This window comes from Planctopirus limnophila DSM 3776, from assembly GCF_000092105.1.
Classification (GTDB): domain Bacteria; phylum Planctomycetota; class Planctomycetia; order Planctomycetales; family Planctomycetaceae; genus Planctopirus; species Planctopirus limnophila.
Genome location: NC_014148.1, coordinates 4,890,488 through 4,948,158, shown reverse-complemented (window position 1 = coordinate 4,948,158; position 57,671 = coordinate 4,890,488). Strand labels below are relative to the sequence as shown.

The window sequence follows — 57,671 nt, the reverse complement described above, 5'->3', positions numbered from 1 at the left end:
GTCGCCAGCAGCGGTACCCTCACTTGCCGGCGATTCTTGGAATCGAGCTCGAGCATGCGGCTCCCCATGAGAACTGGTCGTTGATTACGAGTCCTTTCAATTCCGCCTGTCTGCGGCTGAACTGGAAAGAAGTCGAACCCCAGGAAGGTGATTATTCGTGGGAGTTGACCGATCAGCAGTTGGAGTGGTGTGAATCGCGCAAGATGGTGGTTCGTGCCGGGCCGCTGCTCGATTTTGGCCCGGGGGGATTACCCGGCTGGCTGGCTCCATGGGAACATGATCCGTTCAATCTGCAGAGCTTTATCTGCGATTTTATCGAAACCGCGATGCTTCGATACCAGGGCCGGGTCAGACTGTGGGAAATCGCGACTCGATTTAATACGGGTGGAGCATTGAAGTTGCCCGAAGATCAGCGACTGGCACTTCTTGCCAGAGTGCTGGATATTGCCCGGCAGGTTGATGAAGAATCCCAACTGATTCTGCGAGTCGATCAGCCATGGGGAGATTATATGGCCAAGGGTCAGCATCGACTCTCACCCATCCAGACCGTGGATGCCCTCGTTCGATCGGGAGTGGGTCTGAGTGGTGCCAACCTGGAGATCGCGGTCGGATATCAGCCGGCTGCCACCCAGCATCGAGATCTGCTCGATTTTTCCAGGCTGATCGATCTGTGGGGTGGGTTAGGGATCCCTTTGCACGTGACACTTTCATGCCCATCGGCAGGAATTGCAGATCTCGAAACCACCACCGAGACCGGAGTTGATCCACGATTGTGGAAGAACGGCCCGAGCGAGAGTGAGCAAGCCGAGTGGGCGACTCAGATCATGCAGTTATTGATTGCGAAGCCTGCCGTCGTGGGTGTGACGTGGAAGCACCTGAACGATGCGACCCCGCACTCGTTGCCACATGGTGGCTTGTGGGATGCCAAGTCTCAGCCCAAAGAGATTTTTCAGCGGCTGAAGAGTTTGAATTCGTAGCTCTCGCTTCTGGTAGCCAGGCGTATAAAGATCGCCTCCCTTGATAGTGTGACTGGCACTTTTTGCCTGTGTCCCGCAGACGCAGATTTTGCAGCAAGAGTCGCATCGGCTTGCTGAGAATGTGCATTTGGAGAGCTTCCTGCCGATTTCGCGCATTTCCCACAGGTTCAAGGCCTGTTGAGTTTGCGGGATGTAACGAAATGCCCGGTAGTGACGGCACAATCCCTCAACCTTGCAACTGGCATACGCCGAATAAACAGGACAAGTGCGAATAGCGTTAAAACCGCTACGCCCGATACCGGGGGCCTCCCCGGTCGATCGCACGTGTTGCAGCCATGAACGACGACTCGATCTGGCAGGATGCTGGAGCAGCCGATGAACGTTTTAACGAAACGATTCCTGTGTGGTTTGGCAGTGTGCGGCGCTGTTGCCGGACAAGCCCAGGCGCAGGAGAGCGGAACGGTTCGACTCTCGGATGATTTCTCACCCGAGACTAGCAGCACAGAAGCTCCGGGGGTGGCCACATTCTCGGCTCCTCTGCCCGAACCTGCTCCTTATGGTGTCGCCCGGACACCCGGCAATCAGGTGCCACCTGGCTTCCGGAGTGTGGATGAGATTTTTAATCCCATCTTCCGCGTCGATGCTCGTGGCGGTCAGCTTTACGGGTACGACGAAGGCTATACCAGCGTTGGCGGGTTCCTGCCCTTCTTCCGTGATGAGAACTCACTGATCTTTACTGACATCCGTGGTCTGATGACCAATGGCGGTAAAGGTGGTGCCAACGTCGGTGTGGGCTATCGGCAGTTTGTGCCAGAACTCGATCGCATCTTTGGTGTTTCTGGCTGGTACGACTTTGACAACGGTCATCGTGAGGCCTTCAATCAGTTTGGCGTGAGCTTCGAGTCGATTGGCCGTTACCTTGACTGGCGCGTGAACGGCTATTTGCCTGTTGAAGATAATGAAGAAATTTCCAATCAGATTTTGGGTGCTGCCGGATTCCAGAATAACTTTATTCTATTGAATCGTGGGCGCTCGGTAGACAGTGCCTACAAGGGTTTTGACACCGAAATCGGTGGGCCATTCCCAATTCTTGGTCGCTACGGCATGAGCGGCTACGTGGGGATGTACTATTACGCCAACACCGATGTGGGCAGCTTTACGGGTGTGAGTGGTCGCTTCCAGCAGCGTGTGAATGAAGATCTCACGATCAACGTCACCGTCACTGACGATCATACCTTTGGCACCAATGCTCAAATCCAGGTGATTGCTGATATTCCGAATGGTTTCCCCAGCCGATGGGCACGGGAGAAACGTGTCCGCGACAGACTGCGTGATCCTGTCATGCGTAACTATCGCGTGACGGTGCAGGAACGTCTGCTGGTTTCGCAGGAATTTGCCATCGATCCTGAAGATGGTAATCCTTACTTCGTCTCGCACATCAACCCCAATCTGGCGGGCCCAGGGAACGGTACGTTCGAAGACCAGTTCAGCAGTCTGGCGAACTACACCGCTCTGCAGGCTAACAAAGGTGATGTGGACTTCATCTACGTCACGCCACGAACAGACGGTACAAGCACTAATCTGAATACCGGGATCACACTGATCAACCCTGCGGCTGGTGGTGACACCCAGCGGCTGTGGAGCACCAGTGTGACCCACACAGTTGCCATTGATCCTTCCCAGGGTGGCGGGACATTCCAGATGCCCGGCTTCACAGGCGGGGCACTGCCAGTCCTGACGAACACTACGCCCGGTGATGTGGTCACTCTGACAACGGGTGATGTGCGGTTTGATATCTCGGGCTTTGATATTCAGGCACAGCCAGGCACCAACGGCATTGCTGGTATCAACAATCAGGATGTCGTTGTTGATCGAAATACGATCAGTGGTGGTTTGAACGGTGTCCTGCTCAACAATCTGACAGGGACTGGAACAGCCAGCAGCACCTTCTCTGAGAACACATTCCGCAACAACACGGCTGATGGTGCCTTCATCGACACTTCTGGGCCACTCGAAGTGGCTGTGACGGACAACTTTGCCTTTGGCAATGGCGACGATGGCTTCCAGATGCAGTCCAATGGTGGTGGCCAACTGCAAGGCGTGATCTCTGGAAACAGTACCATTGGAGCCTCTCGTAACGGAGATGACGGCTTCGTACTGACTGCCAATGGCGGCGACATCAACTTCAATAATCCAGCCAGTGGCTTCGCGATTACTGATAACGTCTTCTCGCAGAACAATGGCGACGGCCTGGCCCTGGAGATCACAGCTGCCGGCGGGAATCTTGATGCGAACATCTTCGCCAACACGTTTGCGAATAACACAGACGGTGTCGTCGGTACCGATTCGAACGGTCTGCACTTTGAAGGACTCAACGGTGCTGCCAACCTGATTATCGGGTCTGCTGATCCGACTGTGGCACGCAACCAGTTCACAGGGAACGAAGATTCGGGCATGTTGCTGGAAGCTGCCGGGACGACAGTTCTGGCTGCGACGGTCATCAACAACGATGCTTCCGGCAATGCGAATGGCTTCGCGATCACCCAGGATGGCACTGCCACCGTGGGAACGCTGGCGAATCCGATCATCGTGACTGGGAACAACGCTTCAGCCAACCAGAACGGCTTCCTGTATGCGACCGACGGCGACGCCGGTGCGCCGATCATGCAGGTTTCGTCGTTCGACAATATTGCCATCCAGAACACAGTCGCAGGGATTGCGATTCAGGGTAGCGATGATGGCCGGATGAATTTCGAGAGCAATCGAGACATTACTGGTAATGCCATCCTGGGTGGTAACACTGGCGATGGTGTAAATCTCGCACTCACACAAAACTCGATTGTGACGGCTCAGTTCAACAATCTCACCAGCAGCCAGAATACCGGGGACGGTCTGGATGGCAGTGCTGCTGACAACTCCTTCCTGACAGTGGGAATTGCCAGCCCGGATGATCCTGATTTCAACGTGGCACCTCTCCCTGTGGGGAACCAATCCACACTCCAGAACAATGCCAACGGCATCGTGCTGGGCTCGACGATCAATGGCAAAGTCAACGGCTTCTTTGATCAGGTGGCCGCGACGAACAATGCCGGCAACGGTATGCAGATCAATCGTGCCGATGCTTCGCTGATGGAAGTTTCGATCACCGATTCGAATACTGCGAACACCCGGTTGTCGACCTTCTCGAACAACGGGAATGACGGTATTCGGTTCAACTACACGGGTAGCGATCCTTCCGATCCTAACCAGCCACTTTCGACGAACTTCCTGGCTGCCAACCCGAACTCGGCGAACTTCCTCACCATTTCGAATACCCAGGTCAACCTGAACACGGGGAACGGTCTGGAGACCAATGGTGATGCCGATGCAGTCCTCCTGACGAATCTGCTGACCAGCACCTTCAACCAGAACACGGCCAACGGTATCTCGGTCACGACAGACAGTGCCTCGGGCTTTGGCGATATTGCCGGTGCAATTCGCTCGACATTCGATAACATCACGGTCCAGCAGAACACGGGTGACGGCATCCAGTTCAATGCTCTGGATGGGTTGGGTGTCGGTTCGCAGATTCTCGCCGAAATCAACTCGGTGACGGGTCAATCGACAATCCGTGGCAATGGCGATGACGGCATCGCGATTGTCGCAGGCTCTGTAGATCCTGTGGGAGCCACTGGAACAGGAATTGCCAACATTAACGTGGTGGGCGATGGCTTGCTCGCCGGTAACCAGACAGTGATCGAAAGCAACGTGGGTGACGGTATCAGCGGCCTGTTGCAGGGCGATACGATCATTCTCAACGTGAACGATACGTTGATTGGTGGTACAGGTGCACTGCCCACGGGGCCAAACGCAATTGTTGGTCGTCCCAACGGTGGCAACGGGATTTCCATCGTTGGCGGTGGCACAAGCTCTGTCTCGGTGGGTGCTGTGGGTGTGAATACCACAATTCAGAACAACGGCGGGGATGGATTCGAGTTTGATACCACCGGCAGCAATGGTCTGCAGATGGTGAATACACTGATTACCGGTAACGCGGGCAACGGGCTCAACCTGCAGAACACGGGTTCGAACAGCAAATCGGCAGGCTCATCCATCATGATTGCGGTTGTCGAAGACTCCATCATTCAGGATAGCGGCCTGAATGGGGTGAACATCGACATCTTTGGTAATACCGCGAACAGTTTCACGTTTGATGGCAATACCATCGAGCGGAGTGGTCGCCATGGTGTGTTCCTCAACAGCAATGCCGGAACAGATACTGCAGCCTTTAACAACGTCAACGGATACCGCTTCTTCGATGTCGATCTGCCACAACCGACAGCACCTGTTGCTACACCGTTTAACCCTGCCGCGTTCTTTGCGGCATCGGCTGGTGCACGGGCCACAGGGAACTCGGCAGCTAACCTGCCAATTGGTGCGAATGCAGCGATTGGGTCCTACAGCAATTACATGGATGTGACATCCAGTGCGGTCACGACATTTAACTTCTTCAGCAACACCGTTCGGTTTAACGGACAGAGTGGTGTTGATGGCGATGGCTTGTTCATCAACGTCAGTACCGATTCGCTCGTGGTCGCTGATATCGGCGGTGCCGTCGGTTCTGGCCAGGGGAACACCTTTACTGGTAACCGCCAGTCCGACTTCCGCACGGCATCCTTCCGTAAGACAGATGCGGCTGGCAACGTGATTGCGAAACCCGCTTCGACGGCGGCGGGCAGTCCAGCTCTGGATCGAATCTTCCTGGATGATACGGCCCAGATGGATCTGCGGTTCTTCAATAACACGGGGAACAGCATCAACGCAGGGACTGGATTTGCCACATACGCACCGGAATTCCTGCTGGGACCGAACACCACACGGTTTGCACAGCTCTTCCAGATGGAAGGTTCAGCAGCCGATATCAATGCGAACAACAACTTTATCAGCCTGGGTATTCCGCAAGCGGTGGGAACCAATCTCGATGGTGCCGGAGCATTCACTCCGACAGCCAACGATGGGATCTTCCCGAATGCTGGTTTCCCCAGAAACTTCAATGCTTCGCCAGGCGATCCCTTCACGCCATAATCAACTGGCAGTCTGAATCGAACACAAGGCCATCGGGAAGAATTCCCGGTGGCCTTGTTTCATTTGGGGATGCGATCCGATTTCGGATCCTTGTCGCAAACCCGGTGTAATACTCTTTCCATGAAATAAGAGCGCACTTTGTGCCATGCTTGCAGCTCTGGGCAAGCATGTTTTAATAACCAACACCACACACTTAATTTCTGCGAAAGTTGTGCTAGCTCAAGCTGGAGGGCAAAGTAGGCTTTAATGTAAAACATAGCCAAGAACGCATCAGGCATGCTCGCCGGGTGGCAGGGGACGGATGTCTTCATCCGCCCCCTGGTCAACAAAGTTCCCCACCGCAAATGCATCCGGCACATGAATCTTTGACTTTTCACGCTGTTCGTCAAAAACCATCAGAGTCCAATGAACTGGGGGCAAACGAAGACGTTTGACCCCAGCCACCCCGTTTTAAGCCTCGCAGTCTCCAACCACACTTCAGCTCAAAATGAATGCAGAGTTGTGTGTAACAGACAGCAGCTCTGGTCAAGCATGATTTCGCAATCAACACCGCGCACTGATTTTCCACGAAAGTTGTGCTAGCTCAAGCTGGAGGGCAAAGTACGTTCTGATGTGCAACATTGGCAAGAATGCATAAGACATGCTCGCTCAAAGCCGCGAGACATGGCACTTTGCATATGACATTCAGCGATGGTTGAGCGGCTAATTTTTGCTCTCTTTGAAGACCGTATCGATCGCCAGGCCGGCTGCCAGCAGTAAGGTGGCGAGGCTGCGATTGGATTGAATCGTGGGGCTGAGTGCGACGATGTAGTTATCTGCCGAGGTAAAGATTTCCTTGGCCATGCCAGCCCATTTTTTGGTGACAGTCCCCAGCTCTTCGCCTGAGGTACTGAGCAGTTTGAAATTCCAGCCTTTCCAATCCCCTTTGACATCGCCGACCTGCTGATCGTTCGCATCGAAGAGTAAAAAGCCACCCCCCAGTGAAAAGAGCTTGGCCCGGAAGTAACCAATCATTTCACCTTGCGGGCTTTTGACAGTCACTTTAGGGCGGAACAACGACACCCCACGGTGAATGATAAAGAGCACGCTGTTGTCTGTAAGATCACTCACGACAATCGTCGTAGGCATGAGCTGTTTATTCACCAGCAGCCTGAGGTAAGTCACAAGCTGCCCCGGCTGTTCTTCGACGAAGCCAATTTTTTCGTTGGTGTCGGGATCGTGAATATCGTAGCGATCGACAAGTTTCATCATGCCCACATGCTCTTTGATGAAAAATGTGGAGCGGTCGAGAATCGACATGAAACAACCTTTGATCCGTGAGGTTTCGAGAAGACTTCAGTGAGTTTTGGAGGATCCATCAAGTCGGGGCGAGCCACGAAGATCATAACCATCTGTCGAACTGGCCAGCCAGATGTTCATCAGGAATTCGCAGAGTGACGCCAGAGCCTGGTCTCTTTCCAACAGGAACAAACTTCCTGCCAGATATCTTCAATCCCTTGATCGCAGGGTGGATGGACTTTCCTGCAAATGGAAAATGATTTCCCAGCGGTGAATTCCTTGCTGAGGAGAGGCGCGAGAGGCTGGAAGTTCGGGTAAACTTTCCCTGATGGGTAATTGACTCAACCTACCGCTTTCGCAGGGATTGTTATCCAAATGATTTGCCGCCTCGACGACTCGAACCGCACTGCCTGCCGTATTTCCGCACTTGCTTCACGGGTCAGCCTAACATGGCTGGCACATACGAAATTGTTGGCCGGGGCTTCGCTGCTGCTGACGATGGCGACATTGTCGGGCTGTCCCAGTGCTCCGCCATCGGCACCAACATCGACTTCCGCAACCAGCGAACAGGCAGCGCCACCTGATGATCCCAAATTGATTGAACAGTTGCGTGCCAGAAGTGGTCTATTGACGGTGGACGCTAACGGACATGTCATCAAGGCTGATTTCACAGTCAAGGGAACGAAGGTCGCTGGTGAAGGAGAGACGGCTGCAGAAACTTCGATTGGAGATGACGATCTGGCTCTCGTCGCCAAGTTGACTCATCTGACCGAATTGCGGCTCGAAGGCCCGAAGATTACCGACAAAGGTGTGTTGCTGCTGAAGCCGTTGACCAATCTGGTCGTGCTGGGGTTGGAGAACACACAACTGACAGATACCGGGGCTGAGGTGCTGGCGAGTTTTCCCAACCTGGAAGTGCTGTATCTCAGAAGAACAAACATTCTCGACCCGGCTCTGGCACATCTCTCGAAGCTGGCCAAATTGCGAGCACTCGACTTGCGATTTACGAATGTGACGGATGAAGGAATGAAGTCGCTGGCCGGACTGTCTCAACTGCGCGATCTGCGCCTGCAGGCGACTCGTGTAACCGATGCATCGCTCCCGCTGATTGCCAAACTCCCGAACCTGCAGAAGCTCAATGTGTGGGGCGAGAACTTTACGGATGCCGGTCTGAGCCAGTTGGCTGATACGAAGACGCTCCGCATCCTGGAACTGGATGATACGAGACTGACCAGCGAAGGGCTGATCAAGCTGGGTGGATTGACCAATCTGGAAGAGCTGCATGTTCGCCGCACGCGCATCAAAAACGATGGCCTGGCGGTGGTGAAGAACATGCCCAAGATGCGCCGGCTGCTCCTGCGGGATACGTTGTGTACCGACCCCGGGCTCGAGGCTGTGAGTGGGCTTAAGAATCTGGTGGAGCTTGATCTCACAGAGGGGATTTTTGGTGATGATGGTGTGAAGAATTTGGCGGGGCTGACCTCATTGGAAGATTTGAGCCTGTGGGCCACAACGACGTCGGATGCAGGGATTGAATCGATTCGAGATTTAAAGAAGCTCAAGGCGTTGAATCTGGAGCAGACCCGCATTACTGATGCCGCCGCTAAAACGATTGCAGGGTTCGGTGAGTTAACCGAATTGAATTTATCGCAGACAGAAGTGACCGATGCGACGTTGAAAGAACTGGCTGCTCTGAAGAAACTCAAGAAGCTCTCTGTCAATAACTGCATCATGCTGAGTGGTGGGGGTCTGGACGAGTTGAGGGCTGCGATTCCCGGGCTGCAGATTGTAGGCCCCTAGTTCAAGTCAAAAAGTAAACGATGGATTCCACGGCAAGCCTTGCTGACAGACCAGCAGGGCTTGTCGTCTCTTGACAGATCCCTAACGAGAAATTGGAAGGATATGAGGATGACGATGTCTCAGACACTCGTTCGGTTATCGGCTGCACTGCTGCTGGCTTGTGGCTGGTTGAGCACAAGCGAGACGACACAGGCTCAGGAATGGGCACTCAAGCGATTGGAAGATTCTCCCCGGCATCTGGAATATGTGGAAATTCCGGCGGGCTCACGAAAGGTGAATTCGTTTATTGCCTTTCCGGAAGTGAGCAAGAAAGCCCCGGTGGTGATTGTCATCCATGAGATCTTCGGGCTTTCGGATTGGGTGCGGGGTGTGACCGATCAACTGGCCGAACGCGGTGTGATTGCCATCGCTCCCGATCTGCTTTCAGGCAGTGGACCGGATGGTAAGGGGACGGCTTCACTAGGTGGAGGCGATGGTGTTCGCAAGGCGATTTCGGCCCTACCGCCCGATCAGATCACAGCCGATCTGAAAGGGGTAATCGAGTATGCCAAAGCTTTACCCGCTGCGAATGGCAAAGTGGTGGTGATCGGCTTCTGCTGGGGTGGTGGACAGACATTTCGTCTCGCGACCAACGTCGAGGGAATTGAAGCGTTCTGCCCATTCTATGGGACAGGGCCGACGGAAGTTAAAGATCTGGCCCGTATCCAGGGACCTGTGTATGGGTTCTATGGCGAGAATGATGCCCGGGTGAATGCGACGATTGCCGGTTCGACAGCCAGTATGAAGGAAGCTGGTAAAATCTACGAGCCCGTGCTTTACAAAGGGGCAGGTCATGGATTCATGCGAGCTGGTGAAGCCCCCGATGCCACCGATGCCAATAAGCAGGCCCGTATGGATGCCTGGAAACGACTGGACGGCATTCTGGCGCCTCTCAAGTAGCTTTGATAAGCACTTTCGACTTCTGTCAAACTTTGAGAATGCTCACGTCGGCCAGAGGAAGAAACTCACGACCCACCCTGCGGCGACCCTCTCTCCCACGCAGACGCGGGCGAGGGGTTTTTACCTCTTCTCCCGTTCCGACGGGAGAAGGCCGGGATGAGGGCGAGTCCGAACGTATTGATCGAGCCATTCACCAGCGATTTCATCGCAGTATGCTCTTGATCTCCGGCCACCAGCGAACACCATACCAGTCGACCTCAATAAACAAAAAAGCCACCCGGCTCACGTTCACCAGATGGCTTGCAATCGACTGCGTTATTCAACAGAAGGCATCAGCGGCCGGGCGGTGGTAAAGGAAGCATCGGCCCACTGTTGGCTGGAATAAGCCCGCTGTTGGCTGGATTCGACGGAGCAGGGGCATAGCTCCCGGCAGGCACAACTGGCGAACCCAGATGCTCCTGAAGTTCATAATAAGTCACCGGGGCACCAGCAGGTGGTTGAGAGCCCATGACTGGATAACCAGCAGGTGCCGGTGCCATCTGCACTGCCGGAGCAGACTGATATTGATAGGGAGCTGCCGGGGCATACCCACCCTGTGGCGAATACTCCGGTGCATACGAGACAGGATACAGCGAACCATCCACAGGTGGCATGGGCGAGACCACATATCCCGGGAACGGCCCTGTATTGGGTAGACCCTGTGGTCCCGTCTGGGACATCTTCAGCATGGTGGCCTGATCCTGGTAACGATGCCAGAACTGCTGAGAGTAAGCCAGATTCGGATTCATTCCCCAGCCACCAGCTGTCTGCGACTGGGACAACACATGCTTATAGTTGTAAGGTCGAAACAGTGCGTGACCGCGATAGGCAGGAATTTCCTGAAAGTAGCCATGCACCCAGTTCTGTTGAGTGTCGTAAGGATGGCGCGTTTCGGCCTGGCCTCCAAAGCCATACTGCTGATAAGCCTGTGGTATGACAGGAATCCCCGGAGTTTCCTGAGGAGCTGGTTGACCAACCTGCATGACCGCCGCCAGGGCGACTTGAACAATAATGCCCGACATAACAATGCTTCCTGCCTGTGTGAAAGGTTGTTTCAACCTGTCGGCCAACCAGATCCATCCTGGTCAGAAACCGCAGCCAGCCAGCAATCAGTGATCCTTCACCAATTCTCACTCATTCTGCAGTTAGATTCGCTGTGGGAGTGTTTGTCGGCAAAATTTGCCAATGCGCACTTTCTTTCGTGATCTTTCCATGAGGAGCAGAGGACATCTGAACTGCAGGAAAATATCACAACTTGTGAGGTATCGTCGGCAGATGTGGCAGTTGTGATTCATAGTTGCCTCGTCAGAAATCAGAGATCCTTCGACGGTTCGTCCGCAGGCCGTCTTTTTCGTCACGGTCATTGAGGTTTAACATGCCGCAGACTCCCTGGAAGCTTGCCCCGATCACGATGTTTTGCCAGGCCCGGGGGATCGCATTGCCTGCTGATTCCTCACAAGCCAAAGCGCCTCAAGAGTTTTCGCTGGCAGCCCAGTTGTGGAAAACCACCATGAAGCTGGGTGTCGTACTGGGAGCAACGCTCCTGGGCAACCTCACAACCGTGGAGGCTCAGGATGCTCCTGGAGCTTCCTGGTCCAACTATGGTTTCGGCTTCTCGGGTGGAGCCGCTGGAACGACACCTTATTACTATCCTCAATCGGGCGCAGGAGTGTCGATCAATCCACCAGCCGCCTATGACTCCACGATGAATGGTCCGGCTGTGGCTCAACCCACGCCCACTGGAATTGCTCCTTATACCTACGGTCCCCAGCCCGTTGATCCCTCGGTAATGGGCAGCCAGCCCTACCTGACAGGCCAGGGAACCATGGCTGGCTACGGGGCAAACGTCAATCTATCGCCCTATGCGACACCGTATGGTCTTGCACCTAACGGTCAGGTTCAAGGCAGACTGCCCAGCCCGGCGTTGCCTGGCCCCACTTATCAGTCAGGCTATGCCTCGGGGGCCAAGTATTTCCAGCCAGGTGGTTACGACGCCAGAATCGGCTCACCCTACTATTACGATGGAAACGAGCGATCTACAATTTCCGGCGATCCCTACGTTGACCACTTCGGCCCCGGGTTTCATCGCAATCAGGTGCATGGTCACTATCGGTTCCCTTACTACTCCTACCGGGCTCCCTGGTACTACCCCGGTCGAGCAGTCTACAACCGGGATACAAATTACGCGTGGTAAGCAGATGACTCCGGCAGAAGATGCCTCAGCATCCTGAATCATCGACCTGCAAAGTTCTAAATCACCTCCCACAGGCAGTTATTGCTTGTGGGAGGTGAAACTCATGGCCCCTGGGCAATACAGGGGGCTTGCGGGAACTTTTTCAATTATGTCGCCTCTTTCCGTTACGACAAAAGCAACTGAGGAACATGACTCACTTCGCTTGATGGCATCAGAATTCTACCGCCGATACATGATGATACGGTGAGAGCGTCTCCCCAGAGTCTGCACTCACATTGACTAACGATATCTCAGGCAAACCCGACACAAGGCGAATACATTTTCCTTCAGCAGGCTGAGTTCCTTCTGGTCATTTCTGACCAGATTCTCAACTGCGGAAAATGTAAGAGCTTTTCTTGCCGAGGTAAGGTGAATGTCTGCTTCAAGGCAAGGATGCTTTCGAAGCGAGCAGGAGCAACACGGATGTTGACCGTTTACAAGCCGACGCGGGCAGAGCTGTATCGCGATGGTCATAAAACCGACAGCGGTCTCTTGCGCCTCACATGGCACGATTCGCTCCGGCAAGGAATTCAGGCATTGCTGCTTTGTCTTGTAGGGACGAGCACCTGCCTCGCTCAAAATTATGGCGGGCATTCTGCTTCCTATTCTCAGCAGCAGATGGCACCAGCCGGGTATGCCCCTGAAGCTCAGGGCTATCAGGACCAGAGACAACCAGGGCAAACTCCGTCCCATCCGCAGTCACCCGCCGGGTATGGATATCCCGTCGTTAATACGCAGTATCAGGTGCCTGCCAGTCGGAATGGTGAAATCCAGATTCCGCGTGGCAACATCCAACCTGTCCAGTATCAACCCGTCCCTGCTGTCAATGCATTACCGTTGCCACAGCGGGCCGTGCCAGTTCGCACAGTACAGGACTCCAACCAGTCGGATACGGCCCGGCAACTCCACCGGCTGATTGAATCGATGCCGTCTTCCGAAGAAGACCTCGAAGTGATTCATCGCCGCAGCCAGTTGATCGTCACTCGTGCCAACGTCATTCGTGCGGCCATTGCCGACCCGAACGTGATCGATGTCGTGCAATACGGCCCCCGAGAAATTTCCATTATTGGTGTTTCTCGAGGAACGACAACTCTTACCCTCTGGTTTGAAGGTGCCGCCGAACCACTCATTTATCTCGTGAAAGTCATTCGCGATCCAGCTCTCGATTTCCAGCGCCGTCTCGATTATGGCAAGCTCGAAAAGAAACTGCAGACCTTGTTCCCCAACAGCAAGGTTTACCTCATCCCCATGTCATACAAGATTGTCGTCCGCGGACAAGCCCGCGATGCGGAAGAAGCCGCTCACATTCTGAGTATCGTGCGCGGTGAAGTCATCAATCAGGAAGGTTCACTGGGCGGCCCACAACCTTTCCTGGGCGGTCTTGGCGGTGATCTCGGTGGTGGATCCAGCACGATCGATAACGGTGCCATCGGTGGAATTGGTAACAGTTTCGGTGGAGCCTCCGACCTCGCAGCTGGTTTCATTATCAATGAGCTGCGAGTTCCAGGTGAGTTCCAGGTGAGCCTCACAGTTCGTATCGCCGAACTGAACCGTTCAGAAATGTTTAAAGCCGGGGCCGATATCTCCGTACTCTTTAATGGCAGCCAGTTAATTGAATCGTCACTAACGGGCGGGGCCGCGACGCTGGGTGGTATCTTCGATAACGGCGACGTCTCGATTCTGCTCGATTGGCTCAAGACGAACGGCATCGGCAAGATACTGGTGGAACCACGTTTAACTGTTCTCAGTGGTCGCCAGGCCCGTTTTCTGGCTGGTGGTGAATTTGCTGTTCCCACGATTATCGGTATTGCCGGTGCACAAGGTCAGTCCACGACTTTCCGTGGTTTCGGGACATCAGTGCTCGTCACACCCACAGTTCTGGATCGCGATCTCATCCGCTTGTCGACCATCGCGGAATACAGTGATCTGAACCAGGCGAACTCGGTCCAAGGGATTCCCGGTACCAACGCCCGCCGCATTGATACCACTGTCGAAATGCGCGAAGGTCAGACTCTCGCGCTGGCTGGTCTGTATTCTCACCTGATGAAGACCAACATCTCGAAGATTCCCTTCCTGGGAGATATCCCAAAGATTGGACCAGCTCTCTTCAGTCGCAAAGAGAAAACTCAGGACGAAAACGAACTGCTCATTCTGATTACTCCCGACATTGTGCGACCCATGGATCCCGAAGAAGTGCCTCCTGTTCCGGGCTTCGAAGTCACTTATCCAGGCGATCACGAGTTCTTCTGGTACAACCGCATCGAAGGCACTCCTGATACGGGACATTATCAGGTACCACCTTATGGTTCTGGCAGTAATGGGACAAATGTGGGTTATCAGCACTTCAATCCCGGGCCAGCCAGCCCCTCCTATGGGCCACAGCCTGTCGGACCACAGCCGGGAGGAATGAATCAAGGTGGGCCAAATCAGGGAATCCAGCCGGCTCCAGGTGGCTACTCTGTCCCACAGCACGCTTATCCACCAACACCCGGCCCGGCTCAACCCCGGCCCAGCACGCCACTGATGCCGACACCAATCTCTTCAAACAATAATGGTTCTCAAGGAAACCGGTCAGGCTACACTCCTGGCAGCCGCTATCCCGGGAATCAACCCTCATCACAAATCCAGCAGACAGGGATGCAACAGGCAGAAACTGCCGGGCAACCCGGAAATCCTTATGGTCGTGGCGGTTATTCCGCTCCGTCAGCAAGTTCCGCAGGAAGTGGTGCAGGTCGTCGATAGTCGTACAGAAGAGCTTGAGGTGCCAGACACATCGTCCGGCTACTTACTAGTACATACCGGGTCTGTTCTGCCTCCGAGAACAGACAGCCATCAAGTCAAGGTTGACGAAGAAGGCAGTTGGGCATTGATCGCACCTGCGACGATTGATTGCTGAACAATCTGCCAGAAATATCCGAAAGACTGTCCCTGCGCCAGTCTCGTTAGGGGAGAAGGGATGCTCCGCTCCTTCCACATTTATCTGAGTCGCTGCCTCGTCGCATTGCCGCTGATTGCTGCAGGCTGCATCTCGTTTGGCCATAAATCAACTGATTGTGGCCCGGCGGGCTGCCAGACGGGTTCTTGCGAAACGGGTGCCTGCCCAACAGGTGGCTGCAACAATTCGCCCTACGATCCAACCTGTGGTGTTCAGCCCTGTGGCGGGAACAAATGGGGCTGGAAAAAATCGTGTAATGACTGCAACTCGTGCAATAGCTGCGGGACGAAATGTGGCAGCTTCTGCTCGGGTGCCTCGTCCTGGTGGGGTCATTCAGCCAATCGAAACACGACACCAGAGCAATACGCCTTAGGAACCGTGCATCGAGCCCACTTCCACCAGATGGAAACCAATGCCGAAGCAGCAGATTTCATTCTGTACTACAGTGACTTTGTGGGAGAAAGTGCCGAACTGACACCCGACGGCAAAGACAAAATCCTCGAAATCGCATCGAGAATGCGCAGTGCACCCTTCCCGGTTCTTGTGGAACGGACGATGCACAACGCTGATCCAGAACTCGATAACCATCGCCGGCAGCTCGTGGCTCAAATTCTGACCGATCTGGGCAACCCAGACGCATATAACCGCACTTTTGTTGCCACTTCTTACGGCCCTGGCAAGCATTCGCTGGAAGCCGCTCCCGAATTCTACCAGAACGTTTATCAGAACTTTGGCAACGACCAGTTTGGTAACGGTGGTGGGTTTGGTGGTGGAGGATTTGGTGGCGGCGGATTCGGCGGTGGTGGATTCGGTGGATTTGGCGGTGGATTCGGCTTCTAATCCTGCTGCGATCAACCTGACCTCATCTTAATAACAGATCGTCCAGTGGTGCCCTCGCGAGCCACTGGACGATTTTTTTGCATGATGCGTTTTGTCAAATCAACTCTCATTGGCCCCAGCCTCCCCGGAAACCACCAGAGCCCAGCGAACTACCGGCTGGAATTCATCGTGGGAACCCGAAGCCAGATCCGCAATTGAATCGACGGTCGCGGGCGGCTAAAGTCCTCCTCAGAAAGACTGTCATCCACACAGGCCCTATTCGCGTTCTTCAGGAAAGATTCTCGTCCAGAAGTGCATTGCACACAGGACGAAGTTCAACTGAAAGCCGGCCGGCCAGTTCGCATTGTGTGGGCCACCTTTCAGCTCAAAACTGCCAGACTGATAAACACGAAACTGCATGTCTGCAAATACACTGCGGAAAGGATCTCCCGTGTCTAACGGCGACTTCGACCCTACAAAACCAATCTATCTGATGTCCTATCCGAAGATCGTTTTGCTCTACCCCACCTTTATTGCGTCGATCATCTGCGGGTTTATTGCCCTGTTTTTGGAAGATGCAGCCAACCCGACTCAATCGACGCTCGCACTCTCATTCATGGCCATTCTGGGAGTCAACCTCGTCGTGCTGGCATTCGACTTCCCGCGCACGACATCGCTGACACTCTTTTTCTGTATTGTGGCCTTTGTCTTTGGGTTCATCCTGCTCATGAGACAATTCCCGGATCTGCTCCCGGCTGTTTCCAGCTTTTTTAATTCACTCAAACCACATGCCAATTCCACATTCTATTTCCTCTTCGCCGGGGTCCTGGGAATCATCTATCTCTGTGTGTTCTTCACAGTCCGCATGGATTACTGGGAAATTCGCTCGAATGAACTGCTGCATCATCATGGCTTTCTCAGTAACCTCGAACGCTACTCCGCTCCCAATCTGCGCATCAGCAAAGAGATCGACGACATCTTCGAATACTTGCTCATGCGGAGTGGCCGATTGATTATCCACCCCAGTTCTGAGCCGCGCGCCTTCGTGCTCGACAACGTCCCGTTCATTGATGGCAAAGAAGCACGCATCACCAAAATGCTCAGTGCCCTGCAGGTGACCGTCCGCCAGGAAGGGCCTCCATCGCCTCCAACGAATCCCAAGTTGTGAGAACTGGTGGTTCCAGGCGTTCGCACTAACATTCTCAGGGCGTCATTAAACTCCTTCACGTCTATTTGAAACGTATGGAATGGGGTTTTTCCCGCTTGCCCAGATCGCCAATTTCCGCGACAGAATGTTGTTCTTGAACAAAGATTGATGTGGAAACGACCACTGACCTGCACTCTTAGCTCACACTGCATAGCCCCACATTCCGGAGGTTGAATGCTCACTCGCGGTTTTCTCGGCTATCAGACATCCTTCATGCTCGACTTTGTCGTGGTGGCGCTCGTCATTGTCGTCCCATTGATGATCTGGAGTCTGGTGGAGGTCAAAGCTCGCCGCTTCGAGAATCACCGTAAGTTGCAGATGCTCCTCGCCCTGATTCTGCTTGTGGCAGTGACTCTATTCGAAGTCGATCTGCAATGGGTTCAAGGTGGCTGGCGCAACATCGTCGATCGCCACGAGCCACCACTCAGCACCGAAGTCATTGCACGCTCCACCTGGCTGCTCCGCATCCATCTCGTCTTTGCCATCTCGACACCCATCCTCTGGGCTGTCACGCTCATTGGTGCCCTGCGCAACTATGCCAAACCAGCCCAACCTTCAGCCTACAGCACCACACACAAAAGGCTCGGCTGGCTCTCGATGATTGATCTTGTCCTCACATCGGTCACCGGAGTCATCTTCTACGCCGCCACCTTTGTACTCCCCACTCTGTAATTCTCTTACCCATCCCTTGAGCTCATCGCAGCCGTCAGGAATATGATTTTCCTGGAACGAAAGCCTGGAGTTCCCACCTCTAATCCGTATGCTCACGGAGACGTGAAACAGATTCCAATAATCAACTGCGCGGCGGGTGGCTGGGGTTGAGCGTCTTCGCGAACCCCCAGTTTTTGCTGGTTAGCGCTGGGGGTTCGAAGACTCAACCCCAGCCACCCATACCAAGGATCGCAGTCGAATACTGGTATCCGTAAGACACATTTCAACACCAGAACAATCCCTCGAAATCGGAAAGCCTTCGCGATGAATCGTCTCATATGGGGCACTCTACTGACGCTGGTCTGCGTCCTCTCGGCTGGATTCGCTGTGGAAATCGCCCAGGCCGATAAGCCTGACGACTGGGTCAACGTGGTAGTCCTCGATGGCCCGCAAAGCCTGACGGTCGAAAAGGGGAGTATTCTCCGGGTGACAGGCTCCACACCTTCCGGCGGAATTATCCAAACTTCAATCTCCGGCAGAGGAAAGCTCCATCGACAAACCAGACTCAGCACCTATCGGGACGGACATCCCATGATTGGTGCTCTCATGATGGAATTCGAAATCGAAGCCACCGATCCCGGCGAACTCACCATTCTCGTATCCAAACAAACCTTTGATCGCACTCTGAAACCGACAGTCGAAAAGTACGTCGTCACCGTCAAGTAAAGTTGACCAGCACACAACAAAACCTGATGTGCCATGCTCCCCGAGGGCTCTGTGCCATGCCTCGCGGCTCTGAGCGAGCATGTCTTCAAGGGGACACTGTTCCAATTCACGACCGATCATCCGTAGATAATCACAACGAATGCACGAAACGTCCCTCACCGATTCGCACTCTTTAGGCCCCACCGAGCTTTACGCTCTGTTGCAGCAGCATTTGCGCGCCATCACCCAAGATGAACCCGACTGGATTGCCAACACCGCCAACTGTGCCGCCCTGCTTTATCACAACCTGCCCCAAATCAACTGGGCGGGCTTTTACTTTCTGCAGGGAAATGAACTGGTGCTCGGGCCATTCCAGGGTCGCCCGGCCTGTGTCCGCATTCCCGTCGGTAAGGGTGTCTGCGGCACTGCAGCACAAACCCTCGCTGTGCAGATCGTCCCCAATGTTCACCAATTCCCGGGGCACATCGCCTGCGATTCCGCCTCGAACTCCGAGATTGTTCTGCCAATCTGTTCTGGCCAGAAGCTCCTCGGAGTCCTCGACATCGACAGCCCACAATTCGAGCGCTTCAATCAACTCGATGCGACCGGCTTGCAATCACTGATCGATATACTTGTCGAAACTCGGCAATGATTCATTTCTCTGGAGTTGAAGCAGGCTTCACATGCTGCTCGAACTTGAAAAGAATCGTGCGCGACGTATCGGTCGATTCAAAGACATCCGGCCGAGGGGCAGCAGGGTCAAGATGACCACAAATGACGAGGCGGCCTTTTTCATCAAACTGGTAAATCGAACCTGTTGTTTGTCCCTGTTGCGGGCCTTCTTCCGCCGTCAGTTCGATCTGGTGCGGCTCACGATCTGTTAAGAGCTGGTAACGGAATTTGATGGGAGTCGGGGCGGGTGGTGGCAGCTCCCCTTCTTTCAGCTTGCGAACAGGTGCGGGGGGATAGAGCTTCAGCTCTTCCTTTTCAAACACCACCTTTAGCCCGGCAATATTCTCCATCGGGACCGGCAGGCCCAGAAAGATAAACTCCACCGGCACCCACTCACCCAAAATCCGCTCGGCATCCGCGGGAACCTCGCCATCCTGTGGCTGCTGAGCCACTTGGCCACTGGTTCCAGCAACGGGTGGTTCAGCAAATGCCGGGTTAAAACAGCAAATCGCCAACCCAGTGAATAGACTGAGACACAAACCGGGCCGAAGCGCGACCAGTTTGTGTCTCATAAGAAATGTTGTTCGTTGCATATTCTTCTCCTGCATCAGTCTGGCAAATCGCTACCAAACCTCATGCCGAGAGACACTTCGGCACTAGCGCTTGGAAGCGATCACCTGAAGAAGTGACTTGAATGGATCGGCGAACTTGGCCAGACCTTCTTCCATCAGCACTTGTTCCATCTTGGCGAAATCGACTTTTGCATCGATATCGGCCAGAACGTCGGCTGGTGGCAATTGATCGACTTTGCGGGTGTAAACCTTACCTGTCAGGCTCTGGACAGCCGCGTTCGTCGCAGGTGGGTTGGTCTGGATATCGGAACCAGCCAGTGCACTCACATAACGATCAGGAGCTTCTGCCGGGTCTTTTGTGCCTGTGCTGGCGAAGATGATTTCCTGCTGAAGTGGGAGCTTCTTGTCGGCCCAGAACTTCTGATTCTCTGCCCAGAGCCTTTGGGCATTCACAATGCCGACCTGACCCTGAGCCGCAGGGATCAATGTGGGAACGTGCTTCTTGGTATAGACATCAATCCGACTGACGAAGATGCTGTAAACCGATTTGAAGCGTTCAAGCTTGCCGTGCCGCTGGGCACCCTTCCAAACCGCTTCCCGAGCCGCTTCATACTGCCGTTCCGAGAAGATCAGCGTCACATTCAGCGTAATCCCGGAAGCGGCCAGCTCTTCGAGAGCAGCTAATCCACCCGGTGTCGCGGGGACCTTGATCATGCGGTTGGAATGCCCTGCCGCCCAATGCTGACCCAGCTCGACATACTTCTTGGCCTTTTCAGCCACACTCAACGTGTTCGCGGTATCTTCCAGGAGAGGATCGAGTTCAAAGCTCACGTAGCCGTTATTGCCCGCAGATTCTGTGTAAACGCTGGCAAAAACTTCCTGTGCCTGGCGGACAAGACGATCGGTCATCGCCCAGGCAATCGCTTCATCGGAATGCCCTTCGGCCACCAACGCGCGAATCTGATCATCAAAGCGACCCGTCTTCAGCAGGTCAGCAATGATAATTGGATTCGATGTGGCACCCGTGGCTCCAAATTTGCGGTTTTCTACGACCAGTGCGGGATCGATACTGTCGAGCCAGACTTTGGTGCCGCAGGCAACGAGGGTTTCAAGAGGTGTCGGCATGAGCAGGGCCTGTTTCCGAATGAGAGCGTAAGACGACGGGATGAGTCGGCAACGTCTCGCCGACCTGTTAAAGTAGTTCCATCGTAACGCATGCAGACGCCCGTGCCATATTCGGGCAAGAATTTTCCTGACTTCATGGTTTCTGACATTCGGTTTGTTCGGGTTCCCGTAGCCCGCAACAGGCCTTTCAACCGGAGTTTTCCGTGTCTCACGAACATTACGACAACCCACTCGTTTCCCGCTACGCCTCCAAAGCCATGAGTGCCCTCTGGTCGCCGCAGGTGCGGCACGCCACCTGGCGCAAACTGTGGGTGGCGCTGGCGGAAGCCGAACACGAACTGGGTCTGCCGGTTTCGCAAAGTCAGATCGATGAACTCAAGTCTCGCCTCGAAGATATCGATTTCGCTGCCGCCGCCCGCTACGAGAAGGAACTGCGGCACGATGTCATGGCTCACGTCCACGCCTGGGGTGATCAATGTCCCTCAGCCCGGCCCATCATTCACCTGGGGGCCACCAGTTGCTATGTCACCGACAACGCCGACCTCATTCTCATGCGGCAAGGGATGGAACTGCTGCGCGATAAACTCGTCGCCACCATCGACCGGCTGTCGAAGTTTGCTGTCGAATACAAAGACCTCCCCTGCTTGGGGTACACCCATTTGCAGCCTGCCCAGCCGACAACGGTGGGAAAGAGAGCCACACTCTGGTGTTACGATCTGGTGCTCGATCTGGAAGATCTGGAACATCGCATCGAAAACCTGAGGTTCCGCGGTGCGAAAGGCACCACCGGGACTCAGGCGACATTCCTCACGTTGTTCAACGGCGATCACGCCAAGGTGGAAGAACTCGATCGCCGGGTGGCCGAAAAGATGGGCTTTGCCCAGCGCTGCGCCGTGACTGGCCAGACCTATACCCGCAAGCTCGATGTGCAGATTCTCGATGTTCTCGATGGCATTGCCCAGAGTGCCCACAAGACAGGGACCGATCTGCGCATTCTGCAAAGCAACAAAGAGATCGAAGAGCCGTTCGAGAAGCAGCAGATCGGTTCATCGGCCATGGCCTACAAGCGCAACCCCATGCGGTCTGAGCGAATGTGCAGCCTGTCGCGGTTTGTCTCCAGCGTCACGGCTTCCATCGGCCAGACAGTCGCTACGCAGTGGATGGAACGAACTCTCGACGACAGTGCCGTCCGGCGGCTCTCCATTCCACAGGCATTTCTCGCGACCGATGCCATCCTGATTCTTTATCGGAACGTGGTGGATGGGCTGGTGGTTTACCCGAAGGTGATTACCCAAAGACTCGCTGCCGAGTTGCCATTCATGGCGACCGAAGAGATTCTGATGGAAGGTGTGCGTGCCGGTGGCGACCGGCAGGATCTCCACGAGCGCGTCCGCATTCACAGTCATGAAGCCGCTCGACAGGTCAAAGAGCACGGCTTACCCAACGACCTCATCGAGCGACTCAAGGGTGATGCCGCCTTTGCCAAGGTCGATCTGGGTGCTGCACTCGATGCCCGGCGATTTGTAGGTCGTGCACCGGAACAGGTCGAGCAATTTGTTTCCGAGATCATCACCCTCATCCGCCAGCGCTATCAAAGCACACTCGGTCTGGCGGCAGAAGAACTCAAGGTGTAGTCTCAATCGTAGCTGCAATCCGACCATGAACACCCGGCATCTATTGAAACTGCTGGTTTCGTGGTCTGCAGCCCGAACGTGAGATGACATCATGAACATCCTGAAAATTGCTGTTGGGCTCGTTCTCACGGTCGTTGTGCTGACACTCTTAAGTGCCGCAGTTCTCAATGGGCGAGAACAGGCCCGGCGATCAGACTGGATGTACCGGCTGAAAGAGATTGGCCTGGCACTCCATAACTACCATGATGTTTACAATTGCCTGCCACCTGGTGGAATCTTTAGTGAAGCAGGGCAAGGTTATCAGGGATGGCCTAGCCGTCTGGCGCAATTTCAAACGCAGACTCCCTTTTCGTCTTGGGTTGATGATCGAATCCCCTGGGATGATCCCCGGCAAATCGAATGGTTTACAATGGCCCATTGCCGGGAAGGACGTTGGTGGCAAGACCCTGGCCTCACCCTCACGGAGAAAAATACGTTTCCGCTCATTCATGTCGCGGCCAACTCCTGGGTCATGCATCGCAATAGTCATGTGACCTTACAAGATGTGGGAGACCTCGCCTCGACACTTCTGGCAGCCGATGCTTCGGAACCATTTGATATTTATGGTTCCACAACGGCCTGGAGAGACGCCAGCATTCCTATCAACAGTTCTCCATCAGGTTTCAGCTCACATGGCCGTCCGATGGCTCATTGTCTCATGGCCGATGCGACCGTCCGGTCTGTCGATGTGAACGTCGACGCATCGATCTGGAAACAGATGCAAGGGCCAGAGTCACTCAGACCAGTTGATAAACTTATTGACCGTATCCCAGGCATCCCCCCAGCTCCAACTCACTTTGACCGCCGCATCTGGACTGACATGTTTCACAAGGACAGTCAGAAAGCAACACTGACCGCTGATGGTCAACACTTGATTCTCAATACTGAGTCCGTTGATCCGTGCTTACTGAGTGAACGGCGAGAGGAAGTCTTCCAATCCTGGCTGATTGAATTGGCCGCATTATGTGCAAAAGGGGATGTGCAATCGGCAAAGTTGTATCGCTATCCATCACCCGAAGAGGTGAAGGTTCTATTGTCCTGCAAGAACCTGAAGACCGTGGATATTCGTGCAATTCGAAATGCACCCGTGATTCGTCCACTGCTCGAACAAGAGTCACACCGAATCCAAATTATTGAGACGCCCGACTCCTCCGAATGAGCGACTCATCCTCTTCATGACGATCTCTGTTAGAAGCTAATTACTATGACGCTTAGGAAACATCATGAGATACCTGAAGATTGCCGCAGGAGTCCTTTTTCCACTGCTTGTTGTGATGTTGATTCTACCGGCAATTCACCAATCCCGAGAAGCGGCTCGTCGCACGCAGTGGCGGAATAACCTCAAGCAGATTGGTCTGGCACTTCATAACTATCATGATGTATTTGACACATTCCCACCGGGAGGTGTCTATAACGCTGAGGGACACGGCTATTTTGGCTGGCCCGTCCCCTTGATTCCTTACCTGGCATGTACTCCATTCTACTATCGACTTGATCAGAATATCCCCTGGGATGATCCCCGGCAGGTCGAATGGTTTACAGATCGTCATTGCCGGGAGAATATTTCGTGGCTGGACCCCAGTCTTGAGACACCATCCTCCGCCAATGGCTATCCACTGATTCATGTCGCGGCCAACTCCTGGGTCATGCATCGCAATAGTCACGTGACGCTTGACGATCTTGGCACTTCGGCTCACACGCTTCTCGCAGCCGATGCTTCCGAGCCGTTTGATATTTTTGCTTCAACGACTGCCTGGCGCGAAGTCAGCATACCTCGAAACACTTCTCCATTCGGCTTCAGCTCCCACGGTCGAGAGGTCACGCATGGCCTCATGGGTGATGGTTCTGTCAAAACGGTCACTCTTGAAGCTGATGAATCAATCTGGCACGCCATGCAAGGGCCGGAATCACTCAGGCCGGCACCAGAATTGACGGCCCGCGAACCTGGGATTCCGCCACCTTTAAGTAAGCCATATGTAAAGCATCTTTGGAGTAGTTTGTATGGTAAGAATAACCCTGATCAGCGCGCTCGGCTATCCATCGACGGCCAGACTTTGACAGTCTCGACGGCAGCAGGTGATACTTCCCCTCCAGAAAAGCGATACGAACCCGCATATCTGGGTTGGTTAGTCAGTTTGGAAAAACTTTGCCTGGAAGCCAGTATCAAGCAGGTGATCGTCAAAGGCACAGTGACTGCCGAAGAAATACGCGTGATCCTGCGGTCCCCGCATCTGGAGTCCATCGACATCAACGGTGTCGAGAATCCGGAGATCGTGCTTGTTGAGGTAAAGAGCACACCGCGAAGAATTCAAGTTCTGAAGTCATCGTCAACGATTCAAGATAACGATTCGCCGGACGAAAATATAAACCGTTGAAGCGAAGTCAAAGCGACAGGTCGATCAACTCGTTATCGCACGACCTATACAGAATCCTCACTCTATAAGTAGGGTGCATGAAGTCTTCGGAATGCACCAGCTTTCAGGCCCGGTTACATAGAACGATCTTCTACGATATATGCAACCTTTGCAGAACTCATCTGTCGCACCTTGATACCCCCTCGCTGTCCATGAACACCCTCAAACCCACTCCCACCTGCAAAAAAGTGCTCGTGATGAAACCATTCCAACTCCAGAGTCTCTTTTCGCCCGATGGCTGGCTGGGGCTCTCTCTTCTCCCGGCGGTGCTCATGGGATTGATCCAGGTGATCGTGGTTCTCTGTTATGTGCGGAGCGGGTTGCCGTTTCCTCGCAGTCTTGAAGTGGTGGAATTGCTGAGCTGGTATGTCGTGTCGCGGCATTTCTTGTGGGTGATGAACCGCCGTTACCACTGGGGCCTGCAATTTGATCTGGGCCTCTATTCACCAATGCTGGAGGAGGTCCGAGGCATATTCCGCGCGATCTTCACCTCCTGGACTGCCTGCGGCCTTCTGGTGGCCCTGTTCATGATTCGCGCGGTTCCTCTGATCATCCTCGATCTGGCCAATCGGCCACTTTCCTAGCGGCATCGAGCAAGATCCCTCCTTTTGATCATACTGGTCTCCTGCGTTGCAACTTCTTATGCGGAAATCTGTTACGCGAAATATTGTTTGCTCCTGAAACTCTTTTTCACATCAAGGTTTGCCAAAAAGAATCTCCAAGCTTACAATCGCTTAACTATTGAGACTGAATCTCAGTCTTAATGGCCGCCAGCCAGAAAGTTGAACCGCCCGCAGCGTCCCAACTTTCCCAGCCAGCCATGTTCGGCCCGCCGATTGACCTCTTTGCCCTGCCCGACATCGACTGGAGATCTCCCTATGAGAAATGCTCGCTCGGCATTTACGCTCATCGAACTGCTCGTCGTGATTGCCATTATTGCCATTCTGATTGCACTCCTCTTGCCGGCTGTGCAGCAGGCCCGAGAAGCCGCCCGCAGAACTCAGTGCAAAAACAACCTCAAGCAACTGGGCCTGGCACTCCACAACTACCACGATGCCTTCAGTGTCTTTCCACCCTCAGGCTGCATTGATCGCAACAGCACTTCACAACAGCCCTGGTCGGCTCAAGCCTTCATACTCCCGTATCTGGATGGAGGCACAATCTACAGCAAAATGAACTTCTCGCTGGGCTATCACCATGCCGTGAACACCAGTGTTTATCCACCTTTCGGGCCGGCAGCCACCAAGGTCTCAGTCCTCATCTGCCCCAGTGATCCCGGCGATCGCGCTCGCTTGAACAGCAGTGGCACTCCCGAGCATTACCCCCTGTGTTACGCCATGAACATCGGCCGCTATCTCATTTACGACCCCAACAACGGGCAGAATGGCGGAGCCGCTTTTGCTCCCAATGGAAAACTCACGACCGCCAGCTTCACGGATGGGACCAGCAATACCATGGCCATGGCTGAAGTGAAGGCCTTTACACCTCGTTTCCACGACACCACCGGTGTTGCCACAGAACCAACCGCTCCCAGCCAGGTTTCAGGAACCTATACTGCGGGCGGTGCCTGGTCTGCAGTCAATGGCCATACCGAATGGGTCTGTGGCAGAGCCATTCACACCGGCTTTACCACCACATTCGGGCCGAATACTTCGGTGCCGCATGTTGAAGCGGGTGTGACTTATGACATTGATGTCTCCAGCAATCGCGAAGGAACCAGCCTGACGGCACCAACGTACGGCATCATCACTTCTCGCAGTTACCACGAAGGGATTGTGCAGTCGCTGTTAATGGATGGCTCGGTCCGTGCGGTCTCCGAAAACATCGACCAGGGGATCTGGCGAGCATTGGGGACACGCTCGGGTGGTGAGGTTCTCGGCGAAATTTAATGCTGACAGCACCTGATGCAGTCATGATCTATGGTTGAACGTGACACAATTCATCGCTGGCTCGAACTCGTCGCATCATCCCACTTAGGGAGAATCGACGGACTTCCGAACAGACAGAAAGATCCATCCGGTGAGTATTCGCTGGCTGGATCTATTCATTTTATCAGATGTTAAATGGAATGGATAATAATAAGCGAGGATATATAGTCACCCAGATTGCAAGAGCCTCTCCAAAATCTTAACAAATCATCGTTTCCTCACGCGACGCTAACATTTTCTTCACAATCCACTCCTAATCTTCCGCGTCTTAACAATTCAACCCTCGGCAATATCGCCAGATGGGGATGTTTTGGATTTCGGGAGTGCAGGCACAGTGCGGAAGTTCTGGGGGAAAGTAAGAGGGCAGTTCCGCCTACTGAACAATCAGCACGTCGCTGCCTGGAAGGTGATTGCTGCCGCAATTGTTGTGGCGTCTCTGCTGGTTTGGACAGTGCAGGTCAACACTGCGGTCGCCACTGAGCCCGCCGCCGTCGCTTTACCGAATCAATCTTCGACAGCACGAACTTTGAAGATTCTCCCTCGTGGCGAGGTTCAACTTCAGTTTCTCGGCCGTTTTCGGCACAGTGAAAAGTCAGGAACATCGGCCACTGAAATCACGGCTTTTGATCCAACAACCAGGCAACTTTTCGTCGTCAATGTGGAAGATCAGGTCATCGATGTCCTTGATCTGTCGCAACCGGCCCTGCCAGTGCGAGTTGACCAGATCAGCGTCTCAGCTCTGGGAATACCCACATCCGTTTCGGCGAGGGCAGGACGAGTCGTTGCGTCTGTTGCTACAGAAGATCGTCGCCAACGTGGTCATGTTGTCCTGATTGACCCAGTCCATCGCAAGATTGTTCACCAGATCCAGGTGGGTTATGAGCCGGACTGTGTGGCACTGACGAATGATGGAAAACTTCTTGCCGTTGCCAACGAAGGTTCCCCGAATGAGAACTATGATTTTGATCCTGAAGGAACGATCAGTCTGATTGAAATTCCCGATGATCTGGCACAACTCGCCAATGCTGAAATCACGACGATTGATTTCCGCAGGTACAACGACAATCCGGAGAAAATGGGGCCTGGAGTACGGATCTTTGGGCCGAAGGCGACGGTCGCTCAGGATCTGGAGCCCGAATATATCACGATCTCTGCCGATGGTCAGCTGGCCTGGGTCAGCCTGCAGGAAAATAACGCGATTGCCACCATTGATCTCGAACAGAAGTCTTTAATTTCCGTAAGAGGTCTGGGCTATAAAGATCATTCCCAACCGGGAAATGGTTTCGATGCCAGTGACCGAGATCAATCGATCAATATCCGGCCCTGGCCAGTGAAAGGTCTTTATCAACCCGATGGTCTGGCCAATTTTGTCTCGCATGGAAAGCGATTTATCGTCACCGCCAACGATGGAAAAGATCGAGACTACGAAGGCTTCAGCGAGAGGGCCATGGTCAGCGATCTTCAGCTCGACCCGCGCAGGTTTCCTCACGCGAATGAGCTTCAAAAACCAGAGAATCTTGGTCGTTTACGAGTTTCCAAAGCCACGGGTGATCTGAATGGCAATGGACTGGTCGACGAACTGCATGCCTTTGGAGGAAGATCTTTTTCCATCTGGGATGAGCAATTCCACCAGATATTTGATTCCGGCGATCAGTTGGAGTCGATTGTGGCCAGTCAACGACCACACGACTTTAACAGTGATCATGAAAAGCGGGAATTCGACAGCCGAAGTGCAGCGAAAGGGCCAGAGCCCGAGAGCGTGGTCGTTACAGAGATTGGTTCAAAGAAGATTGCCATCATTGGTCTTGAACGTCAATCGGGGCTGATGGTCTATGATGTCACAAACCCTGTAAAACCCGTCTTTGAACAGTTCCTCAGTACGCGAAGTGAATCGACACCGTCGGATTTAGTATCTCCAACGAGCAATGAGGGAGATTTAGGCCCGGAAGGGTTGTTAGTGATCCCTGCTCAAGACAGTCCGACGAAGACACCTCTACTCGTTGTTGCCAACGAAATCAGCAATGCCACCGTAATCTATGAGATCAGGCTGCGTACGCCCTGATCAGCAGTCCCATATCATCCTGTTGTTGAATAACAACAGGGAATGAGTCTGTAAAGCCGTACCTATTTACTGTATCTGTGTTTTTCTCACTAGAAAGTTTTGTAATGCCTTCTGCTGCAAAGCCATTATCGACGACGAATCGCCGTGGATTTACTCTGATTGAACTTCTTGTCGTCATTGCCATCATCGCGATCTTGATTGCCTTGTTGCTACCTGCCGTCCAGCAGGCACGGGAAGCAGCTCGCCGTTCACAGTGCCGTAACAATCTCAAGCAGATTGGGCTGGCACTCCATAACTATCACGATAACTACAATGCATTTCCGCCCGGGGCTCTGGCGATGAATGTCACCACAGGAGTGGCGTATAAGCTGGGTGATGCCGAGCCAAGCCGCTCCAATGTGGGTGGCGGCTGGGGATGGAGTACTTTTATTCTGCCGTTTATTGATCAGGCTCCGCTCTATTCATCTCTCAATCCCAACGGAAACAACTTCCCTCTCAACCCCACAGCATTAACCCGAACGATCCTGCCAGTTTATATCTGCCCTTCAGAAGCCAGCCCGAACATTGTCCGTGCTCAGGCCTTGGGGGGTGATGGAATCAGCGATGGTCATGCCAAGCTCTCGTATCCTGCGATCTGGGGGAGCACCACGGTCAACTATGTTGATACCCGCTCGGGTGTCAATAAGGGCATCTTTGCCTACAACAGTGCGACTCGTATTCGCGACGTTACTGATGGAACCAGCAACACCTTGATGGTCACCGAACGACTTTACGATGGCGGTGATTCCGAAACTCGCCGCGGAGGGATCTGGGCAGGTCGATCTTCTGGTGCGACCAATGCCAACTCCGGTAATAAATACTCCAATCTCGTACGTGCTGAGAACCTGCCCGACTGGCTAATCAAAGGGACCAACAATAATGCCCCTACCAGCTTCCACACCGGTGGTGTCCATTTTGTGATGGCAGATGGAAGTGTCCGCTTCCTCAGCGAAAACACCGATGGCAACACTTACCAGCGCCTGGGCCAAATGGCCGATGGCCAGGTGTTAGGTGAATTCTAAAACTGAAGACGATTCGGCAGGTATCGCCGGCAAAGGTAAAAAACGCCCGATTGAGTAATTCAGAGCAGGAGCCCTGTCCTGGGCTCCTGCTCTGAATCTTTAAAGATCACACGCTTTTCTTATTAAGCGCATAGCTAAAGATTTCTCTCATGTTGATCCTCCATCTGCTCCCGCGTTTATGCTGCTTTTACGCGTTTCTCACCCTTTTGGCAGGCTGTGGTGGTCCTTCGGTCACGCTGGTTCCTGTTGTTGGAACGGTCTATCTGGATGATCAGCCTTTAGCCAAGGCGAAAATCGTCTTCACTCCTGCTGAGGGAAGAGCTTCGTTTGCCACGACAGATACCCAGGGACAGTACAAACTCCTTTACACGGCTGACCTGGCTGGTGCTGTCACCGGAAAGCATCGGGTCACGATCAGTACGTTGATTGAGCCCGATCCAGAATCATCGATTGAAGAGCGGAAACTCGGCCAGGTCGAGAAAGTTCCTGCGAAGTACAACAAGCATTCCACACTCGAAATGGAAGTCTCCAAGGCTGATCGTGAGCCAATGGATTTCAAGCTCTCATCAAAAGATTAGAGTCGAGCGAAGGGCCATCGCCCTGATCCATAGAATTGAGCAGTTACCCACCAATACCCGGTTGGCGGTCGCACGGGACGAGGTAGCTTTTCAGATCCTGCATTAACAGTTTGGCACGATTCTGAAAAATCGCTTGCGAGTTCGGCCGCCCTTTGGGTTGGATTGTGACGCAGATCGCCTCTGGTGAATTCGGGCCACGCCTCGACGCATGCCCACGCTGCTCTTCCACAAGCTCTGGAAGCACAATCTCAAGAATCACGGGACGAGTGCTGTTCGTCCAACCCCACATGCCGAAAATCGTCCCCTGCCCACACTGCATTTTGACCCGGCCTGGCTCAACAACCAGCAATTTGGCCCGATGAGCTTCGACAAATCCCGCCATCTTGGGGACCACGCTTTGCCCCACCCCTATGTAAAAACGCTGAATCAATCGCAGTGGATCTTCCTCTTCATCGGTCGAAAAGCGATGGGCCGACCGACGGGAATCTGTGGTCATTAAATGGCAGGTGCGATTCCGACCCGTCTGCTTCGCCTGATAGAGCGCTTTATCAGCCCGCTCGACTAGCGAAGCGACCGTATCCCCATTGACGACCTGGGATACCCCAAACGACGCAGTGATTCGCAATGAGGGATAGTCGGCAAACCGCATCGATTGAATACTCATGCGGAAGCGTTCGCTTTTACGAACTGCCAGTTCCACATCTGTCGCAGGACAGAGCACAATAAACTCTTCACCGCCATAGCGACCAATAATCTCGCCTGAATACGACTCGTGCTGGAGCAGTCGTGCCAGTTCCACAAGGACCTGATCACCCACGGTGTGACCATGTTTATCGTTAATGCTCTTGAAATGATCGGCATCGACAAATATGACGCTGAAAACCTCGTTCTGGCTCTCGGAATTGTACTTCTTCAATAGTTGTTCGATCTGACTGTCGAGCTCGCCACGATTCGCGACTCGCGTCAGAGCATCGCGACTGGCCATCATTTTGAGGGCATGCACTTCCGGTGAAACGTGACTGGTTTCATCACGTTCTGTGCGGCGGTAGATTTCTGCCACAGCCTGCAGCCGCTGATTTCTATCAATCAGTGGAAAAGCCTGGAGTTCGACACTCACTGGCTCTCCTTCTCCATCCGTCATATTCAAGGTCGCAGCATAGCTGCTGCCCGTGGCAAAGATGGCCTCCAACGGACACTGCGATGTAGCCAGTGGCACACCCCGGTCGTCGGCATATCCAAAAACCTGCGGCTTCCAGATGGTATTGAGCACTTCCCTTGCTGGCCGACGATGAGTTTTGACCGCTCCACGATTCCAGACCAGCATACGACGACTGCAATCGATGATACTGAATCCGTCATACAGTTCATCGAGAGTTTGCAGATAGCTGAATAAATGACTGAGATTGGCAGCTTCAGCAAGCTCCGCATCGCTGGCAGGCTGATAGTAGTGAATCAGTGAATCATCATCATTCATGGTGCCGTCAAGCGCCGGCGGCCCATAGGTATGAATCCAGCGCTGCAATGCCGAAACAATGTTCCCATCGAACTGAGTCCCCGCATTCTCATTGAGCAGCTTGAGAATTTCATCGTGAGCTTTCGCCCGGCGAAAGACCTGATCATTGCTGAGTGATTCATAGGCATCAGCCACAACCAGAATACGTGCCCCCTGATGAATATCGCTGAATGTGGCATTCGCTCCTGGTTCACGCGAATAGCGATGATGGGAATCGGTGATGATGCGAATAATCAGTGGATCAACCCGGCACATTTCCAAAAGATCAACGCCAATCAGATAACTTTTCGTCATCAGGCGCAGTTCATCAGAGTTCAAACGAGCCGGCTTGAAAAGAATACTATCCGGCACACCAACCTTGCCGAGATCGTGCAACAATGCGGCAATCTGAATGGCTCTGAGATTGCGGTCTTCCCATCCCAGATATTTGGCCAGGCCAGTGGCCAGTCGACCCACACGCTGGCTATGCCGGAGTGTGGCCGGGTCACGGAACAAAAGGCTGTTCAGCAGACTGCGAAAAACACGAGGACTGATTAAGCCACAAAGATTCGCATCAGCCCGTTCGGGAGCCGTATCACGTTCAGCCCGACGGACAAGATTCACCAGCCCTAACAGCACGCGCGAGGAATCGAGTGGATACGAAGTGTACGGTACAACATCACCGTTTCCAGCGGATGTTACGAGATCCAATACAGCGGAATCCGACGTTAACGTCATTTACAGTACCGCAATATCTCAAAAAGCGATGCCACCTGATGGTCTGGACGTCGTTTCGACCAATATCAACAGATGGAACCAGTGATCGTCCGTCCGATGAGATTCAGGTTTCCCAATTGCCACCAGAATTCACCGCGCTAACAACTCAAGCACTGCAGGAACCCTAGTTCCATTCCTGCCATTGTCAAACTTCTCTCCTGAAATGCTGCCGCAGTGAGAAACCTTTAATCGTACCAGAGAGCATGCAGATCATTATTTTCATCGAATGGCAAAAGGGGCGAACATGGGTTCAAAATGCCACTGTTTGATGAAACAATAGAAAGATTGACCGCCGAGTCTCGTAATTCACTGTTGGAAAAATCCATTTTGTACTGTTGGATCAACGAATCCGTTTGATCAGGCCGCCCGGCGATTGCCTCTCAGAAGTTAAGATTTATGAGTGCCCTCTTTCGAAAACGTCGCACGCTGCACCTGCCGATTACACTCAGCGTGACTCTGATCGTGCTGAACGTAACTTTAATGGTTGTATGGATTGTGCTGTTCGCCCAGAACACATGGTGGGCAGCACTCGTGCTGGGCGTGGTGGTTTTCACGCTGATACTCACCGGCCTTTCCATCTACATGGTGCTCATGATCAAAGAAGTCAGGCTCAATCAAAGGCAGGCCAATTTTGTCGATGCCGTCACTCATGAACTGAAATCACCCATTGCTTCACTCAGTCTGCATCTGGAAACCTTGAGTCTGCGCAGTCTTTCCGATGATCAGAGGCAGAAGTTTTATGCCACCATGGAACGCGAACTCGAGCGACTGGATCATCTCATTACACAACTGCTCGATGTCGGACGGCTCAATGCGACGGGGACTCAGGCCGCTTCCACCGACTTGATTCTCGATACACTTTTACGATCTGTCGCTCATGAGGTGGCAGGGCATTACCGCAAAGAAGTCACGGAGATTTTCCAATTTGATCTTGATACAGCAGTCCTTCGAGCACCTCAAATTGTCGTAGAAACCATATTTCGGAATCTCTTCGACAATGCCATCAAGTATGGTGGACATCCTCCGCTGATCTTTGTCGAAGTTCGTGCGGTGGATCATGCCCGGATCGTGATCCGCGTGACCGACAACGGAGCGGGCGTCGCCCCCGAAGATCGCAAGCGGATTTTTCAAATGTTCTACCGTGCGGGTAACGAACTGCAGAGACGAACCAAAGGGACAGGGCTGGGTCTGTATATTGTTCAGACATTAGTCCGGCAGTTGAATGGAAGAATTCACGTTCACCCAGTCAATAATCACTCTTGGAGCCTTTCCAGTGTGCGTTCCGGGCTGAAAGATCTGGAAGGCAAACCTCTGGAAACGGGCACCACCTTCGAATTGATCCTTCCAGGACGGGTCATCATATGAGAATTCTCGTCGTTGAAGATGAAGAAGCGATTGCCGAAGGTCTGAAATTCAACTTCGAGCAGGAAGGTTATGAAGTTGTCGTCGCGACCGATGGTCACGAGGCTCTGGCTGCTGTCTCACAGACGGATACTGAAGAATTCGCCCTGATTGTGCTCGATTTGATGCTCCCGGGACTTTCAGGCTACGAGGTCTTGCGCGAACTTCGCCAGAAACTTGTGATGACGCCTGTCTTGGTACTCTCCGCCCGGACACTGAGTGAAGACAAGATTCTCGCGTTCGATCTGGGTGGTGATCAGTATATGACCAAACCCTTCGCCCTGCGCGAGATTTTGAGCCGGGTGAAAAGCCTGATTCATCGTCATCAGTCGATTCGGTCATCCACTCCACCAGTCCCGGTTGAGCCTGCACCTGCTGCTGAGCAAACCAGTTCGACTCCGGGCTCATCTCCTGGCAGATTTCAGTTTGGCCGGGTAATCGTCAATTTTCAGACATTCCAGGTCTCTGTCGGTGAGCGTGTGCATAGCCTGACCACGCTGGAACTCGAATTGCTGAAATACTTTATTGAGCATCAGGGCGAAGTCCTTTCACGCACCAGAATTCTCAATCATGTGTGGGATGAACATGCCGAAGTCACCACACGCACTATCGATAATTTTGTGTTGAGGCTTCGAAAACTGATTGAACCCGATCCTTCAAAACCGGTGCATATTCTCTCGGTTCGTGGGACCGGATATCGGTTTCTTCCATTCCCTTCGTCGCAAGATGTTACTGATGAAGAGGTTGCGGAATGACAGAAGTTTGACAAAAGCTTGACACTCACCTGACACACCAATCCCGATGATTCATGTATAAGACTGAAACTTGGCAATTTCGCCAGGCCATGCACGAAAAACATCGGGAATTTGGATATGTCCCCTACCTCGCTCGTCCCACCTGCTCCCAACGAATCTGCGGTGACTGATCACCTCAACCATACAGAACCAGCTCAGTCTGCTGAATGCTCGGCTGTTGATGCTGCACCATTGGATACAGCACCTCTCGACGCTGCTCCCCTGGATGCTGCACCCAGCCAGCTGGTGGCTGACACACTGGTTGCTCCTCAGCTCACCATCGAAGATCGTGTCCGGGCTTCTCGTGCCAGTTCAGTGCGAGTGGTCGGCGAAAACAATCCAGCGCTGACAACAATGTACGAATCGTACAGCCCCAGGCAGCTTCGCTGGGATAACATTGACTGGCCCGTGGTCGGCTGGCTCGTGCTGATGCATGCCGGTGCCATCGCTGCTCCATTTTTCTTTACCTGGACAGCGCTGGGTGTCTTCCTGGTCATGCACTGGCTCACGGGAAGCATTGGCATTTGCCTGGCTTATCACCGCTGTCTGTCACATCGCTCGCTGCGGTTGCGTCAGCCATTCCGTTTCCTCTGCACACTCTGCGGAGTCCTTTCCGGCGAAGGCTCGCCTCTGTTCTGGACAGCCACTCATCGCCTGCACCATCAGCGGTCTGATCACGAAGGTGATCCTCACTCGCCATTCGATGGACAGTGGTGGTCGCACATTGCCTGGTTGTTTGTCCGCCGCTCACCAGAAGCTAAGGCCATGGTCATGCGCCGCTATGTCCCTGATCTGATCAAGGACCCCATGCTCCAGTTCTTCGAACGCTACTATGGGCTCATCCTCATTGGTTCAGGAGCATTCTTCTTCGGCATCGGTTTTCTGGCGGGTGGCCTCGACTGGTACACCGGTCTGTCTGTCATGCTCTGGGGTCTGTGCCTCCGTATGACACTCGTTTATCACGGTACCTGGTTCGTGAACTCCGCCACACACCTGTGGGGTTACCGCAACTACGACACTCGCGATGCCTCCAAGAACCTCTGGTGGGTTGCCATTTTCGCCTATGGTGAAGGCTGGCATAACAATCATCACGCTCACCCCAACGTCGCTCCTGCCGGCCACAAGTGGTGGGAATTCGATATCACCTGGTGGTCGATCAAGGCCCTGAGAGCCATTGGCATGGCTTACGATATCGATGATCGCATTCCACAAAATCGCTCGGCCGCTGAAGGCTGCTAACCCGGTTTACGGGTGATTCCGGAATATCGGCTCGATATTCACTATCGTTCTCAAAGGAGCCCCGCTTCTCCACTCCGGAGAAGCGGGGCTCCTTTTTTAACAAGCTGCAGGTCATTGATCTGTGGGTCATTCAACTCAGCTTCACGCCAGGATGCACCCATGGCGCACGATAAGGCCTGGCCAGGCGGCTGTTGGCTTCGGCATCATCGACAACCAGCCCGTTCACTGCATCCCAACGGAGTGTGCGGCCTAACTCCAGCGAAAGATTTGCCAGCAGGCAACTCACGGTCGAGATATGCCCTTCCTCAATGTCGGCAATGGGCTTTGATCGCTCATCGATCGCCTTGAGAAAGTTCCGCATGTGAGCACGAATCGCCGGTGCCACATGCTTTTCGAGATCCTTCTCGGTCTTGTCTTCGGGATACTCTTCGAGTTCGTAGGTGACATCTTTATGAACAGCTTCGCCTCTTCCCTGAGGTATGAAGTCGTAGCTCATGACGCTGACTTTGAGAGTTCCTTTGTCGCCATAAATCGTTACTCCCCACGGATACTTCGGGTCGGGTGTCGAGCCGTAACTGCGATGTTGCCAGACTACATCCAGATCGCCGAAATCGAATGTCGCAGTCTGTGTATCGGGAATGTTGGCCTGGCTCTGGCGATCCACATAGATCCCACCGACGGATGAAACCGCTTGGGGCCAGCCCAACCCCAGCATAAACCGGGCAGTATCGAGCATGTGAATGCACATGTCCCCCATGATTCCATTGCCATACTCGGTAAAGGCCCGCCATCTGCGGGGATGAATGAGTGTCGAATAAGGCCGTTTGGGTGCCGGGCCTGCCCACATTTCATAATCGAGGTTTTGTGGCGGCTCTGTGATCGGCGGATTGTCTTTAGCCCGCATGTGGTAATAGCAATAGACCTCGACGAGGCCGATTTTTCCCAGCATGCCCGTATCGATGAACTTCTGCTTGGCCTCGGCAATATGAGGCGTACTGCGACGCTGTGTCCCCACCTGCACCACGCGCCCGTGCTTCCGGGTAGCCGCCAGCATCGACTGGCTCTCGGCAATATCGACACTCGTCGGCTTCTGAACATAGACATCGGCACCCGCTTCGACAGCCGCAATCATCGTCAAGGCATGCCAGTGATCCGGCGTCGCAATCAGCACAATGTCGGGCTTGGCCTCAGCCAGCAACTGCCGATAATCACTGTAAAGTGCCGGTGGCTTTTCGAGCTTTCCACGCGAGGTCATCAACTCGGCGGCATTCGCCAGCATCTGCGAATCGACATCACAGAGAGCGACGACATCAACTGGCTCCACCTGCATCAATCGCAACAGATCACATTTGCCGTACCAGCCCACACCAATGGCTGCCACGCGACGTTTCTTCTTCGGTACAGCAGAAGAATCCTGCAAGGATGAGGGCAACTCTCCTCGAGCCGGATCGATCCAAAGTGTCGTGGAACCCAGCAGGCCTGCGGTTGTGGTCGAACTCAGAAAGTCACGTCGATCCATGAGGCACTCATCTTTCTCAAGTGATGTCGATTTCAGGATGTTGATAGATTCGTGATCGAGAGCTGATGAGGAAAATCGAGGAATCTCGATGATTTGATCATCCCACGAAGACCGGGCCACTTCCAGAGTTCACTTCCATGGGCCATGATGCAAAATCATAAATGTTTGATCCGACAACCCTCACTCTCGAAACCATTCTCGTAAGGAAGTTCTCTGCCGATGAGTCACTCGCTCCACTCAGAAATTCTGGAGAGTCGTCGTCCCGATGTTCCACTGCGGGCCGGGATGGTGGGTTTCGGCATGATCTTCGACGAGACCTATCGGCCATTTTTCGAACAAGCCGGTCAGCGAGGGTTCTACTCACCCGATGTCGGTGTCATCACTTGCGAACTGGCAGCTGTTGTCAGCCTCACAGGTCGCAGGGCCGAAGCCTACCGGGCTCAGGCACCGCATCATTTAGCAACCTTTACCAATGAAACGGGCGAGCAGGGCCTGCAAAGGCTGTTGCAAAGCTCGACAGGGGCTGCACTCGATGCCGTTTGTATTGCGACACCTGATGATCGACATTTCAATGCTGCCCGGCTCGCCTTAATCGCCGGTAAGCACGTGCTGATTGAGAAACCATCAGTGCTTTCATTGAGCGAACTCGATGAACTGCATCGTCTGGCACAGCATCACCAGCGACTCGTGCGAGTCGTCTATCACAAACTGTTCGACCCCGACCATAAGCGTCTCCGAACACTGGTGGTCGATGGAGTTCTATCGCACGTCAATCATGGCTATTGCTCGCTGTTAGAACCGAAGTCAGTGGGCATGGGGCAGTTTGCCACCTGGAATCATGGCCGCAATCCAGGCACTTACGTCGCGTGCCATTATCTCAAGCTGATTGATTTCACCTTTGGTGGCCGACTCGTCTCAGTCAGTGCGACCGGCCAGCGCGGATTAGCCGGCACGATTGACGGCCCAACCTGGGACAGCACTCAACTGCGCGTCACTTACGCTTATCCCGATCAGCGAACTGCCAGTTTTGATATCCATACCTCCTGGGTGACGCCCGATAACTTCCCCGGTTATGTCGAGCAGGAGGTGCAGTTCCGATTTGATAACGGCGTCTGGAATGGCCATTCCCGCAAGCGAGGTATTGAACTGACCGTCGAAGGACGCACGCCGCATGAACTCAAAACCACCATCAATACACATTACAACGGTCAAGCCATTGAACCCTGGAATGAGCGCACTCAAAGAGGTTATGGCATCGAAGCGATTGAGCGGTTCTTCCGCGAAGTGGCTTATATCGAATACGGATCGACGGGCACTCGAACATCGCGATTGGAGGAGATCAACTTGTTAGCATTTTCGAGCCTGAGTGCAGATCGGCCTGTCGTCGCAGCGGTACAGGCTTTAGAAGCGATCCTTGCCTCCAGCGTCAATTCCTGCCCGGATGGTGTGGTGCGCGTCGATACTCCAGAAGGTGGCCTGACGTTATGGCTCCCCGGTGCGGCTCATCCAGTGGTTCTTTATGCCCCGAAAGTCTACCAGGATGAATGACCGCCCACTGAGACGGATTCCAGTATTCGACTGCGCTCCCTTCTATGGGGTGGCTGGGGTTGAGCGTCTTCGCGAACCCCCAGATCATGCCGAATATTGCTGGGGGTTTGAAGACTCAACCACAACCACCGGCTTAGTGCCATGCTTGCGGCTCGGAGCAAGCATGCTTGATCGACTCTCTACGCGTATTTGATTTCTGGGATAGATACTAGACCAGGATCTCCTTGACGACTCGCCCATGCACATCGGTCAGTCGGAAGTCGCGGCCCGCATATTTGTACGTCAGCCGCTCATGGTCGATCCCTAAAAGGTGCAGCATCGTGGCATGCAGATCGTGCATATGCACGCGATCTTGGGCAGCGAAATAGCCCACCTCATCGGTTTCGCCATACGAGAATCCACTTCTCACACCACCACCAGCCAGCCAGACCGTAAACCCCTGCGGATTATGATCGCGTCCATCATTACCCTGCACGATCGGCGTTCTACCGAACTCGCCCGCCCACACCACAAGTGTCTCATCGAGCAATCCCCGTTGATCAAGATCATTCAACAGAGCTGCAATCGGTTGATCGACGGCCATCGAATTCTTGGCATGGCCCGCTCGTAACCCGCCATGCTGATCCCAGACGTTCCCTGTGGATAACTCCACATATCGAATACCCGATTCCACCAGTCGACGGGCCAGCAGGCATTGTCTGCCAAACTCGTCGGTCGCTTTTTCGCCTATCCCGTAAGCCACCTTCGTTGCTTCCGTCTCATGCGAGAGATCGAGCACATCCGGTGCAGCGGCCTGCATTCGATAAGCGAGGTCGTAAGTTTCAATCGCCCCCTGCAATTGAGGATCCGGGCCCACACGATCCAGATGTTTCTGACTGATCTTCTGAATGGCACGCACAAGTTCGAGCTGCTCAGGTGTCGCCTGACTCAGAAAATCAATCTGTCCATTTCCCAGCCGGCCCTGTCTGCCAATCGTTGTGGCCTGATGGATGGCAGGCAGAAAGGCAGCGCCATAATTGCGTGGCCCGCCATGACCTGCCGAAGGGCCAATTGAAACAAAAGCGGGCAGATTCTCGTTTTCGCAGCCCAGACCATAAGAGACCCAGGCACCGACAGAAGGCCGCACCAGATTATCACTTCCGGTATGCAACATCGAAACCGCCTGACCATGCGATTGCCCCCGGCTGTGCATCGACTTGATAATGCACAGCCTGTCGATCTGCTGGACGATGTGGGGGAAGAGTTCCGAACACCAGGCCCCCGATTCTCCATACTGGTTGAACTTCCAGGGAGACTGCATCAACACCGGCTTGGCATCGATGTTCGCTGCTGCCTGAAAGGGCAACGTTTTGCCATCCAGTTTGGAAAGTTCGGGCTTGTAATCGAAGGTATCGACCTGACTGACACCGCCATGCATGAACAGGAAAATGACCCGTTTCGCGCGGGGAGGAAAGTGAGGTTCTCCCACGACAGACGCTGCGTTCTGAACCTCGCTATTGGCACCTGCCCAGCGGGAAAGACCTGTCCCCAGTGTTAATCCCGCCAGACTTCCTGCCAGCGAGGAAAGGACCGTCCGTCGGGAGAATCTGGCAGCAATCTGATCGTACATCGCTCAATCCTGACGACGGGTAACAGAAAAACAGTTTCATAAGTCGAGGCTGTGGGATCGATCTGCTGGTGCTTCGAAGTGCATCAATCCCGCCAGCGGAATTCGGTCGAGGCAATCAGGGCATGTGCCACGCGCGACCAGCCTGCCAGATCACCCGGGCCAGCCAGTTTGTTGGCCAGTTGAATTTCTTCTTCTTGAGCAGGACGGCCCAGTAATCGCAGATAAATGGCACTGGCTCGACCATCACTGGGAATGCTGGCATCTTCCACGACCTGGCGGGCGATCTGTTGTGCCGACTCTTTCACGAACGGGCTGTTCAACATCACCAACGCCTGGGCAGGGACTGTACTGACAGAGCGATCACCCACGACAAAATCAGGGTCAGCAAAATCAAATACAGCCAGCAGTGGGGAAATCTCGCCGCGCACCACCGGTTGATAAATAGTTCTCGTCCGCGATTCCTGAATCGCTTTCGCACCACCTTTGGGATTGTTTTCGGCAACCAGCTTGCCCAGCGACTTGACGGGAGAATCCCGATCCGGCGTCTCCAGCCCGGTCGTGAGAGCAATCAGGCTGTCGCGAGTTGATTCCGCCGAAAGTCGCTGCCGGTTAGCGCGCCAGAGAAGTTTGTTCTCGGGATCAATGGCCGCTGCATCCGGACGATAGGTCGAAGACTGCTGGTAAGTCTTCGAGAGGACAATCGCACGAATGAGCTTCTTCGTCGACCAGCCTTGTTGGATAAAACTGCTCGCGAGCGCGTCGAGCAGTTCTGGATGTGTGGGCCGTTCGCCCAACACACCAAAGTTATCTGTCGTACGGACAATGCCTGTTCCGAGCAGGGATTTCCAGATCCGATTGACATACACGCGGGCCGTTAAAGGATTTTGAGGATGGGCCACCCAGTTCGCGAGTTCTTTGCGACCACTCGCATCGGCAGGGATGGGTTGTGCAGGCTCCCATGAAGCCACCTGCAGGAAACCCCGAGGGACGACTTTTCCCAACTGGTGAGGCTCACCTCGAATGCAGATCGCACAGTCGGCAAATGAGGGGGTATTCTGAGCAGCCATGGCCTTGGGAGCCGGGGGCGGTGCAGTCTTGAGCAGCTCCGCCATTTTCCCTTCCATGGCCTTCATTTCGTTCTGCAGTTTGTCTCGTTCCGCATTCGCCTGAGACTGGCTGGCAGCTTTCGCCAGCATGGCCCGATGGGCTTCAATATCGCGCACAGGGATCCATTGGACGGCATCAACAATCACATGTCCCTTTGTGCCAGCCGTCTCAAACTTGACCACCGCAGGGGTATCGGCCTTGAAGCGGAAGCGACCGATCGATTCGAACAGACCACCAAACGGCCCCGACTTCTGTTGATTGAGTTTGACTGTGGTCTCACCCGCAGCATGCGTCACAGAAATGGGCACAGCTTGAGCCCGGGCCGCCGCCGGTGTAAATGAGACACGTACTTCGTACTCGTCATCGGCTGGCAGCGCGGTCTTGAAAGTGGCCGATTTCTCACCTTTGTCGGCATTGTCGTCGTGACGATAGCCCGCACCTACATAGGGCTTGGAGTGTGTGCTCTGTTTCCACTCTCCCACAAACTCGGCAGCCGTATCATCGACAACAATGCCAAGTTCCAATTGCCTGTCAGATCCTTCGTTCGTCGAGCCTGTGGAACTATTCAACTGCTTCTTGATCGAAGCCAGTTGTGATTGCAAAGACTTCCTGGCCTGCTCGAACTGTTCCAGTGCGATGCGGTGTTCCGCACGGATCGGAAGTGGAACCTCAGGCCAGTCGGAAACATACTTCTGAATTTCGCCCTGTAAGGAGAGCGTATTCTTGAGAATGCCCGCCATGGCGTAGTAATCCGCCGTTGGAACGGGATCGAATTTGTGGTCGTGGCACCGGGCACAACCCATCGTCATACCCAGGAACGCTTTGCCGATCGTGTCCAGTTGCTCATCCACGACATCCATCTGCAGCTTGAGTTTGTCGCGTTCACTCAGCATTTTCGGGCCGAGCATCAGAAAGCCCGTCGCGACCAGTTTTCGAATACGCTCCTCTTCCGAAGTGGATGGCAGCAGATCTCCGGCGAGTTGCTCTTGAATGAATTGATCGTAAGGCAGATCGTTTTTGTAGGCTTCGATCACATAATTTCGATACCGCCACGCTTCACGGAAGGTGGCGTTGAAATCCGAGCCATTGCTGTCGGCATAACGAGCGACATCAAGCCACCGGCGTGCCCAATGCTCTGCGTACTCAGGACGATCCAGAAGTTGATCCACCAGCCGCTCGATGCGATCTGGACGCTGATCCTTGCAGAATTCCTCGACCTCCTGGGCCGAAGGTGTCAGCCCTGTCAGATCGATGTAAATGCGGCGTACCAGCGTGCGGACATCGGCCGGTGGTGAAGGAGCTAATTGGGCCGCCTCCAGTCGAGCCAGAACCCATTGGTCAATCAACCGGCTGTGTGTCGAACTCTCATCGGTCGCGACTGCGGCCCATCCAGGATTCTGTAAAGCTGGTGGCGCAGCCTGAGTTAATGGCTGAAATGACCAGAACTGTTTACCAGCTTCGATACTCATGCCACTGAGCGGAGCATTCTTTGCAGTCGTGGCGGTCTCAGACCGGGGATCGAAAGCACCCGCTTTGATCCAGCTTTCAAAGTCAGCAATGGTCTCATTCGATAAACGCCCGGCTGGTGGCATTTCGAGACCGTCAAATTTCATCGCGGAAAGGAGCAGACTGTCTTCCGGATTCCCGGGAACAATCGCTGGGCCGGAATCGCCCCCGGTTTGCCAGCCAGCTCGGTGCTCAAGGTTGAGCGCGCCCTTGAGCACCGGAGCCTGACTAGAATGGCACGAATAACACTCTTTAATCAGAACAGGACGAATCCGCGCTTCGAAGAATTCCGCAGGCGTCTGCTCGGCCTGTGCCGGGATCATCCCCAGTGCTAAAGCCATCGCAGCTACCAGGGAAAGCCAGGCAGATGGACGACTTTTCGCAGAGAGACGACTTTTCCAGGAGAATTGAGAGGCCGTAACCATAATTGTTCACCGGGAAAAATACCGCAGAGTCATGAAAATGGACCGTTCGCCTGAAATACAACGCACCGAGACTCGGGGAAAACCGTGAGCCTGCTAATCCTAACGATCAATTCGCCCTGCGAAGCAACCAACCAAAAGATAATAACGTATTGATGCGTCGTGATGCGAGAGAATTTTCCCCCGCAGGTTGATTCCTCAGGCTGGTCGATGGAATCGATAAGTTCAGGAGAACTGCTAAACTCCAGTAGCGAATTCGAAGACAGTCGCGCGGCGTGCAGAGCCACCCCGCAGGTTAAGGATGCTGTGTTGGCAAAACCACAATCTGTTGACGGCATCCCGACTGATGTTCGAAATCCAGCGGCTGATTCTCACGCTCCTCTTTCCAACGCTTCAGTGGAAGAGGTTTCTCCAGTGCAGCTGGTGAACACCACTTCCTCGCCACGAGAAGCTGAGCGGCAAACTTCGTTGCCCGATCATCTCTCCTCGGCGGGTGCCCATCGCGCCGTCATTTTGCTTGCCTGGCCAGTCCTGTTAGAGCAGGTGCTGCATTTTTCGGTCGGGTTCTTCGATGTCTACCTTTCTGGTCGACTGGGGCAGGAGGAAACCGCCGCCATTGGCATGGCGGCTTATGTCAGTTGGCTGGGTTCGATGATTTTCGGCCTGGTCGGAGTGGGAGCCACCGCACTCATCGCCAGGTTCTGGGGAGCCCATCAATTTGATGAAGCCCGCACGATCATTTCGAGAGCCATGGCACTGGCGATCTGCCTGGGGATATCGGTTTCTTGCGTCCTGTTCACAATGGCCCCCGGCATTGTCTGGCTGTTAGGACTCTCGGGAGAATCCGTCCAGATTGGTGTGACTTACCTGAGAATCGACGCCATCGGTCAGATCTTTTCCGCCTGGGTGCTGGTGGGAGCAGCGAGTCTGCGAGGCGCCGGCGATATGCGCACTCCGCTCTATGTGCTCTGTCTCACAAGTGTCGTTAACATCGTCCTTTCCACAACCTTTGTCTATGGCTTGGGGCCTGTTCCCACGCTGGGAGTCAATGGGATCGTCTACGGAACCGTCTGTGCCCAATTCACTGGCGCTCTGCTCATGGCCTGGTTTCTGACATCTGGCAGAACAGTCCTCCAGATCGTCTACAAAGAGTTTCTGATCCGGCGGGAAAGCACCTGGCGACTGATGCGCATCGGCGGGCCTGCTGCTCTTGATGGCGTCGCCACCTTCACGGGACACTTTCTGTTTCTCATGATTATATCCCGACTCACCGACGGAGAAGCGGCCTTTGCGGCTCATATTATCGGCGTGCGAGTGGAAGCGTTGTCGTATCTGCCAGCAGTCGCCTTTGGTATTGCCAGCGGAAGCCTGGCCGGTCGCTACCTTGGTGCACAACGACCCGATCTGGCTCGTGCCTGTGGCTTTGCTGCTGTCGGTCAGGCCGTCGCATATGCCGCCCTGATGTCCGTCCTGTTCTTTACTTTCGCACCGCAGATCTACGCCCAGATGCACATTGACCCGCTCGTGCAGACAATTGGCGTCGATCCCTTCAGACTGATGGCCTGCTATCAGATTCCAAACGCGATTCTGATTGTCCTGGTCAGTACCTTGCGGGGTTCGGGAGATACAAGGTTTCCCCTATGGTGCGCCTTTCTGGGGACTTTCTTTGTCAGAGTCCCCTTGGCGTGGTATCTGGGAATTGGTCTTAACTACGGCTTGTTTGGTGCCTGGATCGGCATGGGAGCTGATAACATTCTTCGATGTGGCCTGATCAGTTGGCGCTACCTGGCCGGGCGATGGATTCATGTCAAAGTCTAGTGGCCTGATGAAACATGAGACTAGCCCACTGAATCTGTGATTAAGTTCGTATAGGGATGATCGATTCCTATCTACAAGTGAATATCGAATGCATTTACTATCCAATTTACTATTATCAATCTTTCTAAGTATTTCTCTGTTCTCAGGTTACTCGGAAATCAGTCCGGCACACGCTGAGCCTCCCCAAAACGAAATGACTCCTGTCGACGAATTGCAGCGAGTAGCCCACAACTATCAAATTGAGATCCTCACATCGAATCTCGATTTTCCGCTAAAAACAACTCATGGCCTCATTGAAGGAAAAGCAGCAGCCGAGCAGCAGCTTCTGGCTTATCAGCCACTCTTCGTTCAAGAGTTTTCACTTTATCCGCCAAAACTGATTCGCCTGGCGAAATTGAAAAGAGTTGTCTTCTGTGACGAACTTTCATTTGCCGGCCAAAGGCGTAATGCCGTTCCCGATTTCGAGCATAATACGCTCTATCTCGATATTGTTCGAGGGATCGAGAACAGTCTCTATATGCGTAAAGTGATGCATCACGATTTTTACCATATGATCGACTATCGCGATGATGGCCGACTCTATAATGACGATCGCTGGCTATTGCTGAATCCACCTCAGTTTCAATACTCACGCGGCGGAGGAAAAAGCGTGCAGGATTTGGCTGAGACTTCGGTACTCACTGATAAGTATCCCGGATTTCTGAATCATTATTCCACCATGGGCGTTGAAGAGGATAAAGCCGAGATCTTTGCCCATATGCTGGTCGAAGGGAGCTACGTGAACCGGCGTGCCGCTCGCGATGACGTGCTCGCTGCAAAGGTGGAACGTATGAAGGAACTGCTGGAAAAGTTCTGCCCCGAAATGAACAGCGAGTTCTGGAAAAAAGTCGAGAAAGCCGAACAGAATCATCAGCAGCGATAAACTACATCTCAGACATGTGTTGGCATGATCGTCATCCCAGAAAAAAGTGAAATGGGTTAGCCCGGCTAATTTGTGGCTGAAGATGTCGTGCAGTGGCATGACATCAGAAAACCGCGACATGCTTGTGCCCTGCCGCTTCTCATGCCTTGGGCTTGGGTGGCACGACCCTCAAGCCCCTAAAAATTCAAAACAGTGCGAAAGGACGTGGTTCTTGTCCGGGTGGCAGGGGTCGGATGTCTTCATCCGCCCCCTGGTCAACAAACTTCCCCAGCGCAAATGCATCCGAAACATAGATTCATGTCTTTTCATGCTGTTCGTTAAAAACGATCAAAGTCCAAAGAACTGGGGGCAAACGAAGACGTTTGACCCCAGCCACCCAGACTCTGGCCAAGACAAATCGAATGAGCACCCAAACAAAATTATTTATAAATGATAGCGGCGATAACTGGTCGTCACTGTTCGGCTGCAAGAAGCTGTATCGACAGGATCTGATGTGATCAATCAGGCGATGGTGAGCGCGACCTTTGGGCCAAAGAATTCATAATGGATTCGCGATGGATCGATCTGCAGTTCCGAAAGTGCTGAGATAATCTCCTGCATCAGTGCAGAAGGTCCACAGAAATAGTACTCCGTCTCTGTCGCCTGCGTGGCCAGAAGTTCCTTCAACAGGTTCTGATTGACAGGGCCTTGTGTATGAAAGCCGTCTTCTTGTCGATCATTTTCCAGCGGCTGGCTGTAGTGCAGATGCAGTTTCAGTTGTGGGCATCGAGTCGCCAGATCGATGAGTTCCTGTCGATGGGAATGTGACCCGCTGTTTCTCGTCAGCACAATGAAACGGATTGGTTGTTGAGGCTGTTCCGCAATCACAGTTTTGAGCATTGAGAGGAGTGGCGTGATTCCAACTCCACCCGCCACAAAGACAAGTCGTTTCTGGGCTGCGAGGGCTGGATCGATGGAGAATTCGCCACATGGGGGGCCCACTTCCAGATGATCACCTTCGTGAATGCCGTCGTGCAGATGATTGGAGACCAGCCCATCGACCGGAGCAATTTCCTCACGAGCGGCCTCTCGTTTGACGCTGATCCGGAAGTAATCCTTCCCCGGCTGATCGGAAAGGCTGTAGTTGCGAGGAGAGAGCAGTCCGCGTGGAAACTCTCCAGTTCCCCCTTCTTCTGACGATCTGAAACCTTTGCTTTGAGGCGGAAGCTTAACCGTAATGTATTGCCCCGGCTTGAATTCCGGCAAAGACTGATGATCGGCTGGCTTCAGATAGAACGACGTAATGGTTTCGCATTCGGGAACCTTCCGTTCGACTACGAAAGTACGATAGCCCTTCCAGCCCCCGGGTTGAGACTGCTGCTCGCTGTAAATGGCCGCTTCACGTTCAATCAGAATGTCTGCCAGCAACTGGTAAGCTTCTCCCCAGGCCGTCAGGACATCATCAGTCGCGGCACCTCCCAGAACATCGCGAATCGCCCGCAGCAGATACTTCCCCACAATCGGGTAATGCTCCGGTTGAACACCCAGAGAGCAATGCTTCTGGGCAATGAGTTCGACCGCTGGCAAAAGCACTGCCAGATTCTCGATATGCGTCGCATAGGCCACAATCGCATTGGCAAGAGCCATGGATTGCCGCCCGCTTTGCTGATGAGCCGGGTTGAAATAGGCCCAGAGTTCAGGATGCTCTGTGAGCATGAGTTGATAGAATTGCTTGGTAATACTCTGGGCATGTTCTGCCAGGGCTGGTGCCGTCGAGCGAACAACCGAAAGTGTGGCCGATGAAAGCATGCTGTGACTCCAGAGGTAAATCGTTTATGGCCCATCGATGACGAGACAGCGAGCCATCATTGACCAATCGTGTTGTGAAAGTTTTTCGGTAAATCATGGCTGACTGAACTCTACCACTTTAATAATACACGTCAAGGTGTAGAATAGGATCTCAACGGAGGTTTTCTTCAGATTATGATTTCAAAAACGGCGGAATATGCCTTGCGGACAGTTGCCTGCCTGGCCAGTGCCCGTGAGGGAATTGTGCTGGCTGACGAACTCGCCACTCGCACGCAGGTTCCCCGGCGGTATCTCAATACCGTGCTGCAGGATCTGGGGAGAGCCGGGATTGTAAAGTCCAAATCGGGCCCGGGGGGTGGTCACAGCCTGCTGGTCGATCCCAAGGAACTATCAATTCTCGATGTCATCAATGCCGTCTCGCCACTGGAGCGAATTCGTCAATGCCCCTTGGGTTTGCCTTCGCATACAGAGCTCTGCCCATTGCATGCCGAACTCGACAAAGCCTATGCCCACACGGAAAAAGCATTTGCCGGTGTCACCTTAGGGCAGGTGCTGGCATCTACCAAAGGAGTGATTCCCCTGTGCGACCTTCCCATTTCGCCAGAGGTGAAACCATGACATGAGCCAGCACACTCCCCAGCGAATCAGTTGTGGGAGCACGTCGAGAAGGTTATCTGCATGGAGATGAATTCCCCGCCAGAACCAGACAGGATGAACGATGTCCCCGCAGAAGACGAACAGCAGCTAATTGAACGATTGCGAGGCGGTGAACGCGAAGCCTTTGAGATGTTTGTGCGCCGTTATTGCAATCCGATGTATTACGTGGCCCGCCGCATCCTGCGTCATGATGACGATGCCCGCGAGGCGATGCAGGAAGCGTTTCTTTCAGCCTTTCGCAAAATCCACCAATTTGACGCTCGCTCGCAGTTTTCCACCTGGCTGCATCGCATTGTCGTCAATGCGGCTCTCAAAAAGTTGCAGGTTCGAGAACGCCGGGAAAAACGCACGATTGATGCCTTTTTACCGACGTTCACAGATGATGATCATCATCGCATTGAGCCGCGATGTCCCATACTCAGTTCCGAAGAGTTAGCCCAGCGAAACGAACTCAGGGAACTTCTGCATCAGAAAATCAACGAGCTTCCAGAGATTTACCGCACAGTTCTGTTGCTCAGAGATATCGAAGGCCTCGACACGGAAGAAACAGCCCAGTCCCTTCAGACCACGACCGATGTCGTCAAAACACGTCTGCATCGAGCCCGGCAAGCGCTACGAACTTTACTTGAACCCTGGTTTTCAGGAGACCAACTATGAACTGCCGTGAAGTCGCCGATTTTCTCAGTGCTTATCTCGATGGAGAGCTTTCGCAGGCAACGAAGCGCGAATTTGATGCCCATCTGGCCGAATGCCCCGCCTGTGTCGCCTATCTGGAGGGGTATCAGCGCACTTTGGTGGCTTTGAAACTGGTGGCCGGGATTCCTGAAAAAACAGTGGAACCTGTGCCCGAAGAGATCATTCAGGCCATCCTGTATGCCCAGTCTCAGACCGCTGCCTAGGCCGGTTTTCGAGTGATCACAGCCGGGAATAACCACTGTTTTCGGCCGAAAATATTCGCAGGAGCACCAGACAGATTCTGAACATCTGGTGGCCCGCCTCTTGAGGCCGATGTGAAATGCCTGGCGATTCAAGATCGCAAAGAATCGGCCAAACCAAGTGTTCATTGTCGACTCCCTTTTGGGAACCACCAGAGACTTCTCGATCTTTGCCGGTGGTCTCTCCTTGCGATCTGCACTTGCTGCTGTGTATGGTGAACGGACACTTCAATGGGTCTCTGGCCCGTCGATGATTTCAGTTTTTCAATGGGTTGATTCTGCTCGACTTGGCAGACAGCGATTTGATACGTCTGAGCTGGCTGTCCCCTGGCGGGCTAATCCAATTCAGAAGCTGGAATTTGTACGATCACCGAGAATCTTCCGCAGGGTGCTGATCCCATGTCACAGGCGAAAAACGCTGTTCGTGCTGCTAAAAAGCATGCGACAAGCCGTCAGGTTGGTGCGTCAGTCTTGTATGTGGCGATCGCAGCCTGGTCGCTGCAACCACTGGCGCTGGCGAATGAAGAAGATCTGCTGTTTATCGAACGCCTGCGAGGTCGCGGCTACCACGACACCGCTCTGTTGTATCTGGATCAGTTACAAGCCAGACCGCAACTTGATGCGACTCTGAAATCACGAATTCCCTACGAACGCGCCATCACCTTACTTGATGCCGCCAAAATCAATCGCGATTCAAAAACAAAGACGGCTCAACTCGATTCCGCACTGGCTTACCTCAATCAATTCGTCAAAGAATCGCCCAATGCGCCCGAAGCAGCCACAGCCAATTTAAGGCGTGCCGAGATTTTACTGGCTCGTACTTCGGCAGAAGTCGGCAGTGCTCGAACACTTCAGGGCGCTGCTGCCACTGAAGCCAATGATCGAGCTCGGAAGTCGGCCAGCGAAGCTCGCGAAATTCTCACAACTGCGGAAAATCAATATCAGGCAGCACTTAAGGCATTCCCTACGCACATCGATAAGGTGGCGGATGCCGAAAAGTTTGCGGCCCGGGCGGAGACGGAAAATCGACTGATCAGCGTCCAGCTCGACCTGGCCCGTTCGAGCTACGAGGAGGCGCAGACTCATCCGTTGGATAGTGCCCAGCGAAAAGAATTGCTGCAGGCAGCAGCTGACGCTTACGAAAAACTGCATCAGAAGTACCGCACAAATGTGGCTGGGCTCGTGTCGCGAATGTGGCAGGGAAAATGCTTTGAAGAGCAGGGTGATCTCCCCAAGGCTCTCGGTATCTACAAAGAGATTCTTGATCAGCCCGATAACAGCCCATCGATGTCGGCACTGAAAGATCAGGCCCGGCAATTCCAGTTGATCTGCCTCAATCGAAAGTCACCACCTGATTACGCTGCTGTGACTTCTCAAGGCGAGGAGTGGGTCAAAGGGAATAAGTCGCTGCTCCGAAGTCGCGTCGGTCTCGGGATTCGACTCGAATTGGCAAAGGCCTATGAAGGATTGGGAGATGACCGCAATCTCATCAAGCCCGAACAATTAAAGTTCTGGCGATTGGCAGCCACACACGCTCGCGATGTCTCACAGTTTGGCGAGTTCAGTCGAGAAGGGATGGAGATTCTCCGCCGACTCGAAAAGAAGATTTCTGGCGATGAAAAGGCGCCCGATGCTTTCGAACCAGCTCTGTTCGTGGCTCAGGCCAAACTTCAGGAACGACAAGACAAGCAGAAGCTTTTCGAAGAAGCCACCGCTGCGAAACAACCAGCAGCCGAACTCGCCAAAATGCGCCAGGAGCTTTCTCTGCTCGATCAGGAAGCTCTGAGATCCTTTGAGCTGGCACTGAAGCTGGCCGGTCGGCAGGATGACCCCGTCAAAGTCAACAAGGCCCGCTATCTCTATGGCTTGTGTGCCTACTTGACTGGCAAGAGCTTCGAGGCCGCCGTGATTTGCGAACAGGCCGCCATCATGGCCCGTGGCGACGAAGATCAGCAGTTGGCACTCGATGCGGCGTACCTCTCGCTGATGTCGCTCGTGCAGGCTTATCAGGAGAGTCAATCCGAAGGGGCGATTCGCGAAGCAGAACTTGAGGCTGTGGTGAATGCCGCCAATCGCATGCTCAAGCGATTCCCGGATACCGAAAAAGCCAACGATGTCCGCATGCAGATGGGAAATCTCTACAAGCTGCAAAAACGCTTTATCGATGCCACCGGCTGGTATCTGCAGATTCCAGCAACGGGTGGTAAATATGCCGAAGCACAAATGGCAGCGGGGCAGGCCTTCTGGAATGCCTATCTCGCGGAAGCCACGAAGCCCGAATCGATGCGCGTAGATGCCGCCCAGATGACCGAATGGCGTCAGACGGCTCAAAAGAAGCTCGAACAGGGTGTCGCCAAGATCTCTGAGAATCTGCCACCGGAAGGAACATCCCCTCCGGAACTGATTGCTGGCAAATGGTCGCTGGCCCAGATTCTGGTGGGACAAGGTCAGGATAAAGAAGCGGTCAAACTGTTGACGGCAGAACCACATTCTCCCCGAAAAGCGATTGAAGTCCCGGATGAGAAGAAGCGGCCAGCCACTGGAATCAAGAATCGCGCCTTTGCTGGTGAAACACTCAAACTGCTCGTCAGGGCCTACATCGGCTCTGGCCAGACCAAAGAAGCCAACCAGGCCATGAAGGATCTGGAAAAGGTCGCTGCTGGTCAGGCCGGGGCAGACGTGACTCAACTGTACATCGGCATCAGCAAACTTTTGAAAGAAGAACTCGATCGTTTTAAAGAAACGGGCGAAACCGAACGCTACAACCAGTTGCGAACGGCCTTCGAAGAATTCATGGGAGATCTTTCCAAGCGGACCGAAGGTCAGACCTGGGCTTCGCTGAGCTGGATTGGTGAGACTTATGCGGCTTTAGGTGAGGCCAGTGCCGGTGATCAGGAAAAGCAGGATCAGTTCTTCGGGAAATCCGTCGAGGCCTTCGAATCGATTCTCAGCCGCAGTGAAAATGAGCCCGAGTTTGCCAGTGCGAATCAACTCCTTTCGACAAAAGTGCGGTTGATTCGTGCTCATCGCATGAAGAAGAATTTCGAAGCGGGTGAGAAGATCATCAACGAACTGCTCGCCTCAAGAAAAAATGATGTCGTCCTGCAGACACAGGCCGCTGAGCTCTATCTCGACTGGGGCACAAACAGCGATGCCAAGTATCTGAACATCGCACTGATCGGTAACCCGGCCACAGGTGTCTGGGGTTTTGGCGCCTTAGGTCAGCGATTGCAGCAGGCGATGGACAGTGGCCGTGCCGATCTGTTGCCGCAATATCTCGATGCCCGCTACAACGCCGGAACTGCACGCCTGGCTCTGGCAGAATCTCAGGGGGATCAGAAGAAACGAGCCACTCAGCTGAAAAACGCAGAAATTGAACTGGTTGCCAGCTTGAGTGTGCTTCCCGATTTGACCGCCGAACAGCGCGGACGATTCAACGATCTGTATCGGAAAGTCCTCGAAGCTTCCGGCAAACCCGCTGTCGATATGCCGCTGTCGCGTGAAGTGGCGATGATTTCCGAGGCCGAAACCACCGAGACACCTGAAAGCGGTGAAGCTGGAGTCGCGGGAGCTACTGGCAACCAGAAAGCGTCCGACAAAAAGCCCGACGAGCCAGAGAAGATCACCGAAGTTGCTCCGCCGATGTCGACCACCACATCTTATGCAATTATCGGCGGGATTGTGGTGGCCTGCCTGGGAGTGGTGGGATTCTTCGTCATGAATGGAAACAAGCAGAAAAAGCGTTCCCGCAAAACACCTGGCCGGAGTGAACCCACGTCGTTGAATGTTGATTTTGGTGGAGGAGCCCCCGCCGCTCTGGGAAATTTTGATTTTGACATTGCGACGAAACCGACTGGAAAGGCACCACCCAAGCCGGCCAGTCGTCCAAAGCCCTCAGGGACAGCCACTCGCACTGCGGGTGAAAAGTCCACCGGCGAAAAAGCGACTGGTGAGAAGACGGCTCGACCTGCGGGAACTCCCAAACCCCGTCCCAAGCCTCCCGTCGAACCACCAGGCTAAATCGTGTGAGGATTATCTCTCCACCTGAAAAACAGATGCTGAATCAGCCTTCGAATTGTGACAACTCCTTCAAAGACAACTTTCCAGCGTGTTTGAGCTCTGCCACTCGTTGAGAGCAGTGAACCCAGGTAGCCAGCAGGCCGGAACAACAGCCCCTACGGACAGATCAATATGATGCAGAACGTTCACACGATGTTTGGAGATCAGTTAGGGCGGGCCGCACGACCATTTTTAATGTGCGGAGCATTGCTGCTGTCATGGCAATTGGCCGTTGAAGCAGCAGATATCGTCGTCCGCAAAGGGGGCGGGCGTGTGGGCGGGACTGCGGTTTCGACGAAATCCGGCATGATGGTCAAGCCTCAGGCGGGAGACGAAGTCACCATCCCTCTGGCGGAGTTGCAATCAGTCGAGTGGGATTCCATGCCCGCCAGCTTCAAGATTGCCAGTGGAGATCTGGCGGCCGGTCGCTTCGACAAAGCCATTGAGGCTCTTTCGAAGTTGAAATCTGATGGCAAGTTCCCCAGCGACAACGTGAAGAAGGAAATCGGCTACACCCTGGCCCGCGCCAAGGGCCTTTTGGCTCAGACTCAACCCTCGAAAGTCGATGACGCGATCAAGGAATTAAAGGGCATTCAGGCCAGTGACCCAGATTTCTACCAGTTTTTTCCCTCGGTGATTTTGCTCGCCGACCTGCTGGTCAACAAAGGCTCGTTTGATGAAGCCGCCAAGGTTCTGGAATCCTTTGAGGGAGTAACTGATTCCTCGTTGAAATTGCAGGGGCGCAGCTATGTGGGGCGAGTTCTCCTGGCACAGGGCAAGATCCCCCAGGCGGTGACTGCTTTCGACGAAGTCATCTCGGCATCAGGTGATGATCAAACGCTGGCACCACGCAAGCTCGATGCCATGGTGGGCAAAGCCAAAGCCGCTATTCAACAGAACAAGTATGCGGAAGCCTTGCCACTTCTGGATGATGTCATGCTCAATATGACAGAGGCCAGTGCCGCGACGGGTGCGGAATGCAAACTCCTGCAAGGCAACTGTCTGCAGGCTCTGAACAAGCCCATGGAGGCCGTGCTGGCTTATCTGTATGTCGATCTGAACTACCCTAACGAATCAGGTGCCCGGGCTGAGGCACTTTATCATCTGGCAGGCTTGTGGCGCGTCATTCAGCACCCTGACCGGGGGTTGGAAGCACGGGCTCGACTCGAGGCCGATTATCCCGCCAGTCCCTGGGCCAAGAAACTTTCAGGAAGTTAACGAACGGAGTTTGGTATTCGCCGCAAGAATTAGCACAGAAAATATTCGTAAGGTAACTTCTCTCGATTGCCTGCCATTCCAGGGATTGCCTCTGGAATCAGGGGGGCAGCAGACTTACACTCAAGCCTTGACGCGTTGTTCAACATCCACTCGATATTTTTCATCTTCTCCTGAAGATTTCGTCTTTTCAGCGAATGTTTTGTGTTCCGTAACGGTGTTACAGCGAGTGACTTGATCCCAAAAGATCGTTTGACTCCTGTTGTTTTTTGAATTTGGCAAGCAGCTTCATGTTTGGCTGGTCGTCGGAAAGAGTTTCCTTTCGATGTCCCCAGTGCATCATGGCTCAATTTTCACATCCCTGAATCACTCCGCAGTTCTTGCAAGAGGTGCCCCTTTGAACCGTCGTTGGACCGCATTCTGGCTGGTTGGTGCAATTGTTGTCATTGGCATGGGAACAGGTCTGTTCTCATCAGGGGCCGATCTTCTGGGAGTTGATCTTCCGGGAACGTCACTCGCTGTGGCCCAGGAAGAAGCGGCTGCACCAGCCGCCGGTGGTGCTGCGGCTGATCCTGCGGCTGATATTCTCGCTCAGCGCAAGCAGGAAAGTTTCCTCGCGTGGATGATTCGCGCCTCGGGTATTTTCGGCTTTCTGATCATGCTCGTCTCGTTCGTCATGGTGGCCCTCATCATGATGCTGTTTCTGCAGATCCGCAAAGTGAACTACATTCCTGCTGACTTCGTAGAAGACTTTGAAGAAAAGCTGAACGCCCGCGATTACCCCGGTGCCTACGAACTTGCGAAAAGTGATGATTCATTCGTGGCCCGAGTCCTGGCAGCTGGTATGGCTCGCCTCGCCCGTGGCTATGAAGAAGTCGAAAACGCGATGCAGGAAGTGGGCGACGACGAAGCCTTGGGGATGGAACAGAAGATCGGTTATCTGGCATTGATTGGCTCGGTCGCACCGATGCTCGGTCTGCTGGGAACTGTCCAGGGGATGGTGCTCAGCTTCCAGGTGATTGCGACCAGTACACAGCAGCCCAAGCCTTACGAGCTGGCCGACGGTATCGCCACGGCTCTCTTCACGACACTGGAAGGTCTCATTGTGGCGATCCCCGCCATTGTCGCCTTCACTGTCTATAAGAATCGTTTTGCCCGGTTTATGTTCGAGGCCAGTGTCATCAGCGAAGGATTGATGAGCCGTTTCAGTGGTATGAAACCACAAGCGGCACCTGCTGCTCCAGCAGCCCCGGCGGCTCGTCCTGCTGCTGCGGCTCCTGCTGCCGCCCCACAGGGCTAGTCGGTTCAAGCCTGGAGCGATCCAAGAGTTTGGTCGCTCAGGAAAAAATGAGCCGTCACATTTCTGTTCTGAAAATTAAAGACATCCCTGATCGTATTCGCACAGGAATCGACTTGTGGCAAAGCGCCGTCTGAATCACACCAGCGTCATTGAACCGGATATGACGCCGATGATTGATATCGTGTTCCAGTTGCTCACCTTCTTCATGGTGGTGATCAACTTCGAGAACACGAAGGCTGATGAACGCGTCAAGCTCCCGAAAGACCTGCTGGCCAAACCGCCCGAAGTCAAGCCGGCAGAAGAGCTGGTGTTGAACGTCGGCTTTGATCGTGATCTCTCCGGACGAAAACTTTCCGAAGAGCCCATCGTGTTCTATGCCGGTGATAAATTCACGATCAATAACTTCGGTCCGCTCCTCGAACAGGAAAAACGACTGGCGGAAGCCAAAGGTGGAAAGGGGGCGATTGACGAAACGACAGTCATCCTCCGGGCCGACAGTGAGGTACCGACAGGCAAAGTGCAGGAGCTGATTCGCAAGTGTCAGGAAATTGGCTACACCAAGTTTTCGCTCAAGGCCATTTCGGAAGAGAAGTGACGACAGTTTTTTATTTAAATCAGCAGATCTATCGAGAGACGTCCTGGTTCAGTGAGTGAGATCGAGTTTCATGGGCAGCAAACGCAGACCAGATACGGGCGGTAAAGTGGATGTGCCCATGGCACCCATGATTGATATCGTCTTTCAACTGCTCATTTTCTTCATGCTCCAACTGAAGATCATGGCTCCTGAAGGAAACTTCGATATCAACATGCCGCTGGGCCAGTCGTCACAAC

At 53.7% G+C, this 57,671-nt stretch carries 43 protein-coding genes (2 of these 43 running past the window's edge); 33 read left to right on the top strand and 10 right to left on the bottom strand.

Annotated elements, in window-relative coordinates; all coding sequences use genetic code 11:
- Both PLIM_RS19785 and PLIM_RS19780 read left to right on the top strand, forming a co-directional pair.
- A protein-coding gene (locus tag PLIM_RS19785) for an endo-1,4-beta-xylanase (protein ID WP_013112090.1) crosses the window boundary here: on the top strand, window positions 1-977 show its 3' portion. The gene continues 496 nt to the left of window position 1, outside the view; the window shows 977 of its 1,473 coding nt (coding positions 497-1,473); its start codon lies off the left edge, out of view; the stop codon is at window positions 975-977.
- Window positions 978-1,352: 375 nt separating this feature from the next.
- On the top strand, window positions 1,353-6,041 hold the full coding sequence (locus PLIM_RS19780; protein ID WP_013112089.1) for a right-handed parallel beta-helix repeat-containing protein: 4,689 nt from the start codon (window positions 1,353-1,355) through the stop codon (window positions 6,039-6,041).
- Between the two features lie 270 nt (window positions 6,042-6,311).
- Here PLIM_RS19780 and PLIM_RS24900 read toward each other — a convergent pair whose 3' ends face one another.
- Together PLIM_RS24900 and PLIM_RS19775 are read right to left on the bottom strand one after the other, a co-directional pair.
- On the bottom strand, window positions 6,312-6,437 hold the full coding sequence (locus tag PLIM_RS24900) for a hypothetical protein (RefSeq protein ID WP_261340082.1): 126 nt from the start codon (window positions 6,435-6,437) through the stop codon (window positions 6,312-6,314).
- A 306-nt stretch (window positions 6,438-6,743) separates the two neighbouring features.
- The gene (locus PLIM_RS19775) at window positions 6,744-7,340 is read right to left on the bottom strand and encodes a phospholipid scramblase-related protein (protein WP_013112087.1); all 597 of its coding nucleotides are present in this window, start codon (window positions 7,338-7,340) and stop codon (window positions 6,744-6,746) included.
- 354 nt (window positions 7,341-7,694) lie between these two features.
- Here PLIM_RS19775 and PLIM_RS19770 point away from each other — a divergent pair, with 354 nt between their 5' ends.
- Window positions 7,695-9,119 carry a leucine-rich repeat domain-containing protein gene (locus PLIM_RS19770; protein ID WP_013112086.1) on the top strand — a complete coding sequence of 475 codons (1,425 nt, stop codon included), beginning with the start codon at window positions 7,695-7,697 and terminating at the stop codon, window positions 9,117-9,119.
- Window positions 9,120-9,227: 108 nt separating this feature from the next.
- Window positions 9,228-10,058, top strand: coding sequence for a dienelactone hydrolase family protein (locus PLIM_RS19765; RefSeq protein WP_013112085.1), 831 nt, complete (start codon window positions 9,228-9,230; stop codon window positions 10,056-10,058).
- A 332-nt stretch (window positions 10,059-10,390) separates the two neighbouring features.
- Here PLIM_RS19765 and PLIM_RS19760 read toward each other — a convergent pair whose 3' ends face one another.
- Window positions 10,391-11,119 carry a hypothetical protein gene (locus tag PLIM_RS19760; protein ID WP_013112084.1) on the bottom strand — a complete coding sequence of 243 codons (729 nt, stop codon included), beginning with the start codon at window positions 11,117-11,119 and terminating at the stop codon, window positions 10,391-10,393.
- Window positions 11,120-11,472: 353 nt separating this feature from the next.
- Here PLIM_RS19760 and PLIM_RS19755 point away from each other — a divergent pair, with 353 nt between their 5' ends.
- From PLIM_RS19755 to PLIM_RS19725, 7 genes are all read left to right on the top strand, one after another.
- Complete coding sequence (locus PLIM_RS19755; RefSeq protein WP_013112083.1) at window positions 11,473-12,291, top strand: hypothetical protein; 819 nt, start codon at window positions 11,473-11,475, stop codon at window positions 12,289-12,291.
- 462 nt (window positions 12,292-12,753) lie between these two features.
- Window positions 12,754-15,072 carry a pilus assembly protein N-terminal domain-containing protein gene (locus tag PLIM_RS19750; protein WP_013112082.1) on the top strand — a complete coding sequence of 773 codons (2,319 nt, stop codon included), beginning with the start codon at window positions 12,754-12,756 and terminating at the stop codon, window positions 15,070-15,072.
- Window positions 15,073-15,286: 214 nt separating this feature from the next.
- Complete coding sequence (locus PLIM_RS24625) at window positions 15,287-16,105, top strand: hypothetical protein (protein WP_013112081.1); 819 nt, start codon at window positions 15,287-15,289, stop codon at window positions 16,103-16,105.
- A 430-nt stretch (window positions 16,106-16,535) separates the two neighbouring features.
- Window positions 16,536-17,252, top strand: coding sequence for a hypothetical protein (locus tag PLIM_RS19740; RefSeq protein ID WP_013112080.1), 717 nt, complete (start codon window positions 16,536-16,538; stop codon window positions 17,250-17,252).
- A gap of 213 nt (window positions 17,253-17,465) precedes the next feature.
- Window positions 17,466-17,963 carry a DUF420 domain-containing protein gene (locus PLIM_RS19735; protein ID WP_013112079.1) on the top strand — a complete coding sequence of 166 codons (498 nt, stop codon included), beginning with the start codon at window positions 17,466-17,468 and terminating at the stop codon, window positions 17,961-17,963.
- A gap of 303 nt (window positions 17,964-18,266) precedes the next feature.
- On the top strand, window positions 18,267-18,668 hold the full coding sequence (locus PLIM_RS19730) for a hypothetical protein (protein ID WP_013112078.1): 402 nt from the start codon (window positions 18,267-18,269) through the stop codon (window positions 18,666-18,668).
- 139 nt (window positions 18,669-18,807) lie between these two features.
- Window positions 18,808-19,299, top strand: a complete 492-nt coding sequence (locus PLIM_RS19725) for a GAF domain-containing protein (protein ID WP_013112077.1) — start codon at window positions 18,808-18,810, stop codon at window positions 19,297-19,299.
- A 1-nt stretch (window position 19,300) separates the two neighbouring features.
- On the opposite strand, the gene PLIM_RS19720 is transcribed toward PLIM_RS19725, so the two are convergent.
- Both PLIM_RS19720 and PLIM_RS19715 read right to left on the bottom strand, forming a co-directional pair.
- Window positions 19,301-19,912, bottom strand: a complete 612-nt coding sequence (locus tag PLIM_RS19720; RefSeq protein WP_013112076.1) for a TIGR03067 domain-containing protein — start codon at window positions 19,910-19,912, stop codon at window positions 19,301-19,303.
- 63 nt (window positions 19,913-19,975) lie between these two features.
- Window positions 19,976-21,016 carry a transaldolase family protein gene (locus PLIM_RS19715; protein ID WP_013112075.1) on the bottom strand — a complete coding sequence of 347 codons (1,041 nt, stop codon included), beginning with the start codon at window positions 21,014-21,016 and terminating at the stop codon, window positions 19,976-19,978.
- Window positions 21,017-21,219: 203 nt separating this feature from the next.
- On the opposite strand from PLIM_RS19715, the gene purB reads away from it, so the two are divergent.
- The 8 genes from purB (at window position 21,220) to PLIM_RS19675 (ending at window position 30,732) form a co-directional block, all read left to right on the top strand.
- Window positions 21,220-22,650 carry an adenylosuccinate lyase gene (gene purB / locus PLIM_RS19710; RefSeq protein WP_013112074.1) on the top strand — a complete coding sequence of 477 codons (1,431 nt, stop codon included), beginning with the start codon at window positions 21,220-21,222 and terminating at the stop codon, window positions 22,648-22,650.
- A 91-nt stretch (window positions 22,651-22,741) separates the two neighbouring features.
- On the top strand, window positions 22,742-23,848 hold the full coding sequence (locus PLIM_RS19705; RefSeq protein ID WP_013112073.1) for a DUF1559 family PulG-like putative transporter: 1,107 nt from the start codon (window positions 22,742-22,744) through the stop codon (window positions 23,846-23,848).
- 64 nt (window positions 23,849-23,912) lie between these two features.
- Window positions 23,913-25,064 (top strand): DUF1559 family PulG-like putative transporter, encoded by a 1,152-nt coding sequence (locus PLIM_RS19700; protein ID WP_013112072.1) that lies wholly within the window; start codon window positions 23,913-23,915, stop codon window positions 25,062-25,064.
- Between the two features lie 233 nt (window positions 25,065-25,297).
- Window positions 25,298-25,687 carry a hypothetical protein gene (locus tag PLIM_RS19695; protein ID WP_196349488.1) on the top strand — a complete coding sequence of 130 codons (390 nt, stop codon included), beginning with the start codon at window positions 25,298-25,300 and terminating at the stop codon, window positions 25,685-25,687.
- 294 nt (window positions 25,688-25,981) lie between these two features.
- On the top strand, window positions 25,982-26,992 hold the full coding sequence (locus tag PLIM_RS19690) for a DUF1559 domain-containing protein (protein WP_013112070.1): 1,011 nt from the start codon (window positions 25,982-25,984) through the stop codon (window positions 26,990-26,992).
- 373 nt (window positions 26,993-27,365) lie between these two features.
- Complete coding sequence (locus PLIM_RS19685) at window positions 27,366-29,093, top strand: choice-of-anchor I family protein (RefSeq protein WP_013112069.1); 1,728 nt, start codon at window positions 27,366-27,368, stop codon at window positions 29,091-29,093.
- A gap of 104 nt (window positions 29,094-29,197) precedes the next feature.
- The gene (locus PLIM_RS19680; protein WP_013112068.1) at window positions 29,198-30,154 is read left to right on the top strand and encodes a DUF1559 domain-containing protein; all 957 of its coding nucleotides are present in this window, start codon (window positions 29,198-29,200) and stop codon (window positions 30,152-30,154) included.
- Between the two features lie 149 nt (window positions 30,155-30,303).
- A complete protein-coding gene (locus PLIM_RS19675) occupies window positions 30,304-30,732 on the top strand; it encodes a carboxypeptidase regulatory-like domain-containing protein (protein ID WP_013112067.1) in 429 nt (142 codons plus the stop codon).
- Between the two features lie 43 nt (window positions 30,733-30,775).
- Here the strand turns inward: PLIM_RS19675 and PLIM_RS19670 are convergent, their stop codons facing one another.
- A complete protein-coding gene (locus PLIM_RS19670; RefSeq protein WP_041402310.1) occupies window positions 30,776-32,962 on the bottom strand; it encodes a diguanylate cyclase in 2,187 nt (728 codons plus the stop codon).
- 435 nt (window positions 32,963-33,397) lie between these two features.
- Here PLIM_RS19670 and PLIM_RS19665 point away from each other — a divergent pair, with 435 nt between their 5' ends.
- The 3 genes from PLIM_RS19665 (at window position 33,398) to PLIM_RS19655 (ending at window position 36,435) form a co-directional block, all read left to right on the top strand.
- The gene (locus PLIM_RS19665; protein ID WP_013112065.1) at window positions 33,398-34,366 is read left to right on the top strand and encodes a sensor histidine kinase; all 969 of its coding nucleotides are present in this window, start codon (window positions 33,398-33,400) and stop codon (window positions 34,364-34,366) included.
- Window positions 34,363-35,157 carry a response regulator transcription factor gene (locus PLIM_RS19660; RefSeq protein WP_013112064.1) on the top strand — a complete coding sequence of 265 codons (795 nt, stop codon included), beginning with the start codon at window positions 34,363-34,365 and terminating at the stop codon, window positions 35,155-35,157. The genes PLIM_RS19665 and PLIM_RS19660 overlap by 4 nt, the downstream gene beginning before the upstream one ends.
- A gap of 117 nt (window positions 35,158-35,274) precedes the next feature.
- The gene (locus tag PLIM_RS19655) at window positions 35,275-36,435 is read left to right on the top strand and encodes an acyl-CoA desaturase (RefSeq protein ID WP_230849350.1); all 1,161 of its coding nucleotides are present in this window, start codon (window positions 35,275-35,277) and stop codon (window positions 36,433-36,435) included.
- 130 nt (window positions 36,436-36,565) lie between these two features.
- Here the strand turns inward: PLIM_RS19655 and PLIM_RS19650 are convergent, their stop codons facing one another.
- Window positions 36,566-37,954: a Gfo/Idh/MocA family protein gene (locus PLIM_RS19650; protein ID WP_013112062.1), complete on the bottom strand. Its 1,389-nt coding sequence runs from the start codon at window positions 37,952-37,954 to the stop codon at window positions 36,566-36,568.
- Window positions 37,955-38,173: 219 nt separating this feature from the next.
- Between PLIM_RS19650 and PLIM_RS19645 the strand changes: the two genes are divergently transcribed.
- Complete coding sequence (locus tag PLIM_RS19645) at window positions 38,174-39,502, top strand: Gfo/Idh/MocA family protein (RefSeq protein WP_013112061.1); 1,329 nt, start codon at window positions 38,174-38,176, stop codon at window positions 39,500-39,502.
- Window positions 39,503-39,710: 208 nt separating this feature from the next.
- Here the strand turns inward: PLIM_RS19645 and PLIM_RS19640 are convergent, their stop codons facing one another.
- Complete coding sequence (locus PLIM_RS19640) at window positions 39,711-41,111, bottom strand: DUF1501 domain-containing protein (RefSeq protein ID WP_013112060.1); 1,401 nt, start codon at window positions 41,109-41,111, stop codon at window positions 39,711-39,713.
- Between the two features lie 83 nt (window positions 41,112-41,194).
- A complete protein-coding gene (locus PLIM_RS19635) occupies window positions 41,195-44,065 on the bottom strand; it encodes a DUF1553 domain-containing protein (protein ID WP_196349487.1) in 2,871 nt (956 codons plus the stop codon).
- A gap of 390 nt (window positions 44,066-44,455) precedes the next feature.
- Between PLIM_RS19635 and PLIM_RS19630 the strand changes: the two genes are divergently transcribed.
- Window positions 44,456-45,964: an MATE family efflux transporter gene (locus tag PLIM_RS19630; RefSeq protein WP_230849349.1), complete on the top strand. Its 1,509-nt coding sequence runs from the start codon at window positions 44,456-44,458 to the stop codon at window positions 45,962-45,964.
- 88 nt (window positions 45,965-46,052) lie between these two features.
- Window positions 46,053-46,886, top strand: a complete 834-nt coding sequence (locus tag PLIM_RS19625) for a hypothetical protein (protein WP_013112057.1) — start codon at window positions 46,053-46,055, stop codon at window positions 46,884-46,886.
- A gap of 501 nt (window positions 46,887-47,387) precedes the next feature.
- On the opposite strand, the gene hmpA is transcribed toward PLIM_RS19625, so the two are convergent.
- On the bottom strand, window positions 47,388-48,674 hold the full coding sequence (gene hmpA / locus PLIM_RS19615) for an NO-inducible flavohemoprotein (RefSeq protein WP_013112056.1): 1,287 nt from the start codon (window positions 48,672-48,674) through the stop codon (window positions 47,388-47,390).
- 174 nt (window positions 48,675-48,848) lie between these two features.
- On the opposite strand from hmpA, the gene PLIM_RS19610 reads away from it, so the two are divergent.
- The 8 genes from PLIM_RS19610 to PLIM_RS19570 all read left to right on the top strand — a co-directional run.
- On the top strand, window positions 48,849-49,292 hold the full coding sequence (locus PLIM_RS19610; RefSeq protein ID WP_013112055.1) for an RrF2 family transcriptional regulator: 444 nt from the start codon (window positions 48,849-48,851) through the stop codon (window positions 49,290-49,292).
- A 93-nt stretch (window positions 49,293-49,385) separates the two neighbouring features.
- The gene (locus PLIM_RS19605; RefSeq protein ID WP_041403944.1) at window positions 49,386-49,988 is read left to right on the top strand and encodes a sigma-70 family RNA polymerase sigma factor; all 603 of its coding nucleotides are present in this window, start codon (window positions 49,386-49,388) and stop codon (window positions 49,986-49,988) included.
- Window positions 49,985-50,230, top strand: coding sequence for an anti-sigma factor family protein (locus PLIM_RS19600; protein WP_013112053.1), 246 nt, complete (start codon window positions 49,985-49,987; stop codon window positions 50,228-50,230). Before PLIM_RS19605 ends, PLIM_RS19600 begins: the two co-directional genes overlap by 4 nt.
- A 435-nt stretch (window positions 50,231-50,665) precedes the next feature.
- Window positions 50,666-54,286, top strand: coding sequence for a hypothetical protein (locus PLIM_RS19590; protein WP_013112052.1), 3,621 nt, complete (start codon window positions 50,666-50,668; stop codon window positions 54,284-54,286).
- A 171-nt stretch (window positions 54,287-54,457) separates the two neighbouring features.
- Window positions 54,458-55,543, top strand: a complete 1,086-nt coding sequence (locus PLIM_RS19585) for a tetratricopeptide repeat protein (protein WP_013112051.1) — start codon at window positions 54,458-54,460, stop codon at window positions 55,541-55,543.
- A gap of 394 nt (window positions 55,544-55,937) precedes the next feature.
- Complete coding sequence (locus PLIM_RS23295) at window positions 55,938-56,840, top strand: MotA/TolQ/ExbB proton channel family protein (RefSeq protein ID WP_230849348.1); 903 nt, start codon at window positions 55,938-55,940, stop codon at window positions 56,838-56,840.
- 115 nt (window positions 56,841-56,955) lie between these two features.
- Complete coding sequence (locus PLIM_RS19575) at window positions 56,956-57,435, top strand: ExbD/TolR family protein (RefSeq protein ID WP_013112049.1); 480 nt, start codon at window positions 56,956-56,958, stop codon at window positions 57,433-57,435.
- A gap of 118 nt (window positions 57,436-57,553) precedes the next feature.
- Window positions 57,554-57,671 carry the beginning of an ExbD/TolR family protein gene (locus PLIM_RS19570; protein ID WP_230849347.1) on the top strand. 341 nt of this gene lie beyond the right edge of the window, so 118 of the gene's 459 nt are visible here — the first part of the coding sequence; the start codon lies at window positions 57,554-57,556; its stop codon lies beyond the right edge, outside the window.

Excerpts from the sequence above, each read along its gene's own strand:
- PLIM_RS19780 (WP_013112089.1), top strand. The coding sequence starts at position 1,353 with ATGAACGTTTTAACGAAACGATTCCTGTGTGGTTTGGCAGTGTGCGGC.
- PLIM_RS24900 (WP_261340082.1), bottom strand. The coding sequence starts at position 6,437 with ATGGTTTTTGACGAACAGCGTGAAAAGTCAAAGATTCATGTGCCGGAT.
- PLIM_RS19775 (WP_013112087.1), bottom strand. The coding sequence starts at position 7,340 with ATGTCGATTCTCGACCGCTCCACATTTTTCATCAAAGAGCATGTGGGC.
- PLIM_RS19770 (WP_013112086.1), top strand. The coding sequence starts at position 7,695 with ATGATTTGCCGCCTCGACGACTCGAACCGCACTGCCTGCCGTATTTCC.
- PLIM_RS19765 (WP_013112085.1), top strand. The coding sequence starts at position 9,228 with ATGACGATGTCTCAGACACTCGTTCGGTTATCGGCTGCACTGCTGCTG.
- PLIM_RS19760 (WP_013112084.1), bottom strand. The coding sequence starts at position 11,119 with ATGTCGGGCATTATTGTTCAAGTCGCCCTGGCGGCGGTCATGCAGGTT.
- PLIM_RS19755 (WP_013112083.1), top strand. The coding sequence starts at position 11,473 with ATGCCGCAGACTCCCTGGAAGCTTGCCCCGATCACGATGTTTTGCCAG.
- PLIM_RS19750 (WP_013112082.1), top strand. The coding sequence starts at position 12,754 with ATGTTGACCGTTTACAAGCCGACGCGGGCAGAGCTGTATCGCGATGGT.
- PLIM_RS24625 (WP_013112081.1), top strand. The coding sequence starts at position 15,287 with ATGCTCCGCTCCTTCCACATTTATCTGAGTCGCTGCCTCGTCGCATTG.
- PLIM_RS19735 (WP_013112079.1), top strand. The coding sequence starts at position 17,466 with ATGCTCACTCGCGGTTTTCTCGGCTATCAGACATCCTTCATGCTCGAC.
- PLIM_RS19730 (WP_013112078.1), top strand. The coding sequence starts at position 18,267 with ATGAATCGTCTCATATGGGGCACTCTACTGACGCTGGTCTGCGTCCTC.
- PLIM_RS19725 (WP_013112077.1), top strand. The coding sequence starts at position 18,808 with ATGCACGAAACGTCCCTCACCGATTCGCACTCTTTAGGCCCCACCGAG.
- PLIM_RS19720 (WP_013112076.1), bottom strand. The coding sequence starts at position 19,912 with ATGCAACGAACAACATTTCTTATGAGACACAAACTGGTCGCGCTTCGG.
- PLIM_RS19715 (WP_013112075.1), bottom strand. The coding sequence starts at position 21,016 with ATGCCGACACCTCTTGAAACCCTCGTTGCCTGCGGCACCAAAGTCTGG.
- PLIM_RS19705 (WP_013112073.1), top strand. The coding sequence starts at position 22,742 with ATGAACATCCTGAAAATTGCTGTTGGGCTCGTTCTCACGGTCGTTGTG.
- PLIM_RS19700 (WP_013112072.1), top strand. The coding sequence starts at position 23,913 with ATGAGATACCTGAAGATTGCCGCAGGAGTCCTTTTTCCACTGCTTGTT.
- PLIM_RS19690 (WP_013112070.1), top strand. The coding sequence starts at position 25,982 with ATGAGAAATGCTCGCTCGGCATTTACGCTCATCGAACTGCTCGTCGTG.
- PLIM_RS19680 (WP_013112068.1), top strand. The coding sequence starts at position 29,198 with ATGCCTTCTGCTGCAAAGCCATTATCGACGACGAATCGCCGTGGATTT.
- PLIM_RS19675 (WP_013112067.1), top strand. The coding sequence starts at position 30,304 with ATGTTGATCCTCCATCTGCTCCCGCGTTTATGCTGCTTTTACGCGTTT.
- PLIM_RS19670 (WP_041402310.1), bottom strand. The coding sequence starts at position 32,962 with ATGACGTTAACGTCGGATTCCGCTGTATTGGATCTCGTAACATCCGCT.
- PLIM_RS19665 (WP_013112065.1), top strand. The coding sequence starts at position 33,398 with ATGAGTGCCCTCTTTCGAAAACGTCGCACGCTGCACCTGCCGATTACA.
- PLIM_RS19660 (WP_013112064.1), top strand. The coding sequence starts at position 34,363 with ATGAGAATTCTCGTCGTTGAAGATGAAGAAGCGATTGCCGAAGGTCTG.
- PLIM_RS19655 (WP_230849350.1), top strand. The coding sequence starts at position 35,275 with ATGTCCCCTACCTCGCTCGTCCCACCTGCTCCCAACGAATCTGCGGTG.
- PLIM_RS19650 (WP_013112062.1), bottom strand. The coding sequence starts at position 37,954 with ATGGATCGACGTGACTTTCTGAGTTCGACCACAACCGCAGGCCTGCTG.
- PLIM_RS19645 (WP_013112061.1), top strand. The coding sequence starts at position 38,174 with ATGAGTCACTCGCTCCACTCAGAAATTCTGGAGAGTCGTCGTCCCGAT.
- PLIM_RS19640 (WP_013112060.1), bottom strand. The coding sequence starts at position 41,111 with ATGTACGATCAGATTGCTGCCAGATTCTCCCGACGGACGGTCCTTTCC.
- PLIM_RS19635 (WP_196349487.1), bottom strand. The coding sequence starts at position 44,065 with ATGGCTTTAGCACTGGGGATGATCCCGGCACAGGCCGAGCAGACGCCT.
- PLIM_RS19625 (WP_013112057.1), top strand. The coding sequence starts at position 46,053 with ATGCATTTACTATCCAATTTACTATTATCAATCTTTCTAAGTATTTCT.
- hmpA (WP_013112056.1), bottom strand. The coding sequence starts at position 48,674 with ATGCTTTCATCGGCCACACTTTCGGTTGTTCGCTCGACGGCACCAGCC.
- PLIM_RS19610 (WP_013112055.1), top strand. The coding sequence starts at position 48,849 with ATGATTTCAAAAACGGCGGAATATGCCTTGCGGACAGTTGCCTGCCTG.
- PLIM_RS19605 (WP_041403944.1), top strand. The coding sequence starts at position 49,386 with ATGAACGATGTCCCCGCAGAAGACGAACAGCAGCTAATTGAACGATTG.
- PLIM_RS19600 (WP_013112053.1), top strand. The coding sequence starts at position 49,985 with ATGAACTGCCGTGAAGTCGCCGATTTTCTCAGTGCTTATCTCGATGGA.
- PLIM_RS19590 (WP_013112052.1), top strand. The coding sequence starts at position 50,666 with ATGTCACAGGCGAAAAACGCTGTTCGTGCTGCTAAAAAGCATGCGACA.
- PLIM_RS19585 (WP_013112051.1), top strand. The coding sequence starts at position 54,458 with ATGATGCAGAACGTTCACACGATGTTTGGAGATCAGTTAGGGCGGGCC.